This is a genomic window from Calidithermus timidus DSM 17022 (assembly GCF_000373205.1).
Lineage (GTDB): Bacteria > Deinococcota > Deinococci > Deinococcales > Thermaceae > Calidithermus > Calidithermus timidus.
The window spans coordinates 193,224-250,894 of record NZ_KB890688.1 but is presented as its reverse complement, the minus strand read 5'-3'; the positions used below and the strand labels follow the sequence as shown (position 1 = coordinate 250,894).

Annotated in this window: 51 protein-coding genes and 1 tRNA gene (2 of these 52 cut by a window edge); 22 read left to right on the top strand and 30 right to left on the bottom strand. The window is 64.8% G+C overall.

The window, feature by feature from the left end:
• Together B047_RS0104405 and B047_RS0104400 are read left to right on the top strand one after the other, a co-directional pair.
• Window positions 1–403 carry the end of an aspartate carbamoyltransferase catalytic subunit gene (locus B047_RS0104405; protein WP_052606016.1) on the top strand. It extends 548 nt beyond the left edge of the window, so 403 of the gene's 951 nt are visible here — the last part of the coding sequence; the start codon falls outside the window, past its left edge; it ends in the stop codon at window positions 401–403.
• Between the two features lie 15 nt (window positions 404–418).
• Window positions 419–1,735, top strand: a complete 1,317-nt coding sequence (locus B047_RS0104400; RefSeq protein WP_018465745.1) for a dihydroorotase — start codon at window positions 419–421, stop codon at window positions 1,733–1,735.
• Between the two features lie 50 nt (window positions 1,736–1,785).
• Here the strand turns inward: B047_RS0104400 and B047_RS0104395 are convergent, their stop codons facing one another.
• The 4 genes from B047_RS0104395 to B047_RS0104380 all read right to left on the bottom strand — a co-directional run bounded on the left by B047_RS0104395 (window position 1,786) and on the right by B047_RS0104380 (window position 6,535).
• Entirely contained in the window at window positions 1,786–2,862 is a 1,077-nt protein-coding gene (locus B047_RS0104395; RefSeq protein WP_018465744.1) for a quinone-dependent dihydroorotate dehydrogenase, read from the bottom strand.
• A gap of 20 nt (window positions 2,863–2,882) precedes the next feature.
• Window positions 2,883–3,545 carry a carbonate dehydratase gene (gene can, locus B047_RS0104390; protein WP_018465743.1) on the bottom strand — a complete coding sequence of 221 codons (663 nt, stop codon included), beginning with the start codon at window positions 3,543–3,545 and terminating at the stop codon, window positions 2,883–2,885.
• 78 nt (window positions 3,546–3,623) lie between these two features.
• Window positions 3,624–5,141, bottom strand: a complete 1,518-nt coding sequence (locus tag B047_RS0104385) for a CoA-acylating methylmalonate-semialdehyde dehydrogenase (RefSeq protein ID WP_018465742.1) — start codon at window positions 5,139–5,141, stop codon at window positions 3,624–3,626.
• 377 nt (window positions 5,142–5,518) lie between these two features.
• Window positions 5,519–6,535: a LacI family DNA-binding transcriptional regulator gene (locus tag B047_RS0104380; protein ID WP_018465741.1), complete on the bottom strand. Its 1,017-nt coding sequence runs from the start codon at window positions 6,533–6,535 to the stop codon at window positions 5,519–5,521.
• 268 nt (window positions 6,536–6,803) lie between these two features.
• Between B047_RS0104380 and B047_RS18520 the strand changes: the two genes are divergently transcribed.
• From B047_RS18520 to B047_RS0104350, 6 genes are all read left to right on the top strand, one after another.
• Complete coding sequence (locus B047_RS18520; protein WP_018465740.1) at window positions 6,804–8,111, top strand: ABC transporter substrate-binding protein; 1,308 nt, start codon at window positions 6,804–6,806, stop codon at window positions 8,109–8,111.
• Window positions 8,112–8,279: 168 nt separating this feature from the next.
• Window positions 8,280–9,110: a carbohydrate ABC transporter permease gene (locus B047_RS0104370; protein WP_018465739.1), complete on the top strand. Its 831-nt coding sequence runs from the start codon at window positions 8,280–8,282 to the stop codon at window positions 9,108–9,110.
• A complete protein-coding gene (locus B047_RS0104365; protein WP_018465738.1) occupies window positions 9,107–9,928 on the top strand; it encodes a carbohydrate ABC transporter permease in 822 nt (273 codons plus the stop codon). Before B047_RS0104370 ends, B047_RS0104365 begins: the two co-directional genes overlap by 4 nt.
• Before the next feature lie 16 nt (window positions 9,929–9,944).
• Entirely contained in the window at window positions 9,945–10,970 is a 1,026-nt protein-coding gene (locus B047_RS0104360; protein ID WP_018465737.1) for a zinc-dependent alcohol dehydrogenase family protein, read from the top strand.
• Window positions 10,971–10,979: 9 nt separating this feature from the next.
• A complete protein-coding gene (locus B047_RS0104355; RefSeq protein ID WP_018465736.1) occupies window positions 10,980–11,750 on the top strand; it encodes an SDR family NAD(P)-dependent oxidoreductase in 771 nt (256 codons plus the stop codon).
• 6 nt (window positions 11,751–11,756) lie between these two features.
• Window positions 11,757–12,728, top strand: a complete 972-nt coding sequence (locus tag B047_RS0104350) for a zinc-dependent alcohol dehydrogenase (protein WP_026234576.1) — start codon at window positions 11,757–11,759, stop codon at window positions 12,726–12,728.
• Here B047_RS0104350 and B047_RS0104345 read toward each other — a convergent pair.
• The 13 genes from B047_RS0104345 to B047_RS0104285 form a co-directional block, all read right to left on the bottom strand.
• Complete coding sequence (locus B047_RS0104345; RefSeq protein WP_018465734.1) at window positions 12,703–14,058, bottom strand: aminotransferase class III-fold pyridoxal phosphate-dependent enzyme; 1,356 nt, start codon at window positions 14,056–14,058, stop codon at window positions 12,703–12,705. The two genes, B047_RS0104350 and B047_RS0104345, sit on opposite strands and share 26 nt — an antisense overlap.
• A gap of 99 nt (window positions 14,059–14,157) precedes the next feature.
• Entirely contained in the window at window positions 14,158–14,868 is a 711-nt protein-coding gene (locus tag B047_RS0104340; RefSeq protein WP_018465733.1) for a PucR family transcriptional regulator, read from the bottom strand.
• On the bottom strand, window positions 14,865–16,103 hold the full coding sequence (locus B047_RS0104335; protein ID WP_018465732.1) for a hydantoinase/carbamoylase family amidase: 1,239 nt from the start codon (window positions 16,101–16,103) through the stop codon (window positions 14,865–14,867). Before B047_RS0104335 ends, B047_RS0104340 begins: the two co-directional genes overlap by 4 nt.
• Window positions 16,104–16,263: 160 nt before the next feature.
• Complete coding sequence (locus B047_RS0104330; protein ID WP_026234574.1) at window positions 16,264–17,349, bottom strand: ABC transporter substrate-binding protein; 1,086 nt, start codon at window positions 17,347–17,349, stop codon at window positions 16,264–16,266.
• Window positions 17,350–17,469: 120 nt separating this feature from the next.
• Window positions 17,470–18,459 (bottom strand): ABC transporter permease, encoded by a 990-nt coding sequence (locus tag B047_RS0104325; protein ID WP_018465730.1) that lies wholly within the window; start codon window positions 18,457–18,459, stop codon window positions 17,470–17,472.
• Window positions 18,447–19,310, bottom strand: coding sequence for an ABC transporter permease (locus tag B047_RS0104320; protein WP_040779183.1), 864 nt, complete (start codon window positions 19,308–19,310; stop codon window positions 18,447–18,449). The genes B047_RS0104325 and B047_RS0104320 overlap by 13 nt, the downstream gene beginning before the upstream one ends.
• 6 nt (window positions 19,311–19,316) lie before the next feature.
• Window positions 19,317–20,300 (bottom strand): ABC transporter substrate-binding protein, encoded by a 984-nt coding sequence (locus tag B047_RS0104315; RefSeq protein ID WP_040779180.1) that lies wholly within the window; start codon window positions 20,298–20,300, stop codon window positions 19,317–19,319.
• 34 nt (window positions 20,301–20,334) lie between these two features.
• On the bottom strand, window positions 20,335–21,138 hold the full coding sequence (locus tag B047_RS0104310; RefSeq protein ID WP_026234572.1) for an ABC transporter permease: 804 nt from the start codon (window positions 21,136–21,138) through the stop codon (window positions 20,335–20,337).
• A 3-nt stretch (window positions 21,139–21,141) separates the two neighbouring features.
• Window positions 21,142–22,419 carry a cytosine deaminase gene (locus B047_RS0104305; protein ID WP_018465726.1) on the bottom strand — a complete coding sequence of 426 codons (1,278 nt, stop codon included), beginning with the start codon at window positions 22,417–22,419 and terminating at the stop codon, window positions 21,142–21,144.
• A 2-nt stretch (window positions 22,420–22,421) separates the two neighbouring features.
• Entirely contained in the window at window positions 22,422–23,237 is an 816-nt protein-coding gene (locus B047_RS0104300) for an ABC transporter ATP-binding protein (protein ID WP_245533695.1), read from the bottom strand.
• Between the two features lie 7 nt (window positions 23,238–23,244).
• Window positions 23,245–24,624: a dihydropyrimidinase gene (gene hydA, locus B047_RS0104295; protein WP_018465724.1), complete on the bottom strand. Its 1,380-nt coding sequence runs from the start codon at window positions 24,622–24,624 to the stop codon at window positions 23,245–23,247.
• Between the two features lie 12 nt (window positions 24,625–24,636).
• A complete protein-coding gene (gene preA, locus B047_RS0104290) occupies window positions 24,637–26,022 on the bottom strand; it encodes an NAD-dependent dihydropyrimidine dehydrogenase subunit PreA (RefSeq protein ID WP_018465723.1) in 1,386 nt (461 codons plus the stop codon).
• A 103-nt stretch (window positions 26,023–26,125) separates the two neighbouring features.
• Window positions 26,126–27,463, bottom strand: coding sequence for an NAD(P)-dependent oxidoreductase (locus tag B047_RS0104285; RefSeq protein ID WP_018465722.1), 1,338 nt, complete (start codon window positions 27,461–27,463; stop codon window positions 26,126–26,128).
• A 432-nt stretch (window positions 27,464–27,895) separates the two neighbouring features.
• On the opposite strand from B047_RS0104285, the gene B047_RS0104280 reads away from it, so the two are divergent.
• The 3 genes from B047_RS0104280 (at window position 27,896) to lon (ending at window position 31,176) form a co-directional block, all read left to right on the top strand.
• The gene (locus B047_RS0104280; protein WP_018465721.1) at window positions 27,896–28,381 is read left to right on the top strand and encodes a hypothetical protein; all 486 of its coding nucleotides are present in this window, start codon (window positions 27,896–27,898) and stop codon (window positions 28,379–28,381) included.
• Window positions 28,381–28,590 (top strand): hypothetical protein, encoded by a 210-nt coding sequence (locus B047_RS0104275; protein WP_018465720.1) that lies wholly within the window; start codon window positions 28,381–28,383, stop codon window positions 28,588–28,590. The genes B047_RS0104280 and B047_RS0104275 overlap by 1 nt, the downstream gene beginning before the upstream one ends.
• A 207-nt stretch (window positions 28,591–28,797) precedes the next feature.
• A complete protein-coding gene (gene lon / locus B047_RS0104270; RefSeq protein WP_026234570.1) occupies window positions 28,798–31,176 on the top strand; it encodes an endopeptidase La in 2,379 nt (792 codons plus the stop codon).
• 203 nt (window positions 31,177–31,379) lie between these two features.
• Here the strand turns inward: lon and B047_RS0104260 are convergent, their stop codons facing one another.
• From B047_RS0104260 to miaB, 3 genes are all read right to left on the bottom strand, one after another.
• A complete protein-coding gene (locus B047_RS0104260) occupies window positions 31,380–32,261 on the bottom strand; it encodes an FAD-dependent oxidoreductase (RefSeq protein WP_018465717.1) in 882 nt (293 codons plus the stop codon).
• A gap of 12 nt (window positions 32,262–32,273) precedes the next feature.
• Window positions 32,274–32,633, bottom strand: coding sequence for a hypothetical protein (locus B047_RS0104255; RefSeq protein ID WP_018465716.1), 360 nt, complete (start codon window positions 32,631–32,633; stop codon window positions 32,274–32,276).
• Between the two features lie 95 nt (window positions 32,634–32,728).
• On the bottom strand, window positions 32,729–34,051 hold the full coding sequence (gene miaB, locus B047_RS0104250) for a tRNA (N6-isopentenyl adenosine(37)-C2)-methylthiotransferase MiaB (RefSeq protein WP_018465715.1): 1,323 nt from the start codon (window positions 34,049–34,051) through the stop codon (window positions 32,729–32,731).
• A gap of 298 nt (window positions 34,052–34,349) precedes the next feature.
• Here miaB and B047_RS0104245 point away from each other — a divergent pair, with 298 nt between their 5' ends.
• From B047_RS0104245 to B047_RS0104235, 3 genes are read left to right on the top strand one after another with little or no spacing between them, the layout of a single operon-like run.
• Window positions 34,350–35,273, top strand: coding sequence for a carbohydrate ABC transporter permease (locus tag B047_RS0104245; protein WP_018465714.1), 924 nt, complete (start codon window positions 34,350–34,352; stop codon window positions 35,271–35,273).
• Window positions 35,263–36,138: a carbohydrate ABC transporter permease gene (locus B047_RS0104240; RefSeq protein ID WP_018465713.1), complete on the top strand. Its 876-nt coding sequence runs from the start codon at window positions 35,263–35,265 to the stop codon at window positions 36,136–36,138. Before B047_RS0104245 ends, B047_RS0104240 begins: the two co-directional genes overlap by 11 nt.
• A 54-nt stretch (window positions 36,139–36,192) precedes the next feature.
• Window positions 36,193–37,473: an ABC transporter substrate-binding protein gene (locus B047_RS0104235; protein WP_018465712.1), complete on the top strand. Its 1,281-nt coding sequence runs from the start codon at window positions 36,193–36,195 to the stop codon at window positions 37,471–37,473.
• 4 nt (window positions 37,474–37,477) lie between these two features.
• Here B047_RS0104235 and B047_RS0104230 read toward each other — a convergent pair whose 3' ends face one another.
• A complete protein-coding gene (locus B047_RS0104230; RefSeq protein ID WP_026234568.1) occupies window positions 37,478–37,858 on the bottom strand; it encodes a hypothetical protein in 381 nt (126 codons plus the stop codon).
• 483 nt (window positions 37,859–38,341) lie between these two features.
• Window positions 38,342–38,418, bottom strand: a tRNA-Arg gene (locus B047_RS0104225).
• A 194-nt stretch (window positions 38,419–38,612) separates the two neighbouring features.
• Here B047_RS0104225 and mntR point away from each other — a divergent pair.
• The 5 genes from mntR to B047_RS0104200 are packed head-to-tail and all read left to right on the top strand — an operon-like array spanning window position 38,613 to window position 43,272.
• Window positions 38,613–39,320 carry a manganese-dependent transcriptional regulator MntR gene (mntR, locus tag B047_RS0104220; RefSeq protein ID WP_018465710.1) on the top strand — a complete coding sequence of 236 codons (708 nt, stop codon included), beginning with the start codon at window positions 38,613–38,615 and terminating at the stop codon, window positions 39,318–39,320.
• Entirely contained in the window at window positions 39,317–40,264 is a 948-nt protein-coding gene (locus tag B047_RS0104215; protein WP_018465709.1) for a metal ABC transporter solute-binding protein, Zn/Mn family, read from the top strand. Before mntR ends, B047_RS0104215 begins: the two co-directional genes overlap by 4 nt.
• Window positions 40,261–41,031 (top strand): metal ABC transporter ATP-binding protein, encoded by a 771-nt coding sequence (locus B047_RS0104210; protein ID WP_018465708.1) that lies wholly within the window; start codon window positions 40,261–40,263, stop codon window positions 41,029–41,031. The genes B047_RS0104215 and B047_RS0104210 overlap by 4 nt, the downstream gene beginning before the upstream one ends.
• Before the next feature lie 4 nt (window positions 41,032–41,035).
• Entirely contained in the window at window positions 41,036–42,190 is a 1,155-nt protein-coding gene (locus B047_RS0104205; RefSeq protein WP_018465707.1) for a metal ABC transporter permease, read from the top strand.
• Entirely contained in the window at window positions 42,187–43,272 is a 1,086-nt protein-coding gene (locus tag B047_RS0104200) for a metal ABC transporter permease (RefSeq protein WP_018465706.1), read from the top strand. Before B047_RS0104205 ends, B047_RS0104200 begins: the two co-directional genes overlap by 4 nt.
• 38 nt (window positions 43,273–43,310) lie before the next feature.
• On the opposite strand, the gene B047_RS0104195 is transcribed toward B047_RS0104200, so the two are convergent.
• The 8 genes from B047_RS0104195 to uvrA form a co-directional block, all read right to left on the bottom strand.
• Window positions 43,311–43,946, bottom strand: coding sequence for a hypothetical protein (locus B047_RS0104195; RefSeq protein ID WP_245533694.1), 636 nt, complete (start codon window positions 43,944–43,946; stop codon window positions 43,311–43,313).
• Between the two features lie 701 nt (window positions 43,947–44,647).
• On the bottom strand, window positions 44,648–45,103 hold the full coding sequence (locus B047_RS0104185; RefSeq protein WP_018465703.1) for a hypothetical protein: 456 nt from the start codon (window positions 45,101–45,103) through the stop codon (window positions 44,648–44,650).
• A 53-nt stretch (window positions 45,104–45,156) separates the two neighbouring features.
• Window positions 45,157–46,305, bottom strand: a complete 1,149-nt coding sequence (gene argJ, locus B047_RS0104180; protein ID WP_026234566.1) for a bifunctional glutamate N-acetyltransferase/amino-acid acetyltransferase ArgJ — start codon at window positions 46,303–46,305, stop codon at window positions 45,157–45,159.
• Between the two features lie 63 nt (window positions 46,306–46,368).
• Entirely contained in the window at window positions 46,369–47,334 is a 966-nt protein-coding gene (argC, locus tag B047_RS0104175; protein WP_018465701.1) for an N-acetyl-gamma-glutamyl-phosphate reductase, read from the bottom strand.
• Window positions 47,335–47,340: 6 nt separating this feature from the next.
• A complete protein-coding gene (locus tag B047_RS16250) occupies window positions 47,341–47,802 on the bottom strand; it encodes a Uma2 family endonuclease (protein WP_084784927.1) in 462 nt (153 codons plus the stop codon).
• Between the two features lie 17 nt (window positions 47,803–47,819).
• A complete protein-coding gene (gene argF / locus B047_RS0104165) occupies window positions 47,820–48,761 on the bottom strand; it encodes an ornithine carbamoyltransferase (protein ID WP_018465699.1) in 942 nt (313 codons plus the stop codon).
• Window positions 48,762–48,836: 75 nt separating this feature from the next.
• Complete coding sequence (locus tag B047_RS0104160) at window positions 48,837–50,783, bottom strand: APC family permease (RefSeq protein WP_018465698.1); 1,947 nt, start codon at window positions 50,781–50,783, stop codon at window positions 48,837–48,839.
• Window positions 50,784–50,848: 65 nt separating this feature from the next.
• Window positions 50,849–53,797, bottom strand: coding sequence for an excinuclease ABC subunit UvrA (gene uvrA, locus B047_RS0104155; RefSeq protein ID WP_018465697.1), 2,949 nt, complete (start codon window positions 53,795–53,797; stop codon window positions 50,849–50,851).
• Window positions 53,798–53,931: 134 nt separating this feature from the next.
• Between uvrA and trmD the strand changes: the two genes are divergently transcribed.
• From trmD to B047_RS16240, 3 genes are all read left to right on the top strand, one after another.
• The gene (gene trmD / locus B047_RS0104150; RefSeq protein ID WP_018465696.1) at window positions 53,932–54,642 is read left to right on the top strand and encodes a tRNA (guanosine(37)-N1)-methyltransferase TrmD; all 711 of its coding nucleotides are present in this window, start codon (window positions 53,932–53,934) and stop codon (window positions 54,640–54,642) included.
• A 209-nt stretch (window positions 54,643–54,851) separates the two neighbouring features.
• Complete coding sequence (gene rplS, locus B047_RS16245) at window positions 54,852–55,247, top strand: 50S ribosomal protein L19 (protein ID WP_040779327.1); 396 nt, start codon at window positions 54,852–54,854, stop codon at window positions 55,245–55,247.
• A 94-nt stretch (window positions 55,248–55,341) separates the two neighbouring features.
• Window positions 55,342–57,671, top strand: the 5' portion of a protein-coding gene (locus B047_RS16240; RefSeq protein ID WP_018465694.1) for an insulinase family protein. Its footprint extends 607 nt past the window's final position; the window shows 2,330 of its 2,937 coding nt (coding positions 1–2,330); its start codon is at window positions 55,342–55,344; the stop codon falls past the right edge of the window.

The following is a 57,671-nucleotide window of genomic DNA, read 5'->3' as shown; positions in this document are numbered from 1 at the left end:
CTCGGGCGCCGAATTGCTGCCCATGCTGGGCGCAGAGGTCTGGCTGTGCGGCCCCGCGACCCTGCTGCCGGGCGAGTTGCCCGGGGTCCGGCTCACCACCAAGTTGCGCGAGGCCCTGCACGACGCCGACGCGGTGATGGCCCTGCGCCTGCAAAAAGAGCGTATGGACAGGGGCCTACTGCCCAGCGAGCCCGAGTACATCGCCGGCTACCAGATCACCCGCGAGCGCTTGGGCTGGGCCAAACCCGAAGCTCCCCTGCTGCACCCCGGCCCCATGAACCGCGACCTCGAGCTCGAGGGCACCCTGGCCGAGTCCCCCCGCAGCCTGGTCGAGCGGCAGGTCGCCAACGGGCAAGCGGTGCGGATGGCGGTGCTCTATCACCTACTGGTAGGACGTAGATAACGCGAGGGGAAGCTGATGAAGGGTGAATTGCTCATAAGGAACGTTCGGCTGCTGGACAGCCGGGGCGAACACGGCAAGGCCGACGTGCTCATCGGCGAGGGCAAAATCCTGAGCCTGGAGGGCGGCGACGCGGCGAGCGCGCTCGACGCGGACGGGCTGGTGCTTACGCCGGGGCTGTGCGACCCCCACGCCCACCTGCGCGAGCCCGGCCAGGAGGTCAAGGAGGAGTTGGCGACGGGCCTGCTGGCCGCGCTGCGTGGGGGCTACACCGACGTGGTCTGCATGCCCAACACCACGCCCCCCGTGGACACGCCCGAAGCGGTGATGGCGCTCATCGAGAAGGCCCGCAGCCTTGGCTACGCCCGGCTGTACCCCGCGGCGGCCCTCACCCAAGGCCAAGAAGGCAAGCTCTTGACCGAGGCCCGGCTGCTGAAGGAGGCCGGGGCCATCATGCTCAGCGACGATGGCCGCACCAACGAGGACGCCGGGGTGCTGGCCCTGGGCCTCGTCTACGCGGCGAGCTGGGGCCTGGTGGTTTCGGTCCACGCCGAAGACGCGGGGTTGCGGCGGGGCGGGGTGATGAACGAGGGCCCCCTCTCCTACCGGCTGGGCCTGCCCGGTAACCCGGCGGCGGCGGAGGCAGCCCGGATCGCTCGAGACCTCGAGGTCGTACGCTACGTGGTGCCGAGGACCAAGGATCGACACCCTGCGGCGCTGCTGCACGTTCAGCACCTCTCGACCCGGCGGGGCCTCGAGCTCATCCGCCAGGCTAAGACTGAGGGGCTGCCGGTGAGCAGCGAGGTGACGCCCCATCACCTCACCCTCACCGACGAAGCGCTGGAAAGCCTCGATCCCATCTACAAGGTTGCGCCCCCCCTACGCACCCAGGCCGACGTCGAAGCGCTGATGGAAGGGTTGCTCGAGGGCAGCATCGACTGCATCGGCACCGACCACGCCCCCCACACCCTGGCCGAGAAGGAACAGGATTTGCTGCGGGCCCCCTTCGGCATCGCCAACATCGAAGTGGCCTGGCCGCTGCTCTACACCGAGCTGGTGCTCAGGCGCGGCTTCCCGCTGCCGGCTCTGCTCGAGCGCTTCACCGACGGGGCCCGCCGGGTGCTGGGCCTCCCCCCCATCCGCCTCGAGGCAGGGGCCGAGGCCAGCCTGATGCTCTTCGACCCCGCCGGCGAGCGGGCGGTGAACCCCGCCGAGTTTGCCTCCAAGGCCAGGTTCAGTCCGTGGGCGGGCTGGAAGCTCCAGGGCTGGCCGGTGATGACCCTGCTGGAAGGGCGCGTGGCCTGGGCGCGCGAGCAGCTGGGTGTGGGGGCTTGAGGTCGCCCGAAGGCAAGGCGCAAAAGGTCAGATGTCGGTTGCAGGGGCTCCTACCTCTTGCCGATGAGGTCCTGGACGCGCTCGAGCCCCTGCCGCTCCAGGTAGGCCAGCAACCCCCGGTTGAGCCTGCGCGGCAACAGGGGCCCCTCGTAGATGAAACCGGTGTAGAGCTGCACCAAACTGGCTCCGGCCCGCAGCCGCTCGAGCACGTCCTCGGCGGTGAAGATGCCGCCCACCGAGATCACGGGGATGCGCACCTTGAGCTCTTGGGTCAGGTACTTCAGCACCTCGAGCGCCCGTGCCGCCAGCGGCCTGCCCGAGAGCCCGCCGCTTTCGCTGACGAGGGACTTCAGCCCCTCGCGGCCCGTGGTGGTGTTGGTGGCGATCAGCCCGGCGACGGGGTAGCGGTCCACCAGTTCCAAAATCCCGTCAATTTGGGCCCAGCTGAGGTCGGGAGCGATCTTGAGCAGGACGGGCTTGGCCTGCGGCTGGGCCTTGGCGAACCCCCCCACCGCCGCCAGCAGTTCCTCCAGCCGCTCCCCTTCCTGCAAAGCCCGCAGCCCCGGCGTGTTGGGCGAGCTGACGTTGATCACGAAGTAATCCCCGTAGGGCCAGAGCCAGCCCAGGCTCTCGAGGTAATCCTGGGGGGCCTGCTCGAGCGGCCTCGCCTTCGACTTGCCCAGGTTGATCCCCAGCGGCACCGGGAGCGCACCGTAGCGCCGGCGCAGCTCGGCCAGACGCCTAGCGACCGCTTCGGCTCCTTCGTTGTTGAAGCCCATGCGGTTGATGAGGGCCTGGTCCCGAGGGAGGCGAAAGAGGCGGGGCTTGTCGTTGCCGGGCTGAGGCAGGGCGGTCACACTGCCGACTTCGGCGAAGCCAAAGCCCAGCGCACCCCAGGACGGCACGGCCCTGGCGTTCTTGTCCAGGCCCGCCGCCAGGCCGATGGGGTTGGGGAACTTCAGCCCAAAGCACTCCACCTGAAGCCGCGGGTCCTGCACTGCGCACAAAGCCGAGATCAGCTTTAAGGCAGCAGGGTGCTGACCACTCCAGGCCAGCCACCCCATCACCCGGTCGTGGACGGCCTCGGGATCCTGTCGGAAGAGAAGGGGCTTGACCAGCGAATACACGCGGTCAGGATACCCCGGGCTCAAGGGCTGGGCAAAGCCGCGCTCAGACTGGCAAGGGCGCCGTGATAAGCGGGCTCGAGCCCGTCCGGACGGCTCACGTCGATGTGCAGGGTGCGCAGGTGCCCATCCCGCAGACCATAAATCCAGCCGTGCACCGTAAGCTCCTGGCCCCGACTCCAGGCATCCTGCACCACCGTGGTCCGGCAGACGTTGGTCACCTGCTCGATGACGTTGAGCTCACACAAGCGGTCTACCCGCTCGGCTTCGCCCTCGAGCGCCATCACCAAGTCCCGGTGCTTCTGGAGCACGTTCTGCACGTGGCGCAGCCAGTTGTCGATCAGGCCAAGCCGGCTGTCCAGCAACGCCGCCCGCACCCCACCGCAGCCGTAGTGCCCGCACACGATGATGTGCTTGACCTTGAGCGCGTCCACGGCATATTGCATCACCGACAGGCAGTTCAGGTCGCTGTGCACAACCACGTTGGCCACGTTGCGGTGTACGAAGAGCTCCCCGGGCAGGAGCCCCACGATCTCGTTGGCCGGAACCCGGCTGTCCGAGCAGCCGATCCAGAGGTACTCGGGGCTTTGCTGGGCGGAGAGCTTGAGGAAGAAGTCCGGGTCTCGTCGCCGCATGGACGCAGCCCAGCGGCGGTTGTTCTCAAACAGGTAGTCGAGCGAGCTCACAGCAGCATTCTATTCATCCCACTCGGCTCGCCGCTAGGTGTGAAGGGCAAGACCCAGGGGTTGGGGCGCTTTGGAAGATCAGCGCACCTGCGGGAAGCCCAAGTCCACCTTGGAGGTGCTGGGGTCGGGCCAGCGGCTGGTGACCACCTTGGCGCGGGTGTAGAACTGCACACCCTCGGGGCCATACATGTGCAAGTCGCCGAAGAGGCTGGCCTTCCAACCGCCGAAGCTGTAGTAGGCCACGGGGACGGGGATGGGCACGTTGATGCCCACCATACCCGCCTCGACGTCAAACTGGAACTGGCGGGCCGCGCCGCCGTCGCGGGTGAAGATGGCGGTGCCGTTGCCGTAGGGGTGCTCGTTGACGAGCTTGAGGGCCTCTTCGTAGGTCTTGACCCGCACCACGCTCAGCACGGGGCCGAAGATCTCGTCCTCGTAGCACTTCATCCCCGGCTTGACGTTGTCGAGGAGCGAGGTGCCCAGGAAGAATCCCTCGCGCTCGCTCACCGGATCCTCTCGGCCATCCACCACCACCGTAGCGCCTTCTTTGGGGGCGTTTTCCACGTAGGAGGCCACCTTGTCGCGGTGTGCTTTGGTGATCAGGGGCCCCATCTCGTTGCCCTCCTCGAGCCCGGGCCCCACCTTGATCTTGGGCATGCGCTGCTTGATGGCCTCGATGAGCGGGTCGGCCACCTCGCCCACCGCCACCACCACGCTGATGGCCATGCAGCGCTCACCCGCCGAGCCGTAGGCAGCCGAGACGGCGGCGTCGGCGGCCATGTTGATGTCGGCGTCGGGGAGCACGACCATGTGGTTTTTGGCCCCGCCCAAGGCCTGCACGCGCTTGCCGTTCTTGGTGCCGGTTTCGTAGATGTACTTGGCGATGGGGGTCGAGCCCACGAAGCTGATGGCCTTGATGTCGGGGTGCTCGAGGATGCGATCTACGGCCACCTTATCGCCCTGAATCACGTTGAACACGCCGTCGGGCAGGCCTGCTTGCTGGAGCAGCTCGGCCAGGTACAAGCTGGCAGAAGGGTCTTTCTCGGAAGGCTTGAGGATGAAGGTGTTGCCGCAGGCGATGGCGTTGGCGAACATCCACATCGGCACCATGGCGGGGAAGTTGAAGGGGGTGATGCCCGCCACCACGCCCAGAGGCTGGCGGATCTGGTAGACGTCCACCCCACGGCTGACCTGCTCGGAGAAGCCCCCTTTGAGCAGGTTGGGGATGCCGCAGGCGAACTCGACGTTCTCCAATCCCCGGGCCACCTCGCCCAGGGCATCGGAAAGGGTCTTGCCGTGCTCGAGGGTGATGAGTTCGGCAATCTTGCGGCGGTTGGCGTCGATGAGCTCGCGGAATTTGAACATGATCTCGGCCCGCCGGGAGAGCGCAATCTGCCGCCAGCTCTTGAAAGCCTCCTTGGCGACAGCCACCGCCTGATCGACCTCCTCCACGCTGGCGAAGTCCACCGTAGCCTGCTGGGCTCCTGTAGCTGGGTTCCACACCACCCCGCTGCGCCCGGACTTGCCTTCGACCAGCTTCCCGCCGATCCAGTGGCTCACCCGCTTGATATGAACTTCAGGTTCCTTGATTGCCATAACAGCCTCCTTCGGTGGCTTGGGGTTGGGGACACCCACCTGAGTTGCCTCATGCTAGGCCCCCGAGAATGGCGGTGCAATGGACAATGTGTCTAGATCATAGCACCGCTTCTATCGAAGCCTCCGGCTCTCCACGGCTCCAGCTTTGCTCCCAGCGGTTGCCTCGGGTGTTTCATGGTGAAATATTTGTACCGCGTTGAGATTTCGTTTGCCTTTCTCACGAAAGAAGATCGCAACCTCTCATCGGTTTCAAAAGCGCCCGTGAATCACCTCGAGCCCCCGCACAACAGCGTTGGCTTTTGTTCATCGGCGGCTTCTATCGCCTAAATTACCGCCTACAGCAAGAGGCAGCCGTAGGCGGTATTCGTGGAAGCGCTCTAGGCATGCTTGGGCGGCGCGCAGCTCCCCCGCTTGATCAAGCGGCCAGGAAAACGCTTGCGTACGACCTTGTCGAGGGTACGGTTCTCCACTGCGTCCAGCACGATCTCCACTGCAGCCAGGCCCATCTCCTCTATTGGTTGCTCAATCACGTCCAGAGGGGGGGTAACCAGGGCCGTCCAGGAATAGTTGTCGAAAGTCAACAAGGAGACGTCGTCAGGGATGCGCAACCCCAGCTCCCTGATGGCTCGGAAAGCCCCCGCAGCCTCGGTGCCGTTGAGTGAGAAGATCGCGGTGGGCGGCTCAGGCAGGCGCATGAGCTCCAAGGTTAGCTTATAGGCTTCGGGCTCGGTCAGGAGGATCACCCGCTGGTAAGCCTCGATCAGGGGTAACCCGACGGACTCGAGGGCCTTGGGGAACGAGCGGCTACGCTCTTCAGGGTGGTAAAGCGGGTCGTAGCTCCCCAGGGCAGCGATGCGCCTATGACCCAGCGAGTACAAGTAGCGCACCCCTTCAAACACGCAGCCTTCGTTATCGAGCATCACGTGCCCGAATGGGCTGTCGGGATAAAAATAGTCTATTTCCAGAATGTACGTCCCCCGCTCCCGCATGCGTTTGAGGTAGTCGAGGTTGGGTTGGCCATAGCCCGAACGAATGATCAAGCCGCTGACCCTATGGCCGTACAGTACGCGCAAGTTGGCCAGCTCGACCTTGGTATCGTATTCGCTGTCGGTCACGATGAGGGCATACCCCCGGCCCTGGGCTGCATGAGCGATGGTGCGCACCAAGCTGGCGAAAAAAGGCTCCATGATGTTGCCCACCATCAAGCCTAGGGTCTGGGTGCGCCCGCGTCGGAGCCCCCCGGCCACCTGGTCGGGTTCATAGCCCAGTTCTTCAATGGCCCTGCGCACGCGGGCCAGGGTTTCCGGGGCCAGAAGGTGGGGCTCGTGGATGGCGCGCTTGGCGGTGGTGGGAGCAACCCCTGCGCGTTTAGCGACGTCGAGAATACTGGGCACGTGACCATTTTAGCAAAAGGGGGCTTGACAAATGCCAAAGGTGCGCCTAGGCTTATGGACACGAGACCATAAAACCGTTCAACGACTTTTCTCGTTTTTCTGTGGTCTATATGGTCACGTGACCATTGTGTCTAGATCGCTGTTTTCAACGTCGGCATGTTTCAGGCAAACACAAGGGGGTGATCTGGCAGCCATATTGCATCTGACCGTCGGTATCGGCCCTGAGACCTTTTGCTTAGCAGTTGAGGCAGTTAAGTAGGAGGAAGCTATGCGCTTTTGGAAGGCTCTGACCGTTGGAGCAGCCCTGTTGGCCACGGCGGCCCTGGCCCAAACCACCATCACCATCGCCACCGTCAACAACCCCGACATGATCACCATGCAAAAGCTCACCCCGGAGTTCGAGAAGGCCAATCCGGGGATCAAGCTCAACTGGGTGGTGCTGCCAGAGAACGAGTTGCGCCAGAAGGTCACCACCGACATTGCCACCAACGCCGGTTCCTACGACGTGCTGACCATCGGCACCTATGAGACGCCGATTTGGGGCAAGAACGGCTGGCTGGTAGAGCTGAGCGGGCTGTCGGCTTCGTATGACCTGGAAGACGTGCTCAAACCGGTGCGGGCCGGGCTCTCGTATCAGGGTAAGCTTTACGCCCTGCCCTTCTATGCCGAGAGCTCAATGCTGTACTACCGTAAGGACCTCTTCGCAGCCAAGAAGTTCACCGTGCCTACCCAGCCCACCTGGACCCAGGCCATTAGCTGGGCCAGGCAGCTGCACAATCCCAGCGGCGGCGTTTACGGCATCTGCTTGCGCGGCCTGCCTGGTTGGGGCGAGAACATGGCCTTTATCACTACCTTGGTCAACACCTACGGCGGACGCTGGTTCGACGAGAGCTGGAAGCCCCAACTCACCAGCCCCGAGTGGAAACGGGCCATCGGCCAGTACGTAGAGCTGGTTACCAAGTACGGCCCTCCCGGCGTAACCGGCAACGGCTTCACCGAGAACCTGACCCTGATGTCGGAGGGCAAATGCGCCATGTGGATCGACGCTACCGTGGCCGCAGGCTACCTGGCCAACCCCAAGACCTCCAAGGTCGCCGACAAGATCGGCTTCGCCAAGGCTCCGGTGGCCGTCACCCCCAACGGTGCGCACTGGTTGTGGAGCTGGGCGCTGGCCATCCCCAAGTCCAGCAAAAAAGTCGACGCGGCCAAGACCTTCATCACCTGGGCCACTTCCAAGGAATACATCGAGCTGGTGGGCAATACCCAAGGCTGGGTCTCCGCGCCTCCCGGCACCCGCTACTCCACCTACAACAACCCCAACTATCTCAAAGCCGCCCCCTTCGCCAAGGTGGTGCTGGACTCCATCAACACCGCCGATCCCACCAAGCCCACCCTCAAGCCCGTTCCTTACACCGGCGTGCAGTTCGTGGGCATTCCCGAGTTTCAGGCCATCGGGACCCAGGTCGGGCAATTTATCGCCGGGATCGTAGCTGGCAGGACCAGCCTGGACGCCGGGCTGGCCCAGGCCCAGGCCGCCGTCGAAAAGCTGATGAAGGAAGCTGGCTACCTCAAGTGATAGACCAGGCGGCAGTCGAGTAAGCCACCTCGGGCCGGGTGATCTGTGCCCCTCCCATCACCCGGCCATCCCCGCCTCAAGGCCAACAACATGACCCATACAAGCGCTCTTACCAAGCCGCAATCCAGGCCGATTCGGCCCAATACCCTCTGGCTGCTTGGTCCGGCGATGCTGTTGCTCATTGTCTGGACGCAAATCCCCTTCATTCTGACCATTTACCACTCCTTCCGCCGCTTCAACCTCCTCAACCCCGAACGCCAGGGCTTCGTCGCCTTTGAAAACTTCAGCTCCCTGCTCACCGATCCGGTGTTTTGGACCTCCATCCAGAACACGCTGGTGCTGGTGGGGTCGGTGCTGTTTTTCACGGTGGTGATTGGGCTTTTTCTGGCCGTGCTGTTCTACCAGGATTTCCCTGGGCGGGCGCTGGCACGCACCTTGGTCATATCTCCGTTCTTCGTGATGCCCGTGGTCAGCGCTCTGATCTGGAAAAACATGCTGATGCATCCGGTGTATGGCCTCTTTGCATGGGTTGCTGAGAACCTGGGACAGCGACCCATCGACTGGCTGGCCGTCTACCCCATGCAGTCCATCGTGCTGATGGTTTCCTGGCAGTGGATCCCCTTTGCCATGCTCTTGATTCTGACCGGCTTGCAATCGTTGTCCAAAGAGCAGCTCGAGGCCGCCAAGATCGACGGGGCCAACGCCTGGCAGGAGTTCCGCTACGTCATTGTGCCCCACCTGGCCCAGACCCTGAGCGTGGTGGTCATGCTGGAAACCATTTTCCTGCTCACCATCTTCGCCGAGATTTATGCCTCGACCTCGGGCGGACCGGGCCTGGCCACCACCACCCTGCCCTACCTCATCTACCTCAAAGCCTTCGGCGAGTACCGCATCGGGGTGGCCGCGGCGGGGGCGGTCTTCGCGGTGATCCTGGCCAACATTGTGGCGGTGTTCGTGCTGCGCATGATCGGGCGCAACCTGCAAGGAGGTCGCACATGAGCCAAGCCAGACGCATCCGCTGGGAACTGACCCTGCTGGCCTACGTGGCTGCGGGTATTATGTTTTTTCCCATCTTCTGGCTCTTCCTCACCGGCTTCAAGAGCGAAGGGGATGCCATTGCCATCCCACCCAAGCTGCTCTTCACGCCCACCCTCGAGAGCATCTACGAAGCCCTCACCCGCAGCGACTATGCCCGCCACTTCCTCAACTCGATCATCTCGGCGGTGGGCTCGAGCGCGCTGGCTTTGGTCCTGGCTATTCCCGCGGCCTACTCCATGGCCTTCTACCCCACCAAGCGCACCAACGGCACGCTCTTGTGGATGATCAGCACCAAGATGATGCCGCCCGTCGGGGTGATCATCCCGGTGTACCTGATCTTCCGCGACCTGCGCTGGCTCGACAACGTCTGGGCTTTGGCGCTGATGTATACCGTGATGAACCTACCGGTAGTGGTCTGGACGCTCTACGCCTACTTCCGCGAGATTCCCCACGAGATCATGGAAGCCGCGAGGGTAGATGGGGCCAGTACCTCTCAGGAACTTACCCGCGTGCTGCTGCCTGTCTCCGGTCCCGCCATCGCCTCGGCAGCCTTGCTGAGCATCATTCTGGCCTGGAACGAGACCTTCTGGAGCCTCAACCTAACCGCAGCCCAGGCCTCCCCCCTATCGGTCTATGTGGCCTCTTTCAAAACTGCCGAGGGCCTCTTCTGGGCCAAGATGTCGGCGGCCTCCATGATTGCCATCCTGCCGGTGATGGTCATGGGCTGGCTAGCCCAGCGGCAACTGGTGCGGGGCCTGACCTTCGGAGCAATCAAGTAAGGAAGGACGTCAATTTATGCGTGCGGCGGTAATTACCCAACCCAGAACCCTCGAGGTGCTCGAGGTTCCCACCCCAACCCCTGGCCCCGGACAGGTGCGCGTCCGGGTGAGCGCCACCGGGGTCTGCGGCACCGATTTACACCTGTTCGACGGGCACTTCCACGCCCGCTTTCCCCTGATCCCCGGCCACGAGATCGCAGGGGTGATCGACCAGGTGGGCCCCGGCGTCAGCGATCTGCAAGAAGGCCAGCTCGTCGCGCTGGACCCGGTGATCTCCTGCGGGCAGTGTTGGGCCTGCCGACGGGGACAACGTCAGCACTGCCTGCGCTTTGAGGCTTTGGGAGTGACCCAAGCCGGGGGCTTCACCCAATACGTCGTGGCTCCGGCCACCAACGCCTATCCCGTACAGGGCCTCAGCGCCGCCGAAGCCGCTTTTGCCGAGCCACTGGGCTGCGTGGCCTGGGGCATCGTGCGCCTGCGCCCCGAACCCGGCAGCAACGCCGTGCTCTTCGGCGCTGGCCCCATCGGCCTGCTGCTGATGCAGGCCCTGCTGGTTTCAGGGGTGACGGAGGTAACGGTCGTCGATCCCGTAGCCGAACGGCTGGCGCTGGCAAGGAGCCTGGGAGCAAGCCACACCGTACAGAGTGGCCCGTCCATGGCCCAAGCCCTATGCGACTTAAAGCCCCACGGCTTTGACATCGTCGCTGAGGCCACCGGTATACCTGGCGTGGTGGAGGCCATGTCCCAGTACGCCGCCGTAGGAGGCAAGCTGCTGATCTTCGGCGTAGCCCCCGAGGAAGCTACCGTGCGCGTGAGCCCCTACGATCTCTTCCAGCGCGACCTCAGCCTAATCGGCAGCTTCTCGCTCAACGGAACCCTCCCCCTGGCCCTGAACTGGCTCGAGAGCGGACGGATCCAGGTGAAACCCCTCATCAGCCATCGCATGCCCCTCGAGGACTTGCACAAAGCCCTGGAGTACAAGGAGCACCCCGGCATGGGAAACGCTCTGAAGGTGCTGATCGTTCCTGAGGGGGAAGGGTAGGTGCTTCGCATGGTGCTGGAGAAGTTCAAGCTAGACCATCGGGTAGCCGTCGTCACCGGCGGGGCGCGGGGTATCGGCCTGGCCATCGCCACCGCCCTCGCCGAAGCCGGGGCCAGTGTGGTGATCGCCGAACTCGAGGCGGCGATCGGCGAGCGGAGCGAGCGTGAGCTGAAGGCCAGAGGGCTAAAAGCCGAATTCCGTCCCCTGGACGTGACCCAATCGGCCCAGGCCGATGCGCTGGCCAAAGCCCTTTTCGCCGAATACGGGCGGGTGGACATCCTGGTCAACAACGCCGGAATCTGCCGCAACACCCCCGCCCTGGAAACCCCCGATGCCGAATGGCTACAGATCTTCGACGTCAACGTCAACGGGGTCTTCTGGTGTAGCCGGGCCTTTGGCCGGGTGATGGTAGCCCAGGGCAGTGGCAGCATCATCAACATCGCTTCGATGTCCGGCCTCATCGTCAACAAACCCCAGCCCCAGGCGGCCTACAATGCCTCCAAGGCCGCGGTGGCTCACCTCACCCGTTCGCTGGCCGCCGAGCTAGCCCCCTTCGGGGTGCGGGTCAACGCCATCTCCCCCGGTTACATCGGCACCGAGATGACCAGGCGGGGCCTCGAGACGCCCGAGTGGCGCAGGGACTGGCTTGGCCTGACCCCCTTAGGAAGGCTGGGCGAGCCCTCGGAGGTTGCTACTTGTGCGGTGTTCTTGGCCTCGGAAGCCTCGAGCTATCTCACCGGAAGCGAGTTAGTGGTAGACGGCGGATACACGATCTGGTAGGAAAAAATGCATGCCCTAATTGCGAGTCCCCATCAAATTGACTGGGTAACGGCCCCCCAAAACACCCCTCAAGCGGGCGAAGCGCTGCTTCAGCCCCTGGCAGTGGGTATCTGCGGCTCAGATCTCCACGTCTTCGAAGGGCAGCATCCCTTCGTGAGCTACCCCGTCTACCCCGGTCATGAGGTCGCTGCCAGGGTCGTTGCGGTGGGTCCGGGCGTTGATCCCTCTTGGCAAGGGGCCCTGGTGGCGCTCGAGCCCTCCCTCACCTGCGGGCGCTGCGAAGCATGCCGCAGCGGGCGGTATAACATCTGCGAGAAGCTCAAGGTAATGGGCTTTCAAGCTCCTGGCGCGATGGCAGAGCACTTCGTGAGCCCCGTCCAGAACCTTCACCGGCTACCCGAGGGCTTCGATGTCGAGCTGGGCGCGATGATCGAGCCCCTCGCGGTAGCTGTGCACGCCGTAGCCCTGACCCAGCTTCAAGGCAGAAAGGTGGCCGTGCTGGGCGCGGGCACCATCGGGCTGCTGGTCGGCCAGGTAGCCAGGGCCTATGGGGCCGCCGGCGTGGAAGTGGTAGACCCGCTCGAGCCCCGCCGTCGCGTGGCCGAAGACCTGGGGCTACAGGCCAAAACCCCCGACTCGGCGAAGTACGACGTAATCTTCGAGTGCGTGGGTAGCGAAAAAGCCCTCGAGTCCGCCATCCAGGGCATCCGCAAAGGTGGCACGATCGTTGTGGTGGGAGTATATGGCCAACCCACCACCATCAGCGCCGGGCTGATCCAGGACTGGGAGATCAGCCTCAAGGGCAGTCTGATGTACACCTTTCACGACTACCGGGAGGCCATTCGCCTCTTCGCCGGTGGACAGGTGCAGGGCAGAGCGCTCATCACCCACCGCTTCGCCTTGCCGCAGGTGCAGCAGGCGTTTGGCGCCGCACTAGAGCGGGGAAAGGCCCTCAAGGTGATGTTGCTGGCGAGCTGAGCACCGGGGCTGCGGCAAGCATCTTATCTACCAGTGCCAAGCCCTCCTCGATGATGTCCAGGCCGTACTTCAGCTCCTCCTGGTTGATCACCAGCGGCGGGCAGACCCACAGCATGTTGAAGCGGCTGAAGGCGTAGACGTGCTTGGACTTGACGTAAGCTACCAGCTTCTGCATCTCGGGGGAAGTCCCGTTGAAGGGGGCCAGCGGCTCCTTGGTGGCCTTATCGCGCACAAGTTCTATCACGCTAAAGAGCCCCTTGTAGCGCACGTCACCCACGCAGGCGTACTTGCGCTTCATGGCCTCGAGGCGCTCGGCGAGGTAGCGCCCCTGCGCCTCGGTGTTCTCGAAGAGGTGCTCCTCTTCGTAGACCGAGAGGTTGGCCACCGCCGCCGCGCAGGAGACCGGATGGCCCGAATAGGTCAGACCACCCCAGAGCATGTTGTTCTCGAAGTACTCGGCGATGGGCTGGCTCACGATCACGGCTCCTAAGGGCATATAGCCGCTGGTGAGGCCCTTGGCGCAGGTGACGATGTCGGGCTTGATGCCGTAGTGCTGGGTGGAGAGCCACTTGCCCGTGCGCCCAAAGCCCGACATCACCTCGTCGGTGATGAGCAGGATGCCGTACTTGTCGCACAGCGCCCGCAGCTTGGGGTAGTAATCGTCCGGCGGGACCAGCAGGCCGTTGGAGCCGGTGATGCCCTCCACCAGGATCGCCGCGATGGTGTGCGGGCCCTCCATCTGGATGACCTCTTCGATGTGGCTCACGCACTCGCGGCGGCAGGAGTCGGGGGTCTTGCCAAAAGGACAGCGGTAGCAGTAGGGGTCGAAGACCCGCATGATGCCGGGGATGCCGGGCTCCACCGGCCAGCGGCGGGGGTCGCCGGAGGCGGTCATGGAGCCCATGGTGGCCCCGTGGTAGGAGCGGTAGCGGGTGATGATCTTGTCGCGCCCGGTATAGAGCCGGGCGATCTTCATGGCGTTCTCGTTGGCCTCGGCCCCGCCCAGGGTGAAAAAGCTCTTGGCCAGCCCCGTGACCTCGGCCAGCTTCTTGCCCAGTTTGCCTCTCGGCTCGGTGGCGAAGGAGGGCCCGGCGAAGCAGAGCTCATCGACCTGACGCTTGATGGCCTCGAGCACCTTAGGGTGCTGGTGCCCCACGTTGATGTTGATGAGCTGGGAGCTGAAGTCGAGCCACTTGTTGCCGTCGCCGTCCCAGAACCACACCCCCTGAGCACGTGTCATGTGAATGGGGTTGGCCGCGCTCTGCACCGACCAGGAGAAGAGGGTGTAGTCACGGTTCTCCTGGATGACTTCCGACGAGGGGCGTTCCATAAGACCTCCTATGCCTTTATTCCCCCAATGGTAGTCCCGGGAGGCGAGGGGACGCAATGGACAGTGTGTAAAAGCCAGTAGTCGGGGTGGCGGCTTTGGTTACCGCTTGAGCAGCTCGAGCGCCACCCACAGCCCCAAGCGGCGCTCGACCTTGTCTAGGTCGCCCAACATGCCCTTTAGCTGCTCGAGGCGGTAGTAGATGCTCTGTCGCCGCACCCCAAGCCGCCGGGCCGTTTCGGCGATGTTGAACTGCGAAGCCAGCAGGGCCTCGAGCGTCGAGAGCAGCGTCGAGCGCGGGCGGCTGGGCAGGGAGAGGAGGGGGCCGAGCTGACGCTGGAGGAATCCCTGGCTCCGGCCCGTTTCGATCAAAGCGTCCAGGAGGGACTCGAGCAAGGGCTCCTCTCCCCTCGCCACGTGAGGGCGCAGGATGCGCTCGTGGGCGGCGCGGGTGAGGTCGGCGAAGCGGACCTCCGAGCGAAAAGCCAGGATGGGGAACTCGAGCAGCCGGGCGGTTTGTAGCAGTTCGGCGGGCACCTCCTGCATCCACTGGACGAGCTCGAGGGCCAGCCCGTGCGCCCCGGCCTGGGCCAGCGCGCGCAGGTAGCCGACCCTTGCCTCGGGGGTAGCGCGGGCGAGCTCGAGGCCGGTACTCAAGATCAGCTCGCCCCCCGACAAGAAGCGCCAGGCGTCCATCACCTCCGCGACGTGCACCCAGGTGACGACCTGGTCCAACCGAGAGTGGCCGGCGAGCAGTTCGGCCCCGGCGAAGGGGGGCAGCTCGAGGATCTGGCGCAAGGTGGGCAGGCTCATTGCCGCATGATCCACCGCATCGTTTTATCCGCCAACCGGTCAAGGGCCCGCACCGCTAGCTCGAGGTGCTCTTCCTTGGTGTCTTCAATCTTGTTGTGGCTGAGGCCGTAGAGGGACTGGGTGAACATCATCACCGTGGGGATGCCGGCGCGGGCTACCTCGGCTGCGTCGTGTAGGGGGCCGCTGGGCAGGCGGTGAGAGCGGCCTGCGACTTCCTGAATGGCTTGGTCACAGAACTCGATGAGGTCGGGGTGGAAGAGGATGGGGTGGATGCGCCAGATGAGACTCCACTCCGGATCGCTTAGCCCACCCTCGCGGGCGAAGCGTTGGCTGGCCTCCACGGCTTCGGCCTTGAGCCGGGCCAGGGCCTGGGCGTCTAAGTGGCGCTGGTCGAGGGTGATGGTGCAGTCGGCCACCACGCTGGTCACGATGCCCGGCTTGGTGACGCAGGAGCCGATGGTGCTCACCCCGCCGTTGCGCTCGGTGATGCGGTAGATCTCCCCCGCCATCTTCGCCGCGGCCAGGAAAGCGTCCTTGCGCTTGTGCATGGGCGTGGAGCCGGAGTGGGCGGCCTGGCCCAAAAAGCGGATGGCGTGGCGCTCTACCCCGAAGGTGCCCAGCACCACGCCCAGCGGCAGATCCATATCCAGCAGCACCGGGCCCTGCTCGATGTGCAGCTCGAGGTAGGCCGCGGCGTTCTGCTGCTCAGACCTCGCCTCCAGCATCCGGTCCATCTCTACCCCACAAGCCCGCAGGGCATCCTCCAGGCGAATGCCGTCTTTGTCGGTGCGGTCTTTTTCAGCTTCGGGGTCTAGGGTGCCGGAAAAGGCCGACGAACCCAGGAGGCTGCGCCCAAAGCGGGCTCCCTCCTCGTCGGCCCAGTCCACCAGGCGCACCGTGACGGGCGGTTTTCCTCGGTATTCCTCGGCAATCCGGCGCAGCACCTCGAGGCCCGCCATCACGTTGAGGCAGCCATCGAGCCAACCCCCATTGGGCACGCTGTCCAGGTGGCCGCCGATCAGCAAGGCTTTCTCGCTCTCCCCGCGCAGGGTAACCCAGTTGTTCCCGGCGGCATCTTGGTGGAACTCCACCGGCAACCCCTCGAGCTTTGAGCTAAACCACTCACGGGCCTTGAGCCAAGTATCCGTCCAGGCTACGCGCTGCGCCCCGTTCTCGTCGGCGGTTAATGAGCGGAGTTCCTTGAGTTCGGCGATGGTGCGTTTGGGCTCGAGCATGATTCCTCCGAAGAAGGGGGGCGAGCCTCGAGGTTCGCCCCCACAGCTAAATGCCTCCGGCGTATGTCTTGTCGGGGCCCCCACGGTGAGCTTAATCAGACGTGGGACGCGCTCACCATGAGGGCTTAGCAAGTAGGGGTCACCCAGATCGTCCGCTGGCCTATTTGTAGTCGGCAGCCTTCTTGCCTGTGGCCTCTTCCCACGGGCCGTAGTCCACAACCTGGCGGGGCGGGTCCTTGGTGAGGATGCCCTGGTCCCGCAGCAGCTTGACCGAAGCCTGGAAGTCGGCGGGGACCAGGAAACCGGCCCAGCCCTTGAGGGTGGCTCCGGCATTGTAGAGCTTGGCGATCTCGGCCATCTGCCAGGTCTGGTGGCCCTTGGCGTCGGCGCGGGAGCCCGAGCCCTTGCAGGTGTTACCGCAGAAGGGCAGCACGTACTTCTCCACGGTCTCGGCCTGGTTCTTCACCGCCCAGTCCCAGCCCTGCAACGAAGCTTTGATCAGGCGGGCCGCGACCTGGCGGCCGCTGAGGCCCGAGCCCTTGAAGTTGCGCTCGTTGAGCACGCGCTCGGTGGTGAAGATGAGGTCCTCGAGCAGGTTGATGCCCTCGTCGGCGAGTTTGAACACGTCCACCTTGCTCTCGTCGTAACCCAGGCCCGCGATCTGGTTGACCTCGTTGTAGGTCATGGCCGAAACCAGTTGAACCTTATCCGGGAAGACCAGCGAGGGGTCGAAGGGATAGCTCACCGCCTTGACGTCGGGGTTGGCGGCGCGAGGGTCGAGCGAGGAGGTGAGGCCGCACTTGCGGAACAGCGCCACTGCCGGGTACTCGTTGCCCGAGGGCCACACGCCCACGCTCTTGCCCTTGAGGTCCTTGCACAGGTCCTTGATGCCCGTGGACTTCAGCGCCACCAGCGTGAAGCCCGAGCGCTGAAAGATCTGGGCCAGGTGCACCACGGGGATGCCGCGCTCGCGCGCGACGAGCAGGTCGGCGATCCAGGTGGTGCCGAAGTCGGCGGCGCCCGACTGCACGACCTGGATGGGCGACTGGTCGCCCGCGGGCAGCAGGGTCACGTCGAGGCCCTGGGCGCGGAAGAAGCCCCGTTCCTTCGCCACGAAGAAGCCGGCGAACTGCGCCTGGGGAAACCACTTGAGCTGCAGGTTGACCTTGACCAGGTTCTGCTGGGCCATCCCCAGCGACGCGAGCCCCATCACCAGCACTGCCAATACAACCGTCCACTTCCTCATCCTCTGACCTCCTACACAAACCACACGACGATAGTGGCCTAAAAACCCCCGAAATAACTGCTCCTCCGAGATTCACCTCCTGGATTGCCGATGGCTTACAGCTTGGCTAGCAGCCACGGGCTACTCCCTAAACGAGACGTGCCAACCGGTCATTCGGCGTTCCAGCCAGGCCACCAGGCCGTACCAGGCGATGCCGACGACCGAGGCCACGATGATGGCCGACCACACGATGTCGAAGCCGAAGCGCCCGGCCTCGATCTGGATGCGAAAGCCCAGCCCCTGGCCGCCTGCACCGAAGAACTCGCCCACGATGGAGCCGATCATGGCCAGGGTGGTGCCGAGCTTGAGGGCGTTGAAGATGAAGGGCAGGGCGTTGGGGATGCGCAACCAGCGGTATTGCTGGGCCTCGCCCGCCGCGTAGGAGCGCATGAGCTCGAGGGAGAGCGGGCTGACCTCGGTGAGGCCGCGGAAGGTGCCCACCACCACCGGGAAGAACACCGTGATGGCGACGATGGCGGCCTTGGAGGGCCACTCCAGCCCCATCATCTTCACCAGCACCGGGGCCAGCGCCACGATGGGGATGCTCGAGAAGGCGGTGGCGTAGGGCAAGAAGCCGCGCTCGAGGAAGACGAAGCGGCTCACCAGCAGCGCGGTCGCCACGCCCAGGCCGCAGCCGACGAGGTAGCCGGTGAAGGCCTCGAGCACCACCGTCTGGTAGGCGTCCTGCAACAGCACGTCGCGCACGGCCCACAGCGTGGCAAAGACCCGCGTGGGCGTGGGGATCAGGCCCGCGGGCACCTGGTACGCCCGCAGCAGGGCCTCGACCGTCAGGAGCACCAGGGCCAGGGTGAGCCCGGCCGGGATGAAGCCGACGAGCGGGCCGGTGCGGACGGCCGCGAGGAAGTTGGCGACCCGGGCCACCCCGTAAGCCGCCGCCGCGAAGCCCGCCAGGATCAGCAGCTTCTGGCCCGTCCCCGCGAGGTCGCTGCGGCCCCACCAGCTCCAGATGAACAGCGCCAGCAGGGCGAAGCCCAGCCCCACCGCCACAACGCCGAGCCAGGGCAAGGGGCGGGCCGCGGGCGACGGGCGCCCCACCTTCAGCGCTTCCACGGCGTCACCACCTTCTCGAGCCACCCCACCAGCGCTACCAATAAAATGCCCAGCGCTGCCGAGGCGATCATGATGACCCAGGTCGCCACCACGTCGGAGGCGCGGGAGTTCTCGGCGAGCATCTTGCCGATGCCCTGAAAGCTGATGGTGGAGATCTCGGCCACGATGGCCCCGATCAAAGCGGCGGTCATGGCCACCTTGAAGGCGGTGAAGAGGTAGGGCAGCGAGGCCGGGAAGCGCAGCTTGAGGTAGGTCTGCCAACTGCTGGCGTTGTAGGTCTTCATCAGGTCGAGGGAGAGCGGGTCGGGGCTGCGCAGGCCCTTAGCCACGCCGATGGTGATGGGGAAAAAAGCGATGTAGGCCGCGATGATGGCCTTGGGGATCCAGCCCTGTACCCCGTACTGACCCAGCAAAACCACCAACATGGGCGCGATGGCGACGATGGGCACGGTCTGCGAGGCCACGATCCACGGCAGCAGCGAGCGCTCGAAGGCCCTCGAGGCCACGATCCCGACGGCGAAGAAAAAGCCCACCACCGTCGCCAGGGCCAGCCCCACCAGGGTCTCGAGCGCCGTCACCGCGGCGTTGAGGGGGATGGCGTTGGGCGAGTCCAGCGGGAAGAGCAGGTTGGCGAAGCCCCTCCAAAGCTGCTGCGGCGAGGGCAACACGGGGCTGCGCAGTTGGGTGGCGCACTCCAAGGCCGAGCCGCACTCCAGCGCCGCGCCGCTGTCGAGCGCCCGCTGGGCCACCGGGACGTTGGCCAGGAGCATCAGCGGGTAGTACAGCGCCGCGATGACCAAGGCCACCGCGAGCATGGGGACGAGGTTGGGCGAGCGCAGACGGGCGAGCATAGGGCTTTACTTCACCCCGCTGGGAATGGCGCTGACGAAGCCGGCGAGCGAGGCGCTGCCGAGCAGGCCGGCGGCCTGGAGCTGCTGGGCCATCTTCTGCAGCTTGGCGGTGTTGACGTAGCCGAGCCCGTTCTTCTGGGTGTCGGGTGTGACCATGATCTTCCTGATCTGCTCGAGGCCCGCCAGCTCGAAGGGGATGTCGAGGTTGGGGTTGTACTTCGCCAGGATCTTCCCGGCCTCTTGCGGGTTGTCCAGCGCGTAGCGGAAGCCCTTGTAGCGGGCCTGCACGAACTTCCTAACCTCGCTGGGATATTTCTTCAGCACGTCCTCGGTGGTGAAGAGTACGTTCTCCGGCCAGTCCACGCCGAAGTCCTTGTAGTTGTAGAGGTAGTACTTCTCCTTCGCCTGCTTCTCGGCCACCATGACCTCGTTGTAGATCATGGCCGAGGCGAAGGGGTACTGCTTGGCGAGCCAGCCACCCAGCGTGGCGGGGTCGCCCTGCTGGTTGACGACTTGGATCTGCTGCTCCCAGCCCTTGCCCACCACGGCTTTGATGGGCTTGTCGTAGCCGATCCAGGTCGCGAAGGTGCCCTTGATGTCGGCGGGCTTGGCGATGGGCTGCCAGGAGAGGATGCGCATGGCCGACTCCTGGAAGTCGGCGGCCACGATCACCAGCGGCAGCTTCTGCTTCTGGCGGGCCTCGAGCAGGTTGTAGGGGTAGTCGATGCCCAGCACCAGCTTTCCCGCCTTGGCCTCGGCCATCACCCGGTCGATGGGCGAGAGCCCAGGGCCACCCGGCACCACCGTCACGTCCAGGCCCGCCTCCTTGTAGAAGCCCTTGTCCACCGCCACGGGGTCGCCGATGGATTCGGCGTGGATGAACCACGACTCGATGATGGTGGCCTTGGTCAGGTTGCCCTGGGCCGTGCCCCAAAGCCCCCACGCCACCATTCCCGATGCCAGCACCGCGAATGCCGCCGTCTTCCTCATACCGACCTCCTCCTGAATAAACCCATAAGCCGCTTCAACCCTTCCGGGTCATCTCGAGGTGCCAGCCCACGAAGCGCCGCTCGAGCGCCGTGAGCACCCCCAGCAAGAGCCAGCCCACCACCGTGCAGAACGCCGCCGCCAAAAAGACCCGCGCGGTATTGCCCACGTAGCGCGAGTCGAGGATCATAAACCCCAAGCCCTGAAAAGCCCCGAACAGCTCGCCCACGATGGCCCCGTTCACCGCCGCCATCGCCGCCCCCTTGAGGCTGGTGAAGATGATGGGCAGCGCGAAGGGCAGCTTCAGGTAGCGCACCCGCTGCACGAAGCTCGCGCTGTAGGAGGTGAGCAGCTCCTCCTTGGTCGCGTCGGTGGAGACCATCCCCTTGTGCACGAAGTAGACCAGCGCGAAGAAGGCGTACAGCGCCGCGATCGCCACCTTCGAGCCGATGCCGCCCACCCCCAGCCACACCACCACCAGGCTCGCCAACGCCACGAAGGGGATGGAGTTGAGCGTGGAGACCGCGCGGAAGATGAAGTCCTCCAGCCACTCCGGCAACACGATCAAGAGCAGCGCGGCCAGGTGGGCGACCAGGGCGCCCAGCAGGAAGCCCAGCACGATCTCCTGCGCGGTGATCCAGGCGTGCGTGAGCACCAGGGCCGGGGACTTGAGGAACTCCTCGAGGATGCGCGAGGGGGCAGGCAGGAGGAAGGGCGAGTTGTACAGCCGCGCCCCTACTTCCCACAGGCTCAGGGTCACCACGGCGAAGACCAGCCAGCGCACGCCCTCGTTCTTCCACACAGAAGGAGCGTTGCGGGGGGGATGGGTGGCCCTGGCCATGCCTCACCTCAGGAACCGGACCGCCTCGCCCTGCACATAGGAGACCTCGGGCCGGGTCTCGGCCACCACCCGGCCGCGCTTGAGCACGTAGCGGCGCATGGGCAGGGTGCGGATGGCGTCGTCCTCGGTGGGGACCGGCCAGACCACCAAGTCGGCGGGGTTGCCCACCGCGACGGCGTGCCCCTCCAGGCCCTCGCCGCCCCGCACCAGCCGGTTGTGCCAGATGGCGGCGGGACGAGAGGTGAGCATGGGGAAGAGCTGCGCCCGATCTTCTTGACCTGACATCAACCCCAGGTGCAGCAGCACGAAGGCGGTGTGCAGGGGGTCGCCCTTGCCCATGGGGTACCAGGGGTCCATCACCGAGTCGTGCCCGGCGGCCACGTTGACCCCGGCGGCCAGCAGTTCCTTGACCCGCGTGAGGCCGCGCCGGATGGGGTAGTGGTCGAATCTCCCCTGCAGCACGGCGTTGTCGGGCGGGTTGCAGATGACGTGCAGCCCGGCCCGCCGCACGTTGCCGATGATCTTGTCGGCGTAGGCGTTGTTGTAGGAGTGCATGGCGGTGGTGTGCGAGGCCGCCACCCGGCCCGACAACCTCAGGCGCAGCGTCTCGGCCGCCATGGTCTCGAGGAAGCGGGAGTGGTCGTCGTCGGTCTCGTCGCAGTGGATGTCGACGGGCAGGCCGGTCTCGTGGGCGAGCGAGAGCGCGAACTTCACGCTCTGCACGCCGTACTCGCGGGTGATCTCGTAGTGCGGGATCCCCCCGATCACCTCGGCGCCGAGCTCGAGAGCCTGCCGCACCAGCGCGTCGCCGCCCTCGAAGGAGAACATCCCCAACTGCGGGAAGGCCACGATCTGGATGTCGATGAGCCCGGCCACCTCGGCCTTGATCTCGAGCAGGGCCTTGAGCGCGGTGAGGCTGGGGTCGCACACGTCGACGTGGGTGCGGATGTGGGTGACGCCGTGGGCCACGAACCAGGGCAGCGCCTTGAGCACCCGCGCGCGCACGTCCTCGCGGCTGAGCCGCTTGACCCGCTCGGCCCAGATGGCGATGCCCTCCCACAGCGAGCCCGAGCGGTTGGGCCGGGGATCGCCCTCGGTGAGGATGGCGTCGAGGTGGATGTGGATCTCGTAGAAACTGGGGCTCACCAGGTTGCCCTCCGCCGAGATCTCCTCCCCCCCGCGCAGCCCCGGTTCGATGGCGGCGATGTGCCCGCCCTCGAGGCCGATGTCCACCAGACCCTCGCGGCCGGTGAGGCGTGCGTCCTTGATGACGAGGTCCATGCCTACTCCTGCACCTCGAAGCCGTGCCCCTTGCGCAGGGCCTCGCGCACCTGGGTGGCGATCTCGAAGAAGCGGGTGGTCTCGCGGGTCTCGAAGTTGCGCGGTTGGGGTAAGTCCACCGGGATCACGGTCTCGATCTTGCCGGGGCGCGGGGTCATGACCACGATGCGCGTGGAGAGGAACACCGCCTCGGGGATGGAGTGGGTGACGAAGATGACGGTCTTGCCGGTCTCGCGCCACAGCCGCAAGAGCTCGAGGTTGAGGTTCTCCCGCGTGATCTCGTCGAGCGCGCCGAAGGGCTCGTCCATGAACAAAAGCTGCGGGTCGAAGGCCAGCGCACGGGCGATGCTCACCCGCTGCTGCATGCCGCCCGAGAGCTGCCAGGGGTAGTGGCGGGCGAACTTCTCCAGCCCCACCAGCGCCAGCATGCGCTCGGCGCGGGGCCTGTGCTCGGCCTTGGGCACGCCCATCACCTCCAGCGGCAGCATCACGTTCTGCAGCACGGTGCGCCACTCCATGAGGGTGGGGGCCTGGAAGACGTAGCCGTAGGCTCGGGCTTTGCGCGCCTCCTCCGGGGTCTTGCCGCCGATGCGAATGCTCCCAGAGGTGGGCTGGATCAGGTCGGCCAGAAGCCGAAGGAGCGTGGTCTTGCCGCAACCGGAGGGCCCGATGAGCGAGATGAACTCGCCCGCGGCGATCTCGAGGCTCGCGTTCTGCAGGGCCACGGTGCCGGTGGGGAACACCATCGAGACGTCCTTCACCGACACCAAGCTGGCGGCGCTGGGGGTTAGGTGGGGGTTGGGCTGGGATTGGGTCACAAGCACCTCAGAAGTACATCGGCTCGCGCCGCAACAGCTTGCCGCGCCCCTTCTCGCCCACGAATTGGCCCTCGCGCACCTGCACCTTGCCCCGCACGGTCACCACGCTGGGCCGCCCATCGATCTCGAAGCCCTCGAAGCCGTTGTAATCGTTGTTGACGTGCTGGGTCTTGGCCGAGATGATCCCCCGGTAGCTGGGGTCGTAGACCACCAGGTCGGCGTCGGAGCCCACCGCGATGGTGCCCTTGCGCGGGAAGAGCCCGAAGAGCTTGGCGGCCTTGGTGCTGGCCGCGTCCACGAAGCGGTGGAGGTCGAGGTGGCCCCGGCTCACCCCGTAGGTGTAGAGCAGGTTCACCCGGTCCTCGATGGCGGGGATACCGTTGGGGATGGCGGTGAAGGCGTCTTTACCCAACAGCTTCTGCTCGGTATCGAAGGGGCAGTGGTCGGTGCCCACGGTGTCGATGAAGCCCTGGGCCAACGCGTCCCACAAGGCCTTCTGGTTGCGCTTTTCGCGCAGGGGCGGCGACATGATGTACTTCATGGCCTCCACCCCGCCCCGCTCGGCGTAGGTCTTGTCCAAGAGGAAGTGGGGGATCACCGACTCGATGTAGAGGGGCACCCCCCGGGCCTTGGCGCTCAAAGCCGCCTCGAGCGCGGGCTTGCAGGAGAGGTGCACCACGTAGCCGGTGGCCCCGGTGGCCTCGAGGAAGGTGGCGAAACGGTTGGTCCCCTCGGCTTCCACCGACTCGGGGCGGCTGGGCTCGTGCCATTCGGGGCCGGTCTTGCCCTCGGACAAGAGCTTTTGCTGTAAGCGCCCCACCAGCTCGGCGTTCTCGCAGTGCGCCGTGACGATGACGCCCAACTCCTTCGCCAGCCTCATGGTCTGGTACATCTCCCCATCGTCCACACCGAAGAAGTTCTTGTACGACAGGAAGATCTTGAAGGAGTTGATTCCATCGGCCACGATCTCGCGCAGCTGCCCCTCGGTTTTGTCGTCGAACTTGGTCACCGACATGTGGAAGGTGTAGTCGCAAGCGCTGTTCCCCTCGGCCTTGCTCTTCCACAGGTGGTAACCCTCGAGCGCGTCGTCATTGCGGTTAGGGCAGCACATCTCGATGTAAGTGGTCGTACCCCCGATGAGCGCAGCGATGCTGCCGGTCTCGTGGGTGTCCTTGGCAAAGGTCGCCATGAAGGGCAGGTAGATGTGGACGTGGGGATCGATGAAACCGGGAAAAACGTACTTGCCCGTCGCGTCGATGACCTCGGTGCCGGGCGGGGCCTCGAGGCCTTGCCCGATGCGGGTAATGGTCTCGTCCTCCACATAGATATCGGCTTTGTAGCGGGAGTCTGCGGTGACGATCTCGCCGTTTTTGATGAGCAAGGGCACGATTTACCCCCTTTAGTGAATCTCGATTCCCACTTCCTTGCGATAACGCTCCATAGCTTCCCAATCCGTACCTACTTCGGGCCGCTCCCGGGTGAGCTGGTCCCAGGTAATGCTCGCGCGCCCCGAGGGCACCTCGACCATCTCGATGCAACCCTCTACCGGGCAAACGTTGTGGCACAACCGGCAGCCCACGCAGTCCTCCTCGCGCACCACGGGTTGCGGACGGGTAGAGACGGCCTCGCGCTTGCCGTTCGAGCGCACGTCGTAGCGGTAAGGCTGCACCACGTTCCCGCTGGCGTCGATGAGGTCGATGCACTGGTGGGCGGTGTCGTTGCAAGCCACGTAGCAGAGGTTGCACTTGATGCACTTCTCGGGGTCGATGCGGGCGACGGCGCGGAAGGAAAGGTCGAAGTCCTTGAAGTCGGAGATACGCCAGAGGCTCTTGCCCACGACCTCACCCACCGTCTTGAAGCCCTTGGAATCCATCCAGTTGGAAAGCCCGTCGCACAGATCCTCGATGATGCGGTAGCCGTAGTGCATGACGGCGGTGCAGACTTGCAGGCTGCTGGCCCCCAGCAGCAAGAACTCCGCCGCGTCCTTCCAGGTGCTGATACCCCCCATGCCGCTGATGGGGATGCCGCTCCTCGCCACTTCGGGCGTGGTGGCCACCTGGGACAAGAGGTGCAGGGCGATGGGCTTGACCGCGGGACCGGCGTAGCCCCCGTGCCCACCCTTGCCGCCGATGTTGGGGGTGATCTCGAGCGTATCCAGATCCACCGCGACGATGGAGTTGATGGTGTTGATCAGGCTGATGGCCTGCGCCCCTCCGGCCACGGCAGCCTTGGCCGGGTAGGAGATGTTGGTGATGTTGGGGGTGAGCTTGACGATCACCGGAATTTTCGCCACCGAGGTCACCCAGCTCGTGATCTGATTGCAATACTCGGGCACCTGGCCCACCGCGCTGCCCATGCCGCGCTCGCTCATGCCGTGCGGACAGCCGTAGTTGAGCTCGATGCCATCGGCTCCGGTGTCCTCGATCCGCATCACGATGTCGCGCCAGGCTTCGGGCGTCGACTCCACCATGGCCGAGACAATCACCGCGCGGTCGGGCCAGTGCCGCTTGACGTCGCGAATTTCCCGCAGGTTGACCTCTAAAGGGCGGTCCGAGATCAGCTCGACGTTGTTGATGGCGAGCATCTTCTGGGAGCCGTAGTGCCAGGCTCCATAGCGGTTGGACACGTTGAGCACCGGCGCCCCGATGGTCTTCCAGACCGCCCCACCCCAGCCCGCCTCGAAGGCCTTGTGGATCTGCGCCCCCGAGTTGGTCGGCGGGGCTGAAGCCAGCCAGAAGGGATTGGGGGACTTGATGCCTGCGAAATTGATGCGAAGGTCAGCCATAAATGCTCCTTTCAGGGAAGGTGAAAAGTGGAAAAGGTAAAAGGTCAAAAAGCAAAGTCCAGGTCTTTAACTTTTCACCCCTTATCCTTTTGACCTTTTCACCTCAATCATCCGCCGCCGCGCGCAGCGGCACCAGCTTGCGGTGGATGGCGAAGGCCGCCAGCTTACCGTCCTCCACAGCCATCACCGTCGAGGCCGAGCCCCACGAGCGCACGCAGTCGCCACCCGCATACACGCCGGGGAGGCTGGTCTCGAAGTCGTCGCTCACCTTGATGTAGCCCCGCTCGGTCGCCAGCCCCAGCATCTGGGCCAGGGCGGGCTTCTCCTGCCCAATGGCCTTGACCACTTGGTCGGCCATCAGCACGAACTCGGAGCCAGGCACGGGTACTGGTGCGGGACGACCCGAGGCGTCGGGCGCGCCCAGCTCCATCCGCACGCACTCGAGCCCCCTCACCTTCCCGCCCTCGACGATCACGCGCACCGGCTGGGTGAGGAAGCGAAACTCGATACCCTCCTTCTTGGCAAACTCGTACTCGTGGGGGTAGGCGGTCATCTCGGCGTCGGTGCGGCGGTAGACCATGGTCACGCGCTCGGCCCCCAGCCGCTTGGCGACGGTGGCGCAGTCGATGGCGGTGTTGCCCGCGCCGATGACCACCACGTTCTGGCCCACCTCGAGGCCCTGCGGGTTCATCTTGCTGGCCTCGATGTAGCTCAGGCCGTCGACGATGTGCTCCTCACCGGGGATGCCCAGCGCAGGCACCGCGCCCAGCCCCACGCTCAGGAAGACCGCGTCGTACTCGCGGCGGATCTGCTCGAAGGAGAGGTTGGCTCCCAGCTCCATGCCGGTCTTCACCTCCACCCCCAGCCGCTTGACCATCTCCACCTCGGCCAGCGCCACCTCCACCGGCTCGCGCAGCACGATGATGCCGTAGGTCGAGAGCCCCCCGGGCAGCTCGCGCTTCTCGAAGACCGTGACGCTGTGGCCCAGCTTGGCCAGCTCGCCCGCACAGGTCAGGCCAGCGGGCCCCGCCCCGATCACCGCCACCCTCTTGCCAGTGGGGGGGCCGGGCTTGAAGACGTCGATGCCCCGCTCGTAGACGTAATCGGTGGCGTAGCGCTGCAAACGCCCGATCATGATGGGCTTCTCCTCGGCGTTGAGCACGCACGCGCCCTCGCACAGCTCCTGCACCGGGCACACCCGGGCGCACGTCGCGCCCATGAGGTTGGCCTCGAGGATGGTACGAGCCGCGCCCACCACGTTCTCGCTGGCGATTTTCTTGATGAACTTGGGGATGTCGATGTGGGTGGGGCAGGCATGGGTACAGGGCGCGTCGTAGCAGTAAAGGCAGCGGCTGGCTTCCACGGCTGCCTCGTGGTCGGTGAGTGGCGGGTAGTACTCCGCCAACACCTCCTCAGGCCGAATGATCTGGCGATTGTTCACGTCTGGCCTCCTGCGGGGCCACCGGCCCCCAATCCTGCAAAGCTAAAGGCTTTGGTTTGTGCTAAGGCTAGGGCTTCCCCAACGAAAGGCGCAATGGACAAAGTGTCCAAAATTCGTGAGCGGGCGCAGAAACGGCCCGCCGCACGCAGAGGCAATTTTTCTCAACACACAACAAAGCCTCCAAAGCCCTTCATCTAGGCTCCGGAACCAGCCATCACCCCCTCCCATGAAACGCGGCACCACAACCTCCGGTGTGAATCATCACCAAGAAGGTCCGAGCCCTCACGGGAGCTGATTTAACCCTTGGCTCTATGCTTCTACTTCGCGCCGAAGGCTGTCAAGAGCGACGCTGCATAACTTTGCACCAAAGTTCACTTATGGCAGGTGCATGGGCCTCAACTTTTCTCAGACAAAGCAGGTATAGTTCGGCCTATGAGGCGTTTTCTTCTCTCCGTCGCCCTGGGCGGCCTGTTGGCCGCGTGCAGCGGCGCGCCACTGTCCATCGCCATCACCGTCGAACCTGTCGACGTTAGCCTGATCTCGGACGGGGCCATCTACTTCCAAAAGGCTGGGCAGATGCAGAAGCCGCCGGTGGGGGTCAAGGAGATCGGCCTCGAGGGGACGGCGAATTTCACCGATCGGGGGGTCTTACACTTCTACGCGACCGATCAGGAGCCCGACTGCCCCATCATCGGGAGCTTCTTCCGCTGCAGCAGCCCCAGTGCGGCTACCATGGACGACCTGGGCACGCTCGACTTCAGCAAGAACAGCACCTCCCCCTTGAAGTGGTCGGGAGCTCACCTGACCAACGGCGTCAACAACCAGACCCTCTACATCGGGGTCAAGCTGGAGAGCCTGGGCCTCACCAGCGGCAGGCTTAGCTTCGAAAACCTCGTCGCCAAGGTGGTGTTGTTCTAATGCATGAAACCCTCGAGGGCACCATCCTGCAAGCCCAGGCGCTGAGCATCCACGGTGCCGTGTTCTACGATTTGCTCTTGCAAACCGCCGAGGGCCCCAGGCGTGTGCGCTGCCAGGACACCTTCCTCTCCCCTCCCCCGCAGGCGGGCGAGAAGCTGCGTCTGGAGCTGATCCTGGGCAATGTCAGCAGCGTTGAGCGTCTTCTGTGAGGCCACATGCGGCGGGGGCATCTGCTCAGGCCCGCTTCGGAGCCTCGAGCGGCATGGAGGGATTCAGCATATCTGATAAAGCATGACTCAAGTTCTCTAAGTGTGCCTTCTGACCCTATTGCGCCGGAAGCGGGTTGTAGAATCCAACTAAGTCGTTCTTTCCCGCCGCAGAGCGACGGCTAAACAGGCGGGCTACGGAGGAAACGAATGCGTCTTGAATTGCCGGTCATTCCCTTGCGCTCGACGGTCATCCCGCCCCACGCCACCGCTCCGGTGGAGGTGGGTCGCGCGAAGTCCAAGCGAGCAATTGAGGAAGCCCTGGGGGCCGACCGGCTCATCTTCCTGGTGGCGCAGCGCGACCCCGAGGTGGATGATCCGACCCCCGACGATCTCTACGGCATCGGCACTTTGGGGGTGGTCAAGCAAGCCATGCGGCTGCCGGATGGCACGATGCAGGTCATGGTCGAGGTTCGCAGCCGGGTACAGCTGCTCGATTACATCGCCGGCCCCTACCTGCGCGCCCGTGGCGAGGTGCAAAGCGAAGCCCCCTTGCGCGACGAGACGTTGGGCCGGGTGCTGGTCGATGAGATCAAGGATGCCTTCGACCGCTATGTCGCCGGCCACAAGTCGCTGCGGCTGGACCGCTACCAACTCGATAACCTGCGGGCCACCAGCGACCCCGCGGTGCTGGCCGACACCATCACCTTCCACGCCACCTGGAGCGTGGAGGAAAAGCAGGCCGTGCTCGAGGCCACCGACCTCGAGGCCCGCCTGAAAAAAGTGCTGGAGTTCCTCACGCGCGACCTCGAACGCTTCGAAATGGACAAACGCGTCTCGCAGCGGGTCAAGGAGCAGATGGACCAGAACCAGCGCGAGTACTACCTGCGCGAGCAGATGAAGGCCATCCAGAAGGAGCTGGGCGGCGAGGACGGGCTAAGCGACCTCGAGGAGCTGCGCGGCAAGATCGAGGCCGCCGGGATGCCCGAGGCCGTCAAGCAGAAGGCCCTCAAGGAGTTGCAGCGCCTGGAGCGCATGCAGCAGGGTAGCCCCGAGGCCACCGTGGCCCGCACCTACCTCGACTGGCTGGTCGAGGTACCCTGGACCAAGGCCGACGACGAGGTGCTCGACATCAACAAGACCCGCGCCGTGCTCGACGAGGATCACTACGGCCTACAGGACGTGAAGGAGCGCATCCTGGAGTACCTGGCCGTGCGCCAGATGACTCAGGGGCTCGAGGTGCGCAACAAGGCCCCCATCCTCGTGCTCGTAGGGCCTCCCGGCGTGGGCAAAACCAGTCTGGGTCGCTCCATCGCCCGCAGCATGAACCGCCAGTTCTACCGCATCTCCCTGGGTGGCGTGCGCGACGAGGCCGAGATCCGCGGCCACCGCCGCACCTACATCGGGGCGCTACCCGGCAAGATCATCCAGGCCATGAAGCAAGTCGGGGTGATCAACCCGGTGATCCTCCTCGACGAGATCGACAAGATGAGCGCCGACTGGCGCGGTGACCCCGCCAGCGCCATGCTGGAGGTGCTCGACCCCGAGCAGAACAGCACCTTCACCGACCACTACCTCGACGTGCAGTACGACCTCTCCCGGGTCTTCTTCATCACCACCGCCAACACCCTCCAGACCATCCCGCGGCCCCTGCTCGACCGCATGGAGGTCATCGAGATTCCCGGTTACACCAATTACGAAAAGCACAACATCGCCAAGCAGTTCCTGCTACCACGCCAGATCCGAGAATCCGGGATGGAGGGCAAGCTCTCCGTCAGCGATGCCGCCATCGACCGGGTGATCAACGAGTACACCCGCGAGGCCGGGGTGCGCAACCTCGAGCGCGAGCTGGGTAAGATCGCCCGCAAGGGAGCCAAGAACTTCCTCGAGTCTCCCTGGGAGGGTCAGCGCCTGGTAGATGCCCCCGAGGTTCCCGCCTACCTTGGCATCCCCAAGTTCCGCCCCGACAAGGCCGAGAAGGAACCCAGCGTCGGCACCGCGCAGGGGCTGGCCTGGACTCCCGTGGGGGGTACGCTGCTCACCATCGAGGCCGTGGCCGTCCCCGGGAGCGGCAAAATCGTGCTCACCGGCTCGCTGGGCGAGGTGATGAAGGAGTCGGCTCAGGCCGCTTTTACCTACCTGCGGGCACACGCCCAGGAGTGGGGCCTGCCCGAGGACTTCCACAACAAGTACGACGTCCACGTGCACGTGCCCGAAGGAGCAACCCCCAAGGACGGCCCCAGCGCGGGCATCACCATGACCACCGCCCTCGCTTCGGCCCTCTCCCGCCGTCCTGTCCGTATGGACATCGCCATGACCGGCGAGATCACCCTACGCGGCAAGGTGCTGCCCATCGGTGGCGTCAAGGAGAAGCTGCTGGCGGCCCACCAAGCTGGCATCAGCAAGATCATCGTGCCCAAGGAAAACGAGGCCCAGCTTCAGGACCTCCCCGAGGAAATCCGGCGCGGGCTCGAGATCACCCTGGCCGAGGACGTGAGCGAGGTGCTCAAGACCCTCCTGCTCCCCGAACCCGTCATGCCCGTGGTGCAGCCCGGCGAGAACCGCCCCCAACCCGGCGCAGGCGCTTGAACTGCGCGCGCAAACTGGGGCAGGTCTTGTGCCTGCCCCTATGGTGTTCGGTTGGCTTGCCACCCAAAGGTCTTTGATTTCGATGACCCCGTCGGACAGGCGGCATCGGGCATAATCTGGATCATGGGTCGCGTGATCGCCTTCGTGGTTATTACGGCACTGCTTCTCATCGCCTGGTTCGCCCTGCTGCACCGCTACGGCGGCTAAAGCCGTGCCAACAGGCGCCTGGCATACAGCGGAGCATAAAAGTAAGCCGCCGAACCAAAGCCGGTGATGGCGTAACCGCCGGGGATCTCCTTGAGGTAATCCCGGTCGAGGCGGTAACGCACGCCGCTCCAACTCGAGCGCCACTCGGGCCGATACCCCAGCAGCCCCTCAGCCCCTGAGAGCAACCACTCGACTTCCTGCGGCTGAATTTGGTGAGGCGAGTAGTGCTCCTGGTGTGGCAGGTAGCTCCCTCCCAGGCTGTGCCCCGCCACGTAAACCCCGTAGGAGCGGGCCTGCTTGAAGTGCTCGCGGGTGAGGAGCACCGAGCCCGGCGTGAAGCGTCCGCCGAGAGCAAGCAGATGGGCTCCGCTGGCCCCGCCGGCGTACACCAGCACCTCGTACGCCAGACGCTGGCCGCCCTCGAGCCACAGGACGTTGCCCTCCAGATGCTCCACGCCCACCCAGCGGATATCCAGGCCCTCGGCCAGGCGGTGCAGGAGCGGGGTGGACTCGAGCCAGCCCGCGTTCTCCAGGTACAGACCCTCCTCGAGCCACCGGTGAGGAATGCCGCGCCCCTCGAGCCGCGCCTGCCACGCCCCTCGCTCGGACTGGGGCACCGGACGCAGGATGCCCTGGCGTACGGGGGTGAAGCGGGGGTAGAAGCCCCAGAGGGCCTCGAGGGCCTCCTCGGCCTCGGGCGCCACCGAGCCGCGCTTGCCCCGCACCGGGTTGAGCAGGGGCTCGGGCACTCGGCTCGCCTCGCCCAGCTCCCGGCTGACCACCAGTACCCGCTGCCCCGCTTCGTGCAGGAGCCGGGCCGCGGTCAGGCCCGCGATGCCCGCGCCCAACACCACGATCCCGGCTTCCGGCTGGCTCACGGCTGGGATAGCTCAAGCGCGCTTGGGGTAGAAGACGTAAACGGCGTCTTCCTTGCGGCACAGGTCGCGGCTGGCGAGCAGCTCAAGCGTATGCCGGGCCTGCTCCAGCGGCATCCCCACCGTCTGAGCCAGCTGCTCGGCGCTGATCCTGCCCCCCTTGCGCCAGGCGACCTGCATGGCCACGCGCTCCCGTGCAACGGGCCCAATGCCCCCACGGTCGAGCCGGAAGTTCCACCTCAGGGTCAGCCAGCCCGCCAGGAGGGCGAGGAGGCTCGAGACGACAAAACTTGGGAGGTTCCAGCGAAAGGTGGCCAAGCTCATGGCGAAGACCGCCGCCCCCACAAGCCCAGCGACGAGAAAACGTGGTTGCATGGGTTCAACATACCGCCAGGAGGCCCCTAAGGCTAGGGGGGAAAAGGGCAGGCACGGGGGCCTGCCCCTACAAGGTTTTGCGTCGGGTGTTCGACCTACGCCATCACCAGCGGGATGGTGGCGGCCTCCTGCGCACCCACCACTTCCCCGAAGAGCATGTGCGGCGTGGCTTGCTTGACCTCGACCTGATACAGCCCTGGCGCCGGAGCCTGGGCTGCTGGGATCAGCACCGGGTGGTTGCCCCGGTCGTGGCCCTCGGCGTAGCCCTCGTCCTTGGCCGCGCCGCGCACCAGTACCTCGACGGTGCGGCCTACCCACTGCTGGTTCTTTTTGTAGCTCCACTCCTTCTGCTTCTCGATCAGGCGCTGCAAGCGTTCGACCTTGACCTCGCGAGGCAAATCCTGGAAGTGCTTGTAACTGGGGGTGCCGGGGCGCGGGGAGTAGATGAACATGTAGGCCGAGTCGTACTGCACTTCGTCGTAGAGGGTGAGGGTCTGCTCGAAGTCCTCCTCGCTCTCGCCAGGGAAGCCCACGATGATATCGGTGGAAAGCACCACGTCGGGGATGGCCTCCTTGATGGCGCGGATGCGGTCTAGGTACCACTCGCGACGGTACTCCCGCCCCATGCGGCGCAGCACTCGGTTGGAGCCCGACTGCACCGGCAGATGAATGTAACGGCACACCTGGGGCGTTTCGGCGATGGCGGCGATCACCTCGTCGGTAAAGTTGACCGGGTGGGAGGTGGTGAACTTGACGCGGGGAATGCCGATTTGGCCCACCAGGCGTAGCAGTTCCCCGAACTTGGGAAAGCCCGGTTGGTCGTTGCCGTAGGAGTTGACGTTCTGGCCCAGCAGGGTCACCTCGAGCACGCCCGCGGCCTTGAGTTGCTCGAGTTCGCGCAGGATCAGATCGGGGTGGCGGGAAACCTCGGGCCCGCGGGTGGTGGGCACGATGCAGTAGGTGCAGTGGTGGTTACACCCACGGATGATGCTGACGAAGGCCGAAAGCTGGCCCTGCGGCGCCGGGGGCAGGTGGTGGGTGAGCTCTTCGCGGAAGGAGAGGTCCCAGAAGCGGTTCTTGGCCTCGATAGCCTTGCCGATCTCGGTGAGGGCACCGGGGCCCAGAAGCACGTCCACGCCGAACTTACGCGCGATCTGCTGACCCTCCTCGAGCTGGGCCAAACAGCCCATCATGCCCACCATCAGGCCCCGCTTCTCCTTCTCCTTGCGCAGTTCACCCAGCAATGAACGCACCTTCTCCACCGGCTTCCCACGCACCGCACAGGTGTTGACCAGCACGAAGTCGGCCTCGGGAATGGAGTCGACGAACTGCGCGCCAATGGAAGCGAGTTCCGACCTGACCAGGTGGGTGTCGTACTCGTTCATCTGGCATCCATAGGTGATGATGTGGGTCTTCATTCGTACCTCAGCGGCTTGCCGGAGGGATTCCGGGGCCTGGAGACGATGGCTCGAGGCCACCAGCGCTTTCAAGTGTATCAAATGTGCACGCTCGGCCAATCAAAGCCGTGAAATTTAAGTATGAAAAACATCAAGGCTTTGATACCAGATTCGGTCAGTTCGTTCCCGAACGGGAACGCCGCCCCGCTTTGGCGGAGCGGCCGACCGAAGGGAGGGGTGTGCTCTAGGATTCAAAAAGATAGTCTCTGAAGGTCTTTGCTTTGGGTGATTATCTTTTTGAATCCGGTATGAGAGAGTCATGAAGCGCAAAAGATCGGTCCGCTCGAGCCCAACCCGCCTGAGCCGGCAAGCCACTCGAGACCACGGCGCGCTGCTGCTGATGCTCACACCCTACCTCATCGGCACCACCGTGCTGGTGGTCGTGCCTGCCCTGCTGGCGATGATCATTGCCTTTACACGCTACGACACGCTAGGGTCCCCGGAATGGGTGGGCCTGGGAAACTTCGAGTCCTTGGCCAGTAACTCGCTGTTTTCGGTGGCAGCGCGCAACTCACTGGTCTTCGTACTGCTAGCCGTCCCCCTGCGGATTCTCGGAGCCTTAGCACTGGCTTTGCTGCTGCGCGCACCAAGGCCTGGGATCGGTCTGTTACGCATGGCGGTGTTCTTCCCCACCGTCATCCCCGACGTGGCCTATGCCCTGATCTGGCTGTGGATCTTCAACCCCATCTACGGGCCGCTCAACCTGGCCCTCAAAGCCCTGGGCCTGCCGGTCTCGCCGTGGTTGGCCGAAGGCAATACCGCGCTGCTGGCCATCGTGATCATGGCTGCCTTTCAGATCGGCGAGGGCTTCGTGGTGCTGCTGGCAGGGCTGCAAAACGTCCCCGAGGAGTACTACCAGATCGCCGCGCTCGAGGGGGGCAACCGCTGGCAGCAGTTTCGCTTTATCACACTGCCGCTCTTAGCCCCCTGGCTGCTGCTGCTTACACTGCGTGACATCATCCTGAGTGCGCAGAACACCTTCACCCCTGCCTTCTTGATGACCGGAGGGGGGCCTTACTATGCAACCTTGTTCCTGCCGCTGCTGATGTACCAAGAGGCCTTCGATGCCTTTCGCTTCGGCAGTGCCGCCGCGATGATGCTGCTGTTGCTGTTGGGCGTGGGATTGCTGCTGGGCCTGGTTTACTTGGTGGTGCGGGGCTGGGGGTATAGCGATGAGCAATGAGCTGCACAGAAGCGTGCGTGGGCTGGCTCGAGCCCTGCACTACCTGTTGTCGCTGGCGGTGGCCGGAGTGTTCTTGCTGCCTCTATGGTGGGTGCTGGTGGCCTCGCTACGTCCGCTGGGCCTGCCACCCTCACCCACCCTCGAGTGGCTGCCCAACCTCGAGGGCTGGCGCAACTACGTACGGCTATTCGAGACAGTCCCTCTCGCCAAGCAGCTTTACAACTCGCTGTTTGTAGAGCTATTCGCGGTGCCCCTGACCGTGCTTACCGCTTCCTGGGCGGGCTTCGCTACGGCCCTCTCGAGCCCCCCCCTCCAGCGGCGGCTGGTAATTCTAGCGCTGTTACTGATGCTGGTCCCCAGCACCGCACTGTGGCTGACCCGCTTCCTGCTGTTCAAAAACCTAGGTCTCATCGATACCCCCTGGGCTCTGATCGCGCCCGCCATCGCCGGGAGCAGTTCCTTTTATGTGCTGCTGTTTTTCTGGAGCTTCCGACGCATACCACGTGAGATGCTCGAGGCCGCCCGGCTCGACGGGGCAGGCGTGTTCATGCTGTGGTTGCGCATCGCCATGCCACTGGCACGGCCCACCAGTATCAGCGTGGCTATCCTGGCTTTTAGTTACTACTGGAGTGACCTGAGTTCTCCCCTGCTCTATCTGCGCTCGGAGGAGAAGTACACCCTTCCGGTGGGCCTGCAGGTGCTCCAGCAGATGGACCCGACCAGTTCACCACTGCTGATGGCAGCAGCGGTGGTTATGCTGTTGCCTGTCTTGCTGCTGTTCCTAATCCTTCAGCACTCTCTAGGCTTCAGCGGGCAGCTCTTGCATGACTGGACGGCCCGTTTGGATGCGAAGAGCAAAAAGTAAAATGAGGATCAAACGGACAATTGCCCAGCACATGAATCGCCGGAGGAGAAAACGATGCTGCGGAAAACCTTTTATATCGGCTTGGCATTAGTGGCAGGAGGAGTGCTGCTATGGGGAACTGCCCAGACGACTACCCCCAGCGGGAGCTTCATCTTCATGATCTTTGGAGACCCCGCCGAGAAAGCAGCTTACGACAAGCTGGTAGCGGCCTTCTCCCAGCGCTACCCCCAGGTCAAGGTCGAGATCCTCTATATCCCCAGCCAGACCTCCTACCGCACCCGCCTTGCCGCCGACCTCGCCGCCGGCACCCCCGCCGACGTGTTCTTGCTCAACTACCGCCGCTATGCCCAGTTTGCCGCACGGGGCGTCCTCGAGCCCCTCGACAGCTACGTGGCCCAGAGCAGGGTGCTCAAGCTCGCCGACTTCTACCCCGAAGCCCTCGAGCCCTTCTACTGGAACAGACGCCTGATGGGCATCCCGCAGAACCTCTCGAGCCTGGTGGTCTACTACAACAAAAACCTCTTCGATAAAGCCGGAGTGCCCTATCCCAAAGCAGGCTGGACCTGGAATGACTTCCTCCAAACGGCCAAGGCCCTCACCAAGGACACTAACGGCGACGGCATCACCGACCAATTTGGCCTGGGCACCGAGGCCAGCATCTTCCGGGTGGCCCCTTTCATCTGGCAAAACCGGGGTGACTTGGTGGACGACCCCAAAAGCCCCAAGCGGCTTACCCTCGACGCCCCCGCCACCAAGGAGGCCCTGCAGTGGTTCATGGATCTACAGGTCAAGCACAAGGTCGTACCCAACAAGTTGCTGGAAAAAGCTCGGCCAAGCGAGGAGCGCTTCCTCGATGGTACCCTGGCCATGTTCCTCAACAGCCGTCGGGGAGTGCCCACCTACCGCGAGATCCAAGACTTCGACTGGGACGTAGCTCCGCTGCCGCGGGGCAAAGAGCAGGCCGGCATCCTCCACGCCGACGCCTTCTTCATGGCCGCCGCCAGCCGCAACAAACCCGCGGCCTGGGCCTTCATCGAGTTCGCCAACTCCAAAGAAGGCCAGAGCATCCTGGCCGAATCTGGGCGCACAGTCCCCTCGCTCAAGAGCGTGGCCCAATCGCCCGCCTTCCTCAACCCCAACAGCAAACCACAAAACAGCCGGGTCTTCCTCGACACCATCCCCTACATTCGGGCGGTTCCCGTGATGGAGACCTGGGCAGACATCGAAACGTTGGTCTCAGAGGACCTCGAGCGGGCTTTCCACGGCGACGTGACGCTCGAGGAAGCCATCAAGGCTGCCACCGCTCGCACCCAGCGCTTTTTCCCTAGTAGGTAGCCGTCTACTGCTTCACGCCGTTGACGAAGACCTCCAAGCTATCGTCACGGCCAGGCTTGATGCGCATGACGAGCTCGAGCTGGTCGTTGCGGTAGGCCAGCAGAATCCAGTCTTCGGGGTCCAGGCCCTGCACGGTAGTGCTCAGGGATACGATCACCTGCCGTAGAATCGGGATCAGCGCATCGGCCCTTCGAGCATCGCTCAGGTTGCGCGAGGCGATCACCAGCCCGATACCGGGAACGTACTGCCAGGTTCCCTCGCTGCCCTCGAGCACCCCGTTGATCGCCCCTACCAACGCCGACCGGCTGCGGTTGATCTGCTGCAGATCGAAGGCGAAGGCGGTACTCAACATCACCAACAAGCACCACAGACCACGCTTGATCATCACTCCAACTCCTTTAGGGCTACAACAGCCAATTTCATCGTAACCCCGGTCTTTTTCGAGCACGCTGCAGATTTCAGCAGGCCCGCACGCCAAAAGCGAGCTCTAAGCCGCGCGCGTTACTCGCAGGGTTTCCTGCGATTACATTAAGCTGGACTTACGCAGCCTCCACCTACCCTGCTCACCGCGGACTTAAATCCAAGGTCAACTTTCCTAACGATGCGCTTGCGTCGGCATTGGCAGAAACTCAACTTCAGCCGCTCTCGTGGGCACCCGATCGGTCCATGGACCATCAACCCCACAGCCTAGCCAGGTCTAGCTTGGTAGAAGCAGGGGAAGAGGGCCAGCGGGATGCGTCACCTGCCATCGCCGAAAAGCCCGCCACCATCGCTACCATTAACCCGCATGAAGCTGGCCTGGCTCTTGCCCAAGGCGGGCTACGCGGTGCTCCTGGCTGATAAGCGTGAGGTCGGTGGTTTATGGTGCTGGCGCGCCCGGCAGGACTCGAACCTGCGACCTAAGGTTTAGGAAACCTTCGCTCTATCCAACTGAGCTACGGGCGCACGAAAACGCGCTTGCAGATTGTAGCACAACTTGGCGGCCTGGCTCGAGGCTTGACAAGGTTTTAGGTATACCTAAACTATTAGGGTATATTTGGGTAGGTATACCTAAATACGGAGGTCAACATGTCCCACTGCGCTTACCCCCCTGCTGCTGAACCCCAAGAGCGGCACCATCGCCTGAGGGGGTGGGGGCTGTGAACCCCCCCCTCACCCGCCCCGTCCTAAGCGAGGCTCAGGAGGACTACCTCAAGCAGATTTTGTTGCTGGGAAGCGCGCCGGATGGCTCGAGCCCCCTCGAGCACACCACCGCCGTCTCGACCCAGGAGCTCGCCGACCGTATGGAGGTCAAGCCAGCGTCGGTGACGGGGATGCTCAAGAAGCTGGCCGAGCTCGCGCTGGTGGAGTACGAAGCCTACAAGGGCGTGCGGCTCACGGAGGCGGGGTACAAGGTGGCGCTGGAGGTGCTACGCCACCACCGCCTTCTGGAGACCTACTTACACCAGGCCCTGGGCTACGGCTGGGAGGAAGTGCACGCCGAGGCCGAACGCCTGGAGCACCACATTTCCGAGGCTTTCGAGAAGCGCATCGCCGAGTGGCTGGGCCACCCCTCCCACGACCCTCACGGCGATCCCATCCCTACCGCTGAGCTGCGCCTGCCCGAGGGTGCTCCCACCCGTCGCCTGGCCGCGCTCGAGCCCGCTCAGCGTGGCAGCGTGGTGCGGGTGGGTACCCAAGACCAGGACGCACTCAACCTCTTCGCCCACCTAGGGCTTAGGCCGGGTGCTCAGGTGGAGGTGCTCGAGCATCTGCCCGAGGGGGTGCGGGTCCGGGTAGCAGGAGAGCGCTACTTGCTGCCCATAGCCCTGGCCCAGGTGGTGTGGATCGCTGAGGTGGCGCCATGAGATTCCTACCCCGCCTGTACGTGGGCGTTCTGGCCCTGGCGCTCGGCGCCTGTCAGGGTCAGGAATTCGCCCTCAAGCCCATCGACGGAAGTCGCGCGGTGCGGGCTGTGGCCACCACCAACTTCGTCAGCGACCTGGTGCAGCAGATCGGCGGGGAGCGGGTGCAGGTCACGGGCCTGATGGGCCCCGGCGTGGACCCCCACCTCTACAAAGCCTCGGCCGGGGACGTGCGCAAGCTGACCCAGGCCGACATCGTCTTCTACGGCGGGCTGTTCCTCGAGGGCAAGATGGTCGAGCTCTTCGAGAAGATGCCCAAGGCTATCGCCGTCACCGACGCCATTCCTCGCGAGTTGCTCATTGCCCCCAAGGGCGGCTTCGAGGGAATATACACCTACGACCCCCACGTGTGGTTCGACGTGAGCCTTTGGGCCTACACCGCCGAGGCCGTGCGGGATGGGCTTTCCAGGGTAGACCCGGCTGGAGCTGGGTACTACGCCAGGCGAACCCGGGCGTACCAGGCCCGGCTGCGGGAACTGGACGCGTGGGTCAAGCGGGAGATCGAGCGGATTCCCCCCCAGCAACGGGTGATGGTGACCGCTCACGATGCCTTCAGCTATTTCGGGCGGCGCTACGGCCTCGAGGTGCGCGGCCTGCAGGGTGTCTCCACCGTGGCCGAGACCGGGACCCGCGACGTGCAAGAGCTAGCAGCCTTCCTGGTAGAGCGCGGCATTCGGGCTATCTTCGTCGAGTCCAGCGTGCCCCGCCGCTCGGTGGAAGCCGTGGTGGCGGCGGTGCGGGCTCGAGGCAAGGAGCTCTTCATCGGGGGTGAGCTGTTCTCCGATGCCGCCGGGGACGCCGGAACCCCTGAGGGCACCTACATCGGTATGGTCGAGCACAACGTCAGAACCATCGTTTCGGCGCTGCTTGGAGGCGAGCACCCATGATCAGACCCACGACCAGCGACCAGCTTTCTCCCCCATCCCTGCGCCCATCTCCCCTCGAGGTGCGCGACCTGACCGTAGCCTATCGCGAAAAGCCGGTGCTATTGGACGTAGACCTCGTCATCCCCGAGGGGCAGCTCTGTGCCATCGTCGGGCCCAACGGAGCGGGCAAGAGCACCCTGCTCAAGGCCGTGCTGGGAATGGTCCCCAGGGCCTCGGGCACGGTGCAGTTTTTCGGCCAGCCCCTACGGGTCGTCCGCCGCCGCATCGGCTACGTGCCCCAGCGCTCCTCGGTGGACTGGGACTTCCCGACGAGCGCCCTGGACGTGGTGCTGATGGGGCTCTATGGGCGGCTGGGCTGGTTCAGGCGGCCCGGCAAGGCCGAGCGCGAGGAGGCCATGCGCGCGCTCGAGCAGGTAGGGCTGGCCGATTTCGCCCAACGCCAGATTGCCCAACTCTCGGGCGGGCAGCAGCAGCGGGTCTTCTTAGCCCGTGCCCTAGCACAAAACTCCGACCTCTACTTCATGGACGAGCCCTTCGCCGGGGTGGACGCGGTAACCGAGGAGGCCATCCTGCAGGTGATGCACGAACTCAAGGGGCGAGGCAAGACGGTGGTGGTGGTGCACCACGACCTCGAGACGGTGCGCGACTACTTCGATCACCTCACCTTGCTCAACGTGCAGGTCATCGCCAGCGGGCCGCTCGAGCAAACCTTCACGCCCGAGAAGCTCAAGGCTACCTATGGTGAGCGCATGAGGGTGAGGGGGTGAGGCCGTGGAGCTTTGGGCGATCTTCACCGACTACACCCTGCGTAACGTCGCCTTGGGCGCGGCCCTGCTGGGCCTGGTGGGCGGGGTGCTGGGCAGCTTCGCCATCTTGCGCCGCCAGAGCCTGTTGGGCGATGTCCTGGCCCACGCCTCGCTGCCAGGCATTTGTTTGGCCTTTATCCTCACCGGCGTTAAGGCCCCCCTGGTCCTGCTCCTGGGCGCAGGGGTGGTGGGCTGGCTGGCCTCGCTTTTGATGCTGGCCATCCTGCGCACCACCCGCCTACCTGAAGACAGCGCCCTGGGGGTGATCCTGAGCAGTTTCTTCGGCTTCGGTATCGGCCTCTTAACCTTCATCCAGCACAGCAGAAATAGCAACCAGGCCGGCCTGGACAAGTTCATCTTCGGGCAGGCCGCCACCATCGTAGGCGAAGACGTGGCGACCATGGCCCTCCTGGGCGGCGTCGCGCTGCTCTTGGTGGGCCTGTTGTACAAGGAGTTCAAGCTCATCTCCTTCGACCCCGCCTACGCCGCGAGCCTGGGCCTGCCCGTACGCGGCCTGGGCACGCTGCTGACCTCGCTCACGGTAATCGCGGTAATGATCGGGCTGCAAACCGTGGGCGTGGTGCTGATGGCTGCTATGCTCATCGCCCCGGCGGCGGCGGCGCGGCAATGGACCAACCGCCTGAGCCACATGATCTGGCTCTCGGCGGGATTTGGTATCCTCTCGGGCCTTTTGGGCGCGCTCGTCTCGGCCACGCGCGAGAACCTGCCCACCGGGCCGCTGGTGGTGCTCATCGCCGGCCTCATCAGCCTCTTCTCGCTGCTGTTGGCCCCCGAGCGCGGGCTGGTGTGGGACTGGCAGCGCATCCGTGCCAACCGACAGCGCATCCGCCTCGAGCGTTTGCTGCTCGATGCCCACGTGCTCTACAACCACGCCGAGCTCACCCCTTTGAGCCTGGCCCAACGCCGCCGAAGCACTCCGGCCAGGGCCAGAGCCGAGCTCGAAGAGCTCGTCGCCAGGGGCTGGGTGGTGCAGCGGAACGGTCACTGGGAGCTTAGCGAGCGGGGTCACGCCGAGGCGCACCGGCTCGAGCAGGCCATGCGGGTGCTTCCCAAGACCCCGGGGCCGCTCGCGGGGGACGGGATGGGAGGTGCTTCGTGAGCGCCGATGTGGTCATCATCCTCACCGCCATCCTCGTCTCCACCGCCTCGGCCTTGCTGGGCAGCTTCCTGGTGCTGCGCCGCATGGCCCTCATGAGCGACGCCATCTCCCACGCCGTCCTTCCCGGCATCGTGCTGGCCTTCTGGATCTCAGGGGGCGAACGAGCCACCGCGGTAGCCCTGCTGGGCGCGGCGGCAGCCGGGCTCTTAACCGTGACGCTGGTGGAGTGGCTCACCCGCACGGGCCGCATCAAGAACGACGCGGCCATCGGGCTGGTCTTCCCTGCCCTCTTCAGCCTAGGGGTGCTGGCGGTGTCGCTTTACTTCCGCAACGTCCACCTCGACCTCGATGCGGTGCTCTACGGCGAGATCGCCTACGCCCCCTTCAACACCCTCGAGGCCTTCGGCCTCAATCTGGGGCCAGAGTCGCTGTGGATCATGGGTAGCCTGGCCCTGCTCAATCTGCTGTTCGTGCTGCTGTTTTATAAGGAGCTCAAGCTCTCGACCTTCGACGCCGGGCTGGCGGCAGCTTTGGGCTTTGCCCCTGGAGCGCTGCACTACGCGCTGATGAGCCTGGTCTCCCTCACCGCCGTGGGTGCCTTCCAGTCGGTGGGAGCCATCCTGATCGTGGCCTTTTTGATCATCCCCCCCGCCACCGCCTACCTCCTCACCCAGCGCCTGCCGGTGATGATTGGCCTGGCAGTGCTGGTGGGCACGGCTTCCAGCGTGGTGGGCTACGCGCTGGCCATCCTGCTCGACGCCTCGATCGCGGGGATGATGGCCACGGTAGCCGGGTTACTCTTCATCCTGGCTTGGCTGTTCTCGCCTGTGGACGGGGTGATCACCGCCCGCAGCCGCCGTACTCGGCAGCAGCGGGAGTTCGCCGCCCGGCTCCTGCTGGCCCACCTGGCCCACCACGACCGGCCCGTGTCGGCGCGGGAGGTGCTCGAGGAGTTCGGCTGGAGCCCCGCCTTCCTGGCCCAGGCCCAGCAGTGGGCCCAGCGCGAAGGGCTCCTCACGGGCGACTCCAATGGCCTGCGGCTGACAGCTCGAGGCGTAGCTTTGGCGGGGGAAAAGCCGTAGCGGGTTGCTGAAGGCCCACGACCTGGCGCTTCCTCCCCCTACCGCGCCTGCACGCCAATCCGGTTCCCCGCCGCATCCACGGCGATAATCGTAGCGCTGCGGGCGGGGACTTCGACGTAGAAGGGAACCTCCTTGCCTTTTGGCAGGGAAAGGGCGTTGTAAATGGTCTTAGCGCCCTGCTGGTACTGCACGACCACCTTGTCCACGCTGGTATCGTCCAAGGCTCGCCCGGTGATGCGGATCCCCTTGTTGACGGGCGTTCGCTCTACGATGGGCTCTTGATTTTCCGAGCCCTCTGGGGGCGTAACGGTGCGGGTGACGTACTCGACGATGGGCTCGACGCGCTCGAGGCGAACCTGCGGCTGCCGAGCGTCGAGCACCAGGGGAAGCTTCATCTGTCGGCTGCGACCGTTCACATCGGTCGCGGTGATGATCAGCTCGACCTGACCCGACTGCGGGGTATTGACGACGAAGCTGAACTGATAGAGCCTGTCCCCCACTTCCTTCTGCGGCAGGAGCTCCGTTTCCTTCTGGATGTTGCTCCTAACCCGCACGCTGCTGAGGCCGGTGTCGTCCATGGCGTAGCCCACCACCCGGACCTTGCGATCCTTGAACACCCCGCCCTGCGGCTGCACTACCGAGAGCAGTGGAGCCAGGGTATCGTTGCTGCGCATACAAGCAGGCAGTGTGAGCAAAAGAAAAATGGAGAGGAGCCAACGCATCCCCTCCATCCTAACAACCCTGGTTTAGAAGTACAGGCGCGGGCCCAAGTTGATGCCCAAGCCGAACGCCGAGTTACTGCCCGCGAAGGTGAAGCCCGGCACCACCTCGGTGAGCAGGCTGAGCTTCCCGGCCACTTGGACCCCCGTACCGGTGCTGCCCCCAGCCACCACCTCGAGGCCAACCCCCGCACCGGCGTAGAGGTTATACCGGATTCAAAAAGATACTCTTCAAAACCAAAACCCAGAGGCTATCTTTTTGAATCCCAGAGCACTCCCTTCGGTCGGGTTAGTTCGTCACCGAATGGTGACGAACTAACCGAATCTGGTATTAGGCCCCTGAAGGGTGAAGGGGAACAGCGCGTCGGCGGTAAGGCCAAAAACGGTGGTGGTGCCCCCACTCCCACAGCCGCGCCACCCCGCAAGCTCAGCGGACCCAGGAGGTTCTCCTTCCCTGCGCGATGGAAAGCTGCCCAGAGACCGCTTCGCCGAACACTCGGCCCCAAGCAAGAGCATCGGTAAGCGCAAAAACAACCATCAAAACGAGAATTCTCTTCATATTCCTCCGGTCCAGAGTATGTACAGGAAGTGTTCGCCCTACAAAAATAAGGATGGCAAGGGCGGGACGTGCCCTCGCCATCTCGGCTAAGTGGGTTTTATCGGAAGATCACACCAACCCGGGTGGCAAAACCGGGTCCAACAGACGTCACCCCACCTGTAAAGGCGATATTGGCCCCTATCTGACCTTCCCCGTAGAAGCTGTAGGTGGTGCCGGCCAGCTTGTACTCGATGCCAACCAAACCGTGCGGAAAGACGTAAAAGCCACCTCCCAGGAAGGCCCAGAAGCCCGCCCCTGCACCAGCCCCGAAGTACCAGCTCAACTCGTTGCCCCCGGTCACCGGGATCTGGTTCTCACCGATGATGAAATCGGCAGAAGCGCCCAGGCCGGCGAAGGAGACGCCGCCCCCGAAGCGCAGGCTGCTGGACTGATACTGAATGCCCAGCCACTCGGGCCAGCCCGAGTAAACGCCAAGGCCTTCCGATTGAGCCAAGCCAAGGGAGCCGAGGACAAAAAGCACCGACGTTACTATAAAAAGCTTGAACTTCTTCACGCTGTCACCTCCTGATTCTGAGTCTATCATGTGAGCGTTATTCAGGTGTTATTTCATGTAGTATAGAGCGCGTTAATCTTGACGTAACCCTCGGTCAGGTCGCATCCCCAAGCCATTGCCTGGGCAGCGCCGGCGCCGAGGTCGGCTTCCACCAGAACCTCCTCGGCCTTCATGCTCTGGGAAGCCTGATCGCGGTCGAAGGGCAGCGCGGCACCGTCGTAGAGGGGTATGCCCTGGAGCTTGATGTGGACCCTCGAGGGGTCGAAGCTCGCCCCCGAGCGGCCCAGGGCCATCATGATGCGGCCCCAGTTGGGGTCGTTGCCGTAGACCGCGCTCTTCCACAGCGGGCTGGCGGCAACGGTGCGGGCGGCGTTGCGGGCCTCGTCCTCGCTGCGGGCCCCCGTGACCCGCACGGTGATGAGCTTGCTGGCACCTTCCCCGTCGCGGGCGATCTGGCGGGCGAGGGAGACGCAGACCGACTCCACGGCCTGCCAGAAGGCCAAGGGATCGGGCTCTCCTGCGGCGCCGTTGGCCATGATCACCGCCATGTCGTTGGTGGAGGTGTCACCATCGACGCTGACCTGGTTGAAGCTGTGGTCTACCACGCGCTTCCAGCCGCGGCGCAGTTCGTCCTGGGGCACGGCGGCATCGGTGAAGACGAAGCCGAACATGGTCGCCATGTTGGGGTGGATCATCCCGCTGCCCTTGGCGACCCCCACCACGCGGATACCGCCGGGAAGCTCGGCCTCGGCGGTCTTCATGGTCAAGTCGGTGGTCATGATGGCTTCGGCGAAGGGGGTGAGCTCGAGGTCCAAGCCCAAGCTAGGCAGGGCGGCTTCGATCTTCTCGAGCGGCAGCGGCACCCCGATGACCCCCGTAGAAGCGGTCAGCACGGCCTCGGGGGCGATACCCAGCCGCGTAGCGGCCAGCTCGGCCATGCGGCGGTCGGCCTGGAACCCGGCTTCACCCGTCGCGCAGTTGGCGTTGCCGGCGTTGACCACGATGGCCTGCAAGGGGCCTCCGGCCTCACGCAACCGGCGCCCGCGCAGCACGCAAGGGGCGGCAGCCTGGTTAAGCGTGCCCACGAAGGCCCAAGCACACGGCCTTCCCGAGGCGACGAGGGTGAGATCGGGTTTGCCGGAAGGTTTGATGCCTGCGCGGGTAGCCCCCGCACGAAAGCCAATGGGTAATCTCATGCCGATAGCTTATAGCCGATGCGCCTTGCGTACGACCCCTGGCGTTCTGCGTTCAGCGGCCTTCTTCCTTCAGTCGCCGAAGTATTCATAGCTGCGCTCGCCCTCGAGCCCCAACATCAGGTCGAGGTTCTGCACCGCCGCGCCCGAGGCTCCCTTGCCCAGGTTGTCGAAGCGGGCGATGAGCAGGGCTTGCTCTCGAGCCGGGTTCTCGTAGACGAAGAGCTCCATGCGGTTGGTGCCGTTGAGGGTTTGGGGGTCGAGCACGGGGTTGTGGGCGCCATAGGTCTCCAGCGGCATCACCGTGACGAAGCGCCGGCCCCGGTAGTGCTCGCTCAAGGCCGCGTGCAGCTCAGTAGCCTTCACCGGCTTCGGCAGGGCCCACAGATGCACCGGGATCACGATGAGCATGCCCTGGGCGAAGCGGCCTACCGCCGGGGTGAAGATGGGTTCGCGGGTGAGGCGGGCGTACTTGGTCATCTCGGGCACGTGCTTGTGGGTGAGCTCGAGGCCATAGGCGCGGTAATCCCCGGCCAGGCGGTGCTCACCGCGGCCCTCCATGGCCTCGATGAGCTGCCGCCCGCCCCCGCTGTAGCCCGAGGTTCCCTGCACCGAAGCCGCGAAGTCGTGGGGCAGGAGCCCGGCGTCCACCAGCGGGCGCAAGAGGCCGATGGCTCCGGTGGGGTAGCAGCCGGGGTTGGAGACGAAGCGGGCCCGACGGATTTGCTCCGGCTGGGCGGGGCTCATCTCGGGGAAGCCGTAGACCCAGCCCTCGGCCACCCGGTGCGCGGAGCTGGCATCGAGGATGCGGGTCTGTGGGTTTTCCACCAGGCCCACCGTCGCTCTGGCCACGTCGTCGTGCAGGCAGAGGATGGCCACGTCGGCCTCGTTGATCAGGCGCTTGCGCTCGAGTTCGTCCTTGCGCTTGGCCGGGTCGATGGAGAGCAGCTCGAGGTCGTCGCGCCCCAGCAGCCGCCCCCGGATCTGCAGGCCGGTGGTCCCGGCCTCGCCGTCGATGAAGACCTTGGGCTTTCTCATCAATGTTTACCAGGACAGCGCGAGGGGCGCGTCAGGAAAAGCCAGGGGAGCTACCGGCTCGGCGGGGTCGTGATCCAAATGGGACAGGTAACGGCTGCCCTTGGGCTGGCGGTAGACCTCGAGGGTGGTTGCGGCGGCCTCGAGCGCGAGGTACACGTCCTGAGCCTGGGGGTGTTCATGGCGATAATCGGCCACTCGGATCAGGGCCAGGTCGGGCTGAGGCATGGAGTGCTGGCCCAGGCGGAGGGGGTTCTGGGTGCTAACCAGGGCCCTGCCCCGGAAATTCTCGTAGAGCGCGTCCTGAAACTTGCGTACCAGCGTGGCGTGAAGCGGTCCTATGGCCGGCATCTCGTAGACGACCCCCTCGATGAGTTCATAGCGTCTATCCGGCGGCAAGTTCAGGCGGTAGAAATCTTCCACCGTCAATTTGTAACGACGGGATGGAGTCTGAGGCTCACGTACCGCCATGGTCTCAGTCTACCCCCTCAGCCTAGGAGATGGTACAGCAGCGCCTTCTGGGCGTGCAGACGGTTTTCAGCTTGGTCGAAGACCCGGCTCTTGGGGTGCAGGGTGGCCTCCTCCACCACCTCCTCGCCGTAGTGGGCCGGCAGGCAGTGCAGGAAGATGCCGTCCGGGGCGATGAGTTCCAGCATGGCCGGGGTCACCTGGAAGCCCGCGAAGTCCTTGATCTTGCGCCGCTGGCTGGCTTCCTGCTCCTGGCCCATGCTCACCCACACGTCGGTGTAGAGCACCTGGGCACCTTCGGCGGCCTCGAGGGGATCGTGGGTGAGGGTGATGTCGGCCCCGCGCTGCAGCGCGTCGAGCAGGATGACGGCGTTGGGCTCGTAGCCGCGCGGGGTGGCGATGGTGAGCTTGGCCCCCGAGAGCACCGCGCACTGGATGTGGGCGTTGGCCATGTTGTTGCCGTCGCCGATGTAGGCCACGCGCAGGCCCCGGGTGTCGGGGAAGGACTCCTCGATGGTCTGGTAGTCGGCCATGAGCTGCACGGGGTGCAGCAGGTCGGAGAGACCGTTGATGACGGGCTTGGAGGAGTAGCGGGCGAGCTCTTCGAGCGTGGAGTGCAGGTAGACCCGCGCCATGATGGCCTCCACCCAGCGCTCGAGGTTCATGGCGATGTCGCGCACCGGCTCGCGCGTGCCCAGGCCGATCTCGGCGTTGGTGAGGTTCACCGCGTGCCCGCCGAGCTGGTTCATGGCCACCTCGAAGGTGGTGCGGGTGCGTAAGGAAGGCTTCTCGAAGATCATGGCCAGGGTTTGGCCCTCGAGGGGGCGTTGGCCCTTAAACTCGCCCCGCTTCATGGCGTGAGCGGTATCCAGCACCGCCCGGTACTCCTGGGGTGAGAGGTCGAGGTTGGAGAGGAAGTCGCGGCCTTTGAGGCTCTGTACGGGTTTGAGGGTTTCGAGCACGGTGTGCCTCCACGTTGAACGCACACTTATGCGTCCAGAGAGCGTGATTATACATCAAGGCCGCCGTGTGCGCGCTCATCCCCCCACGTGCACCACCGGGCGGCGGGAGGGATCGGGCTCGGCCTGGCGCAGGATTTCGCGGGTCATGGGGGGCACGTCGCCCTCGCCAAAGGCCAGGAAGGTGAAAGCTTTGAAGATAGGGCTGGACTCGCTCCACTCGAAGTAGATATGGGGGATTTTGCCGGTCTGGTCGCGCACGTAGAGCAAGAAGGCGGCGATGGCGTTGGGGATGGAGGGGCTTTGTATGCGGATGATGGGATAATCCCCTACCTCGACTCCCCAAACCTTGAGCACGTCGGAAAAGTCGGAGGCGTCGGGCACGAAAACCTCGAGGAAGGCCACGGGGTCTTTGGGCGGGATGTGGGTGAGCCGCCGCACGACGGCCTCCTTGGAGGAGTACTCCCCGATGTCACCCCGCTGACGGTGGTTGGCGATGAAGCGGATTTCGCCCTGGGCCAGATTGCGGATGATGCGCCGGGCCTCGGCGTCCACCTCCACCCGCTCTGCGCGCAGCTCCGTCGAGCGCACGATGCGCGAGACGATCGAGACCACCATCACCCCGACGATGAAGAAGGAGGCGATCTGGAGGCCGCTGAGGTTCCCCAGCACGATCACCACAGAAGTGTAGATGAAGACCAGGCTCACCAGCCCAAAACCTGCTGCCGCCCAGGTCTGCTTTTTGTGCAGCGCTGAGAGGGTGACGGCAACGGCGGCTGAGGTCATCAGCGCCAGGACGCCCGTGGCGTAGGCCCCGGCCTGGGCATCCACGTCGGCGCGGAAGGCCAGGGTAACCGCGAGGCAGATGGCGGTGAAGATCAGGGTGAGGGGACGGGTGGCCCTGGCCCAGTCAGGGGCCATGCCGTAGCGGGGCAGGTAGCGCGGAGTGATGTTGAGCAGCCCGGCCATGGCCGAGGCCCCCGCGAACCACAGGATCAGGATGGTGCTGAGGTCGTATAAGCTGCCGAAGAGCTCGCCCAGGTGCTCATGGGCCAGATAGGCCAAGGCCCGCCCGTTGGCCTCCCCGCCGGGCTGAAAAGCTTCAGGTGGGATGAGCACCGTGGTGACGAAGGCGCTGGTGATGAGCATGAAGCTCATGATCAAGGCGGCGGTGGTCAGCAGCTTGCGCGAGTTCTCGATACGCCCCTTGGGGTAGCGGGGGTCGTCGTCGGGGTAGCCTCGCACCAGGGGCATGACCACCACCCCGGTCTCGAAGCCCGACAAGCCCAGCGCCAACTTGGGGAACACCAGCAAGGAAGCTCCGATCACCGCGCCCACCGAGCTGTAGTCGATGCTCAGGCGTCCGGTCCAGTTGGCGATGAGCGAGGGATCGGCCAGGATGAGGCGGAAGCCCTCGAGCACCACCACCAGGCTCGAGCCGATGTAGAAGACCACCAACACCACCGCGATGCCGATGGCCTCCTTGAAACCGATGAGGAACACCCCGCCCAGCAGGACCACCAGCAACAGGGTGAGGGGGAGCTGATGCTGCATCCAGGCCGGCACGAAGGGGTTTTCGATGATGTGCTTGGCCGCATCCGCCGCCGAAAGGGTGATGGTGATGACAAAACCCGTGGCCACGAAGCCGATCAGGGCCAACACCACGAACTTGCCCACCCAGCCCTCGAGCAATCGCTCGAGCATGGAGATCGAGCCGTCACCGTGGGGGCTCTCCCCGGCTACCCGGCGGTACATGGGCAGGGCCCCCAAAAGCGTCACCAGCACCAGTACCAAGGTGGCGATGGGCGAGAGCGCGCCCGCGGCCAGCGCGGCGATCCCCGGCTGGTAGCCCAGGGTGGAGAAGTAGTCCACCCCGGTCAGGCACATCACCCGGTACCAAGGGTGGGTATGCTGGGGCTCGGTCTTGGGGGTTTCGGGGGTGTAGAAGCCTTCGGTGCTCTGTTGAGGCAGGCCCTGCAGCAGCCAGCGCACAAAGGAGTTGAGTTGAGGTTTGGCTCGAGCCATAAGGCGTAGCCGCAGCTACAGGGGCTTAGTGTACACCCCCACGAGGAGCTCGGTTCGGTCCCGGCTCAGTCTGCCGCTACTGGGCGTCCCGACAGGGAATTGGCGATCTCGGGAATGCGGGCCAAGAAGGCACCGGTGGGACTGTTGGTGAGGGCTACCTGCTCGGGGGTGCCTTCGGCGACGATCTCCCCACCGCGGGCTCCCCCTTCAGGGCCCAGGTCGATGACCCAGTCGGAGGTTTTGACCACGTCCATATTGTGCTCGATGACCACCACGGTGTTTCCGGCATCTACCAGGCGGTGCAGCACGTTGAGCAGCTTGGATACGTCCTCAAAGTGCAAGCCCGTAGTGGGCTCATCGAGGATGTAGAGGGTGCGGCCTGTAGCCTTGCGGCCCAGCTCGGTAGCCAGCTTGATGCGCTGGGCCTCGCCACCGGAGAGGGTAGGCGAGGGCTGGCCGAGCTTCATGTAGCCCAGACCCACGTCGAGCATGAGCTGGAGCTTACGGGCGATGGTGGGCACATTCTCGAAGAAGGCCAAGCCCTCCTCGACGGTCATGTCGAGCACGTCGGCGATGGACTTGCCGCGGAACTTGACCTCGAGCGTCTCCTTGTTGTAGCGCTTGCCTTTACACACCTCGCACTGCACGTAGAGGTCGGGCAGGAAGAGCATCTCGATCTTCTTGGTGCCATCCCCGCCGCAGGCTTCGCAGCGCCCCCCCTTGACGTTGAAGCTGAAGCGCCCGGCCTGGTAGCCCCGCTTACGGGCTTCGGGGGTCTTGGTGAAGAGGTCGCGGATCTCGTCGAAGATGCCGGTGTAGGTCGCGGGATTGGAGCGCGGGGTGCGCCCGATGGGCGACTGGTCGATCTCGATGACCTTGTCGAGGTGCTCTAAGCCTTCGATCTTGTCGAAGCGGCCAGGGATGGTCTTGGCCCGCATCAGATCGCGGGCCAGGGCCGCGTAGAGCACGTCGTGCACCAGGGTGCTCTTGCCCGAGCCCGAGGGCCCAGTGATGGCCACGAAGCGGCCCAGCGGAATCCGGAGGTCGACGCCCTTGAGGTTGTGCTCGCGAGCCCCGCGCACCACCAAGCTCTTGCCGTTGCCCTTGCGCCGGACCTTGGGTACCCCGATATGCCGGGTGCCCTTGAGGTAAGCCCCGGTGAGGCTGTTGGGGTTGTCGAGGATGTCCTGCAGGACCCCCTCGGCCACGATGTGCCCGCCGTGGATTCCGGCCCCTGGCCCCATGTCCACGATCCAATCGGCCTCGCGCATGGTGTCCTCGTCGTGCTCGACGACGAGTAGGGTATTGCCCAAGTTGCGCAGCTTCTTCAGCGTGCCGATGAGGCGCTGGTTATCCTTGGGATGCAACCCGATGGAGGGCTCGTCGAGCACGTAGAGCACCCCGGTGAGGCCCGAGCCCACCTGGGTCGCCAGGCGGATGCGCTGGGCCTCGCCGCCCGAGAGGGTGTTGGCGGCGCGGTCGAGGGTGAGGTAGTCGAGGCCGACGTCCTCGAGGAAACCCAGCCGACTGGTGATCTCGCGCCAGATGGGGGCGGCCACCTGGAGCTGGAACTCGTTGAGGTCGCGCTTCTCCAGCGGCTCGGCCAGGCCTTCGATGGGGATGCGGAACTCGGCCAGGCGCTCGCAGGCCTCGATGACGCGGTTCTGGCCCAGCGCCTCGAAGAATTGCCGGGCCTCGCGCACGGGGAGGTTGGAAACATCGGCGATGTTGAACAGCCCCACCCGCACCGACAGCACCTCCTTCTTGTAGCGCGTGCCCGAGCAGGCCGGGCAAGGCTGGAGGGTCATGTAGGCCTCCAGCGCCTCGCGCAAACCCTCAGACTCGGTCTCCTGGTAGCGCTTCTCGAGCCAGGGGATGACCCCCTCGTAGTGCACCTGGAAGCGCAGCGTCTCGCGCCCGCCCCGTCGGAACACCACTTCAAAGGGCTCGCTCAGCCCGTGGATCACCGCCTCCTGCGCCGCAGGGGGCAGTTCCTTGAAGGGGGCCTTCATGTCGAAGCCCATGTGCTCGGCCAGCGCCCGCAGACGGTCCCAGAGGTAGCCCTTGCCGTTGTCGCGGCCCTTGGACCAGGGGATGATGGCCCCTTCGGCCAGGGAGAGCTCGGGGTTGACCACCAGTGCCGGGTCGAAGACCTGGTTGTAGCCCAGCCCCGAGCAGTCGGGACAGGCGCCGTAGGGAGCGTTGAAGGAGAAGATGCGCGGCTCGAGCTCCTCGAGCACGCTACCGTGCTCGGGGCAGGCGAACTTCTCGGAGAAGAGTTCCTCACTCCCGTCATCGGGGTAGAGCACCCGCATCAGGCCCTCCCCGCGCAGCAGCGCCAGCTCGACCGACTCGGCGATGCGGCTGCGCTCCTCGGCCTTGAGCACCACCCGGTCGATCACCAGGTCGATGTCGTGCTTCTCGTACTTCTCGAGCTTGAGCCCCAGGGCCTCCTCGAGGGTGTAGATCACCCCGTCCACCCGCACTCGGGCGTAACCCTCCTTCTGAAGCTGCAAGAACTCCTTGCGGTACTCGCCCTTGCGCCCACGCACCACCGGAGCCATCAGGATCGCACGGGTGCCCTCGGGGCGGCGGAAGAGTCGGTCGGTGATCTCCGAGGCCGACTGCCGCTCGATGGGCCGCCCGCAGTGGGGACAAAAAGCCGTACCCACCCGGGCAAAGAGCAAGCGCAGATAGTCGTGGACCTCGGTCACGGTACCCACCGTCGAGCGGGGGTTGTGGGAGGTGGTCTTCTGGTCGATGGAGATGGCCGGAGAAAGCCCTTCGATGCTGTCAACGTCAGGCTTTTCCATCACCCCCAAAAACTGGCGGGCGTAGCTCGAGAGGCTCTCCACGTAGCGCCGCTGACCCTCGGCATAAATGGTGTCGAAGGCCAGGGTGCTCTTGCCCGAGCCCGAGACCCCCGTAATGACGATGAACTGCCCGCGGGGCAGTTCAACGGTAATGTTCTTCAGATTGTGTTCCCGCGCTCCACGAACGATGATGCGGTCCATCCGGTGGAGTATAACACCGGTTCTGGGTTATGTAAATAACATATACAAACCCCCACTGCCGGGTGTATGATGCAAGATTGCCGACGCGGGCCCTAAGCGGTGAGCGGTAAGCTAGGGGGCCTTAGGGATTTGCCATGAAATACACCATTCTGACCCTTTTCCCCAACCTGATCCGGCCCTGGCTCGAGGAGTCGCTCATCGCCAAGGCCCTCGAGCGGGGGTTGCTCGAGGTCGAGGTGCGCGACATCCGCGAGCACGCTACCGACAGGCACCGCACCGTGGATGACACCCCCTACGGCGGCGGAGCAGGCATGGTGATGCGGGTAGACGTGGTGGTGAGGGCCATCGAAGCTGCCGGGCCCGCCGACGAGGTGATCTTGCTGACCCCGGCGGGACAGACCTTCAACCAGCGCATGGCCGAGGAGCTGGCGAGCAAGGAGCATCTGGTGCTGGTGTGCGGCCGCTACGAGGGCATCGACGCGCGGGTCGAGCGCTTCGTCAGCCGCGAGGTCTCCATCGGGGACTACGTGCTGATGGGCGGCGAGTTGGGCGCACTGGTGCTGCTGGAGGCCACCTCGAGGCTCGTCCCCGGCGTGATCAAGGAGGCCCAGAGCCACCAGCAGGACTCCTTCGTGCAGGGCCTGCTGGACTACCCCCACTACACCCGCCCTCCCGAGTTCCGTGGCCTGGTCGTGCCGGAAGTCCTGACCTCAGGCCACCACGCCAAGATCGCCGAGTGGCGACGCAAGCAAGCCCTGCTGCGCACCAAGCAGCGCCGCCCCGACCTGCTGGAGCGGGCTGAGCTGACGGCGAAGGATTTGATGTGGCTCGAGGAGGAGGCGTGAAGTACGTCGGAGGCGAAACGCCGTTAGCTAAACGCAGAACGCGGGACGTACGCCACCCGCAAGGGGTTTGACTCACTCCCTTCGCGGCTGCTATACTTTCCCGCTGTGCCGAGTGTCGCGCCCTGCGTGGCACGCTCGAGGCCTAAAGACCCAAGAACCCGTCGCCCTTGCGGCGCAAGCAAAGGTTCCGCTGGGAACAGGAGCAGACCATGAACCGTGGTGCCCTTCTCAAAGTTGTCGAAAAGCAGTACACCCGCAGCGACATCCCCGCCTTCCGCCCCGGAGACACCGTGAGGGTCAACTACAAGGTGCGCGAAGGCAACCGCACCCGCATTCAGGCCTACGAAGGCGTGGTGATCAAGATCAAGCGCAACGGCTTTAACTCCTCCTTCACCGTGCGCAAGATCTCCTTCGGCGAGGGTGTGGAGCGGGTCTTCCCCTTCAACTCCCCCCTCATCGACTCCGTCCAGGTCACCGGCTACGGCAAGGTGCGCCGGGCCAAGCTCTACTACCTGCGCGACCTGCGCGGCAAGGCTGCGCGCATCAAGACCGACCGTACCCGCCTGGGGGGCAAGGCCGAAGAGGCCCCTGCCGAAAGCAAATAAAGCTCCCTCCTCCCATCGATGCCCTGGCCGCAAGCCGGGGCATTGCTGCTTTTATCCCTTTTTCCTCGAGCCCACATCGTTTAGGCTTGACAGCATGACCACGCTGGAAGCAAGCCAGAAGATCGGCAATTACCGGGTGCTGGAGGTCAAACCCCTCCCCCATCTCCAAGGCCAGTACATCCGCCTGGAGCACGAGCCCACCGGGGCTCGGCACATCCACATTGCCTGCCCCGACAACAACAACGCCTTCTGCGTCAGTTTCCCCACCGTACCCGAAGACTCCACCGGCATCGCCCACGTCCTCGAGCACATCGTGCTGGCGGGTTCCAAACGCTTCCCGGTGCGCGACCCCTTCTTCAGCATGATCCCGCGCTCGCTGGCCACCTTCATGAATGCGCTCACCTTCCCCGACCGCACCAGCTACCCCTTCTCCACGCGGGTCGAGAAGGACTACTACAACCTGCTCGAGGTCTACCTCGACGCCTGCTTCTTCCCCCGCATCGACTACGAAGCCTTCCGGCAGGAGGGTTGGCACTACCGCTTTGCCGAGCCGGAGAACCCGGCCTCACCCTTGCAGTACAGCGGGGTGGTCTTCAACGAGATGAAAGGCGCGATGTCCACGCCGGCCAATGTCATGTTCCGCAGCCTGGGCCAGGCCATCTTCCCCGGCCTCACCTACGCCCACAACTCCGGCGGCGACCCCCGCCACATCCCCGAGCTGACCTGGGAAGCGCTCAAGGCCTTCCATGCGCGGCACTACCACCCCTCCAACGCCTACTTCTACACCTACGGCAACCTGCCGCTGGAAAAGACGCTGGGCTACATCGAGCGCTACGCCCTCTCGCGCTTCAGCCCGATTGACCCTGGCACCGCTATCCCCGACCAGGTGCGCTTCAGCGCACCTCGGCGGCACGAGGCTAGCTATCCCCTGGCCCCCAGCGAGAACCCCCACAAGAAGTCGCAGGTGCTGGTGGCCTGGCTCACCACCTTCGTGGGGGACGTGGTGGAGGTGCTGGGGCTCTCGGTGCTGGAGCGTGTGCTGTTGGCCAACGCCGCTTCGCCCCTGCGTAAGGCACTGCTGGAGAGCAAAATCGGCGAGGCTCTGGCCGATGGCACCGGCTTCAACACCGTCTTCCGCGAGGCGGTCTTCGCCGCAGGGCTCAAGGGGGTCAACCCCGAGGACGTCGAGGCCATCGAGGGGCTGATTCTGGATACGCTGCGCGAGCTGGTGGAGAAGGGCGTGGACCAGGGCATGGTGGACGCGGCCATTCACCGCATGGAGCTCGAGTCGCGCGAGGTCTCCAACCAGGGCTTCCCCTACGCGCTCAAGGTCTTCTTCCAGATGGCGGGGCCCTATCTCCACGGGGGCGACCCTTACCTAGCCCTCCAGTTCGACGCAGCGCTGGAGCAGCTGCAAGCCGAGCGTGCCAGGGGGCCTTTCTTCGAAAGGCTCATCCGCAAGCACCTCCTCGACAACCCCCACCGCGCCACCATCGTGCTCAAGCCCGACCAGTCCCTCACCGAGCGGCAGGAGCGCGAGGAGCGGGAGAAGCTGGAGCGCATCCGAGCCACGCTAAGCCAGGCCGAAGCACGGCGCATCGTCGAGGAGGCCAAAACCCTCAAGCTGCGGCAGGAGGCCAAGGAGGACCGCTCGGTACTGCCGACGCTCGAGCTCTCCGACATCCCCACCAGCCTCGAGGACGTGCCCCACACGCTCAAGACGGTGCAGGGGGTAACCGTGGGCCTCTTCCCCCAACCCACAAACGGCATCAGCTACCTGGACTTGAGCTTCGACCTCCGTGGGCTGAGCGACGCCCACCTCGAGTTGTTGCCGCTCTTTGCCTTCACGCTGCCGCGTATGGGCGGGGGAAGGAGCGATTACCTCGAGATGGCCGCCCGCATCGAAGCCCACACCGGGGGCCTGAGCGCCGGGGCCTCGCTGCGCTCGCTACCGGAAGACTACAACGCCTTCCGCCAGTCCTTCGGCCTCTCCGGCAAGGCCCTCTACCGCAACCACGCCGGGTTCTTTTCCATCCTGCGCGACCTGCTCACCGCGCTGCGCTGGGACAGGGCCCACCTCAAGAACCTGTTGGGACAGCTCAAGGCCAGCTATGAGGCCCAGGTCGTGCAGGCAGGGCACCTCTACGCCATGCGGCTCGCCGCGCAACAATTCGGCGGGGTGGCAGCGCTGCGCGAGCGGCTGGAGGGCCTCTCCCAGCTCGCCACCCTCAAGCGCCTGGCTGCCCTCGACGAAAGCGGGCTGGAGCGCTTGCTGGACGACCTCGAGGCCATCCGTCAGCAGCTGTTCCGGCGTGGGGGGCTGCGGGTGTGCGTGACGGCGGAGGAGCCGGTGCTGGAAGAGCTCGAGGGGCGGCTCGAGGAACTCCTGGCCGCTCTGCAGGACGGGACGGGAGCGCCGGAGGC

Coding starts and splice junctions, on each gene's coding strand:
- B047_RS0104355 (WP_018465736.1), top strand. CDS start 10,980: ATGGTGCTGGAGAAGTTCAAGCTAGACCATCGGGTAGCCGTCGTCACC.
- B047_RS0104315 (WP_040779180.1), bottom strand. CDS start 20,300: ATGAGGAAGACGGCGGCATTCGCGGTGCTGGCATCGGGAATGGTGGCG.
- trmD (WP_018465696.1), top strand. CDS start 53,932: ATGAAATACACCATTCTGACCCTTTTCCCCAACCTGATCCGGCCCTGG.
- B047_RS0104370 (WP_018465739.1), top strand. CDS start 8,280: ATGCTGTTGCTCATTGTCTGGACGCAAATCCCCTTCATTCTGACCATT.
- rplS (WP_040779327.1), top strand. CDS start 54,852: ATGAACCGTGGTGCCCTTCTCAAAGTTGTCGAAAAGCAGTACACCCGC.
- B047_RS0104230 (WP_026234568.1), bottom strand. CDS start 37,858: ATGATCAAGCGTGGTCTGTGGTGCTTGTTGGTGATGTTGAGTACCGCC.
- argC (WP_018465701.1), bottom strand. CDS start 47,334: ATGAGAAAGCCCAAGGTCTTCATCGACGGCGAGGCCGGGACCACCGGC.
- B047_RS0104245 (WP_018465714.1), top strand. CDS start 34,350: ATGAAGCGCAAAAGATCGGTCCGCTCGAGCCCAACCCGCCTGAGCCGG.
- B047_RS0104210 (WP_018465708.1), top strand. CDS start 40,261: ATGATCAGACCCACGACCAGCGACCAGCTTTCTCCCCCATCCCTGCGC.
- B047_RS0104400 (WP_018465745.1), top strand. CDS start 419: ATGAAGGGTGAATTGCTCATAAGGAACGTTCGGCTGCTGGACAGCCGG.
- B047_RS0104215 (WP_018465709.1), top strand. CDS start 39,317: ATGAGATTCCTACCCCGCCTGTACGTGGGCGTTCTGGCCCTGGCGCTC.
- B047_RS0104350 (WP_026234576.1), top strand. CDS start 11,757: ATGCATGCCCTAATTGCGAGTCCCCATCAAATTGACTGGGTAACGGCC.
- B047_RS16250 (WP_084784927.1), bottom strand. CDS start 47,802: ATGGCGGTACGTGAGCCTCAGACTCCATCCCGTCGTTACAAATTGACG.
- B047_RS0104340 (WP_018465733.1), bottom strand. CDS start 14,868: ATGAGCCTGCCCACCTTGCGCCAGATCCTCGAGCTGCCCCCCTTCGCC.
- B047_RS0104310 (WP_026234572.1), bottom strand. CDS start 21,138: ATGGCCAGGGCCACCCATCCCCCCCGCAACGCTCCTTCTGTGTGGAAG.
- B047_RS0104240 (WP_018465713.1), top strand. CDS start 35,263: ATGAGCAATGAGCTGCACAGAAGCGTGCGTGGGCTGGCTCGAGCCCTG.
- B047_RS18520 (WP_018465740.1), top strand. CDS start 6,804: ATGCGCTTTTGGAAGGCTCTGACCGTTGGAGCAGCCCTGTTGGCCACG.
- B047_RS0104255 (WP_018465716.1), bottom strand. CDS start 32,633: ATGCAACCACGTTTTCTCGTCGCTGGGCTTGTGGGGGCGGCGGTCTTC.
- lon (WP_026234570.1), top strand. CDS start 28,798: ATGCGTCTTGAATTGCCGGTCATTCCCTTGCGCTCGACGGTCATCCCG.
- B047_RS0104360 (WP_018465737.1), top strand. CDS start 9,945: ATGCGTGCGGCGGTAATTACCCAACCCAGAACCCTCGAGGTGCTCGAG.
- miaB (WP_018465715.1), bottom strand. CDS start 34,051: ATGAAGACCCACATCATCACCTATGGATGCCAGATGAACGAGTACGAC.
- B047_RS0104365 (WP_018465738.1), top strand. CDS start 9,107: ATGAGCCAAGCCAGACGCATCCGCTGGGAACTGACCCTGCTGGCCTAC.
- uvrA (WP_018465697.1), bottom strand. CDS start 53,797: ATGGACCGCATCATCGTTCGTGGAGCGCGGGAACACAATCTGAAGAAC.
- B047_RS0104195 (WP_245533694.1), bottom strand. CDS start 43,946: ATGCGCAGCAACGATACCCTGGCTCCACTGCTCTCGGTAGTGCAGCCG.
- B047_RS0104345 (WP_018465734.1), bottom strand. CDS start 14,058: ATGGAACGCCCCTCGTCGGAAGTCATCCAGGAGAACCGTGACTACACC.
- B047_RS0104335 (WP_018465732.1), bottom strand. CDS start 16,103: ATGCTCGAGCCCAAACGCACCATCGCCGAACTCAAGGAACTCCGCTCA.
- B047_RS0104280 (WP_018465721.1), top strand. CDS start 27,896: ATGAGGCGTTTTCTTCTCTCCGTCGCCCTGGGCGGCCTGTTGGCCGCG.
- B047_RS0104320 (WP_040779183.1), bottom strand. CDS start 19,310: ATGCTCGCCCGTCTGCGCTCGCCCAACCTCGTCCCCATGCTCGCGGTG.
- B047_RS0104305 (WP_018465726.1), bottom strand. CDS start 22,419: ATGGACCTCGTCATCAAGGACGCACGCCTCACCGGCCGCGAGGGTCTG.
- B047_RS0104235 (WP_018465712.1), top strand. CDS start 36,193: ATGCTGCGGAAAACCTTTTATATCGGCTTGGCATTAGTGGCAGGAGGA.
- B047_RS0104385 (WP_018465742.1), bottom strand. CDS start 5,141: ATGGCAATCAAGGAACCTGAAGTTCATATCAAGCGGGTGAGCCACTGG.
- preA (WP_018465723.1), bottom strand. CDS start 26,022: ATGGCTGACCTTCGCATCAATTTCGCAGGCATCAAGTCCCCCAATCCC.
- B047_RS0104330 (WP_026234574.1), bottom strand. CDS start 17,349: ATGAGGAAGTGGACGGTTGTATTGGCAGTGCTGGTGATGGGGCTCGCG.
- B047_RS0104160 (WP_018465698.1), bottom strand. CDS start 50,783: ATGGCTCGAGCCAAACCTCAACTCAACTCCTTTGTGCGCTGGCTGCTG.
- B047_RS0104275 (WP_018465720.1), top strand. CDS start 28,381: ATGCATGAAACCCTCGAGGGCACCATCCTGCAAGCCCAGGCGCTGAGC.